This window comes from Actinomycetospora flava, from assembly GCF_037400335.1.
Lineage (GTDB): Bacteria > Actinomycetota > Actinomycetes > Mycobacteriales > Pseudonocardiaceae > Actinomycetospora > Actinomycetospora flava.
Window position 1 is genome coordinate 1 of sequence record NZ_JBBEGM010000017.1, and the last position, 56,239, is coordinate 56,239.

The following is a 56,239-nucleotide window of genomic DNA, read 5'->3' on the forward strand; positions in this document are numbered from 1 at the left end:
CGGCGCGACACGCCGAGCCCGAGCCTGGTCCGGGGTGTTCCAGCGTGGCGGCCACAGGCGGCACGCAGCGAAGCGGAGCTGCCGCGCCGGAGGCGAATGACTGGCGTTGACCGTCAGGAAAGCCCCCCGCTCGCCTTCTTCCGCGCGCGGTAGGCGGCGACGTTGGCGCGGTTCCCGCAGAGATCGGGCATGCAGTAGCGCCGCCGCCCCGGGCGGCTGGTGTCGATGAAGACCCCCGAGCACGTGTCCGACGCGCAGTCGCGGAACCGGTCGGGGCCCAGCGCCCGCAGCGCGCCGAGCACGCCGATCCCGCCGAGGAGGGCCAGTCGGTCGGCGAGCGTCGCCTGCGCCGCGGGCCGGGCGATCCACTGCAGCCGTCCCCGCTCATCGGGTTCGAGGCCGACCGCGCCGAGCCCGCGGGTGACCAGCACCGAGGCCCCGCGCTCGATCGCCTCCGGATCCCGCTGGTCGAGGATCGCGCGCAGCCGGCCGCGGACCTCGTGCACCGCGGTGACGTCGTCGTCGCCCGTCAGCCCGTACTCGCCGGCGAACAGGGCCAGCGCCGCCTCGTCCGGGAGCTGGTCCTCGCCGTGCCACACCCCGGGGGCCGTGTTGACGAGCTCGGTCGCCATCCCGGCCGCCATCACGTAATCGTCAAAGACTGCTTGCATCCCTTACGCCCTCCTCGTAGAGTAAGGCCCATCCCGAGAGTACAACCCTGTCGAGGAGGGACCGTGGCCACCGATCTCGCGACGTGGGCGCTGCGCCACCGCGTGGACCTGCCCACCGGCACCATCGCCGTCGACGTCCTCGGCGCCGACCGACCAGGCACACCCGTCGTCCTCACCCACGGCACGCCGTCGTGGTCGTACCTCTGGCGCCACGTCGCGCCGGCGCTCGCCCAGGACCGGCCCGTCCACCTCTGGGACCTGCCCGGCTACGGCGACTCCACGGGCGAGGCGCCCTCCGTCGCCGGCCACGCCCGGACGCTCGCCGCGCTCGTCGACCTCTGGGGCCTCGAGGCGCCCGTGCTCGTCGGGCACGACATCGGCGCCGCGGCCGTGCTGCGCGCCCACCTCGTGCACGGCGTGCCGGCGAGCAGTCTCGTGCTCGCGGACGCCGCGGTCCTCTCGCCGTGGGTCACCGCGACGGCCGCGCACATGCAGCAGCACCTCGAGGTCTACCGGTCGATGCCGAACGGCGCGTTCACCGCGCTGATCACCGCGCACCTCCGCACGACCTCGGCCACCGGGCTCGGCGCGGAGGCCGAACGCGCGTACCTCGACCGCTACGCAGGGCCCGACGGCCAGCAGCGCTACCTCGACCAGGTCGCGGGCTTCTCCGAGGACGACACCCGCGACGTCGTCGCCCGCCTCGGCGAGATCACGGTGCCGACCGACGTCGTCTGGGGGGCCGACGACACCTGGTTGCCGAGCACCGCCGGCACGACCCTGCGGGACACGATCCCGGGCGCGCGCCTCCACACCGTCGCGGGCGCGGGCCATTTCCTCACCGAGGACGCCCCGGAGGCGGTCGTCGACCTCCTCGCCGGGGTGCTGCCGTGAGCCCCGGAGAGGTGCGGATCACTCTCGCCGGCCCACAACCGAGAAACCTCACAGCCGTCTATCAGGACGTACAACCCACGCGTCGTCGCAGGAGAGCGGCGACCGATCTGGAGCCCTGCACGATGAGTTCCCCCGCGCGCCCCGTTCCCTCCGATGTCACCGTCCCCGCGCCCCGACAGAGCTCCGACGAGGCCCGCGTCCTCGTCATCGCCGCCCGGCCCGACGACCGCGGTCTCGCCGCGGCGCAGGTCCTGGCGGACCGCATGGGTGGCGCCGCCGCCCAGTCCCGCGACACCGACCTGGAGTCGAGGCTCCGCGGTGCCGCCGAGGTCATCGTGCTCGACCCGAGCGCGATGCGTGCCCGCATGACGCGCGACCAGGCGTTCACCGCGCCCGCCGAGGCCGCGGACCGGCGCGCCCTGCTCAGCCGTCTCGCGCCGCACCAGGACCGCGTCCGCTGGATGACCCGCCCGGCGGCCTGACCGGTTAGAGCCGGCGGTTCGCGAGCACCGGCAGCGTGGCGCGGACGTCGGGGATCTGCTCGGGGTCGACATCGACCACGAGCAGCCCCGGCTCCGCGCCCAGCTCGTCGATCGTCACGCCGAACGGCGACGCCGCCAGGCTGTGGCCGACGCCGCGAGGCGCCGAGCCCGGGTCGATGCCCCGGCTCGTCGGGTCGGCCTGATCGGCGGCGAGCACGAAGGTCGTCGCGTCGAGCGCCCGGGCACGCACCATGAGCTGCCACTGCTCGACCTTGCCGGGGCCCGCGCCCCAGCTCGCCGGCAGCACCGTCACCGTGGCGCCCTGGTCGGCCAGCGCGCGGAAGAGCTCCGGGTAGCGGATGTCGTAGCAGGTCGCGAGCCCGAGCGTCGTCCCGTCGACCGTGAGCGTCACCGGCTTCGTGCCCGGCGCGATCGTGTCGGACTCGCGGAAGCCGAACGCGTCGTAGAGATGGATCTTGTCGTAGGCCGTGTCGACGCCGCGACCGGTGACGAGCAGCGTGTTGGTGATCCGCCCGTCCGCGGTCGGGGTGAACATGCCCGCGACGATCAGGACGTCGTTCCGCTCCGCGATGCGCCGCACCTCGCTCGCCCACGGGCCGTCGAGCGGCTCCGCGACCGGCTTCAGCGACACCCCGAACCGGCACATCGTCGCCTCGGGGAACACGACTACCGTCGCGCCTTGCTGGGCGGCGAGGGCGGCGTGGTCGGCGACGATCTCGAGATTCGCCGACGGGTCGTCGGTCGCGAGAATCTGGGCTAGGGCGACGCGCATGACCCGTGTATACCGGGCCCGTGGACGCGGCGGACTACCTGACGCGGATCGGTGCGGCGGCCGACGACGCGCTCGACGTGCTGATGCGCCGCCACCTCGAGACCGTCCCCTTCGAGAACCTGTCGATCCACGAGCGCGACCACGTGCCGATCGAGGACGCGGCGCTGGTCGAGAAGGTCGTCGACCGCCGTCGCGGCGGGTTCTGCTACGAGCTCAACGGCGCGTTCGCCTGGTTGCTGGGCGAGCTCGACTACGAGGTGACCCGCTGCTCGGCGCGCGTCGCCACCCCCGACGGGCTCTCGTTCCCCGGCGACCACATGGCGCTCGTCGTCGGCGGCAGGACGCTCGTCGACGTCGGCTTCGGGCGGTTCGCCGTCGGCCCGCTCGACCTGGAGTCCCGGGACGAGCAGTACGACCGCTCCGGCGCCTTCACCGTCCGCGACGAGCCGGACGGGGAGCTCGACGTGGTCTGGGGCGACAGGGTCCAGTACCGCCTCGACCCGCGACCGCGCTCGCTGCAGGACTTCGTGCCGATGGCCTGGTGGCACCGCACGTCACCGACCTCGCCGTTCACCCGCGAGGTCACGTGCTCGCGGCTGACACCGACCGGCCGCGTGACGATCTCGGGCCCGAAGCTCATCGAGACCGCCGACGACGGCACCCGCACCGAGCGCGACCTGTCCACCGAGGAGCAACTCGCGACCTACCGCGACGTGTTCGGGGTCGCCCTCCACGTCGTCCCGCCGGCGCTGCACCCGGCGGACTGACGGTCAGCGCGCGGTGCGCACCCGCGCGAGCAGGCCGTACATCTCGCAGCCGAGGCAGAAGCCGAACGCCGCGTTGAGGAAGGCCGCCGCCAGGGCCATCGCGGTGGCGACGACGCCGAGGACGGTCGCGCCGCTGAGGTACCCGACGGCGGCGACGACCGTGAACACCAGCCCGACCGCCTGCGAGAACCGCACCGGCGCCGCGTCCTCCCGCTCGCTCGGCGGGCCGAGGCGCGGGGCGAGCAGCGCCCGGTAGAGCGCGCCGTAGGGCGAGTACCGCATCCCGGCGGCGACCGGGATCGCGAACACCACCGCCTGCAGCGCGGCCAGCACGCCGCTGCCGGTGAGGAGCACGGCGGCCAGGACGACCGTGGTCACGGCGGCGGCGAAGCGGACGCCGCGAGGGTCGAGCTGCTCGGTCACCGGGACTCCTCGAGGGACAGGGCGGCGACGAGGTCCGCGCGCCGCGGGATGCCGCCGACACGCAGCAGCTCGGTGCCGCTGCGGTCGAAGGCGACGGTGGTCGGGGTGCGCAGGACGTGCAGGGCTTTCGCGACGTCGGGCCGGTCGGCGACGTCGATCTCGACGTGACGGATGTCGGCGTGCTCGGCGGCGAGGGCCTCGAGCTGCTCGCGGGTCCGCGCGCACGGCGTGCAGATCGGTGAGGAGAGCTGCAGGAGGAGCACGCGGTCGTCGGGCTCGGCGGAGACGTCCGCGAGGTCCCAGCCGTGCGCGGCGCTCTCAGCGGTCCGGATCCGGCCGCTGCGTCGCTGCAGGGCGAACCCGGCGACGGTGGCGACGACGAGGACCCCGACGAGCACGACCGCGCCGAGCGCACTGATCCCCACAACAGCCGCAACCAGCCCGACCTGCGCGGTTGTTCCCGGGTGCTATACCGAGATCGTGGCGGTGGCGACGGCGGCGACCTTCGTGTGGCTCGGGATGGTGCTGGCGATCTCGTTCCTCGAGGCGCCGCTGAAGTTCCGCGCGCCGGGCGTGACGACGGTGATCGGCCTCGGGATCGGGCGGCTCGTGTTCCGGGCGCTGAACGTCGCCGAGCTGGTGCTGGGCGTGCTGGTGATCGTGGGCGTGGTCCTGGCCGGTGTGCCGCTCGGACCGGCCGTCACGGTGGCCGTCCTCGTGGCGCTGCTCATCGTCCAGTTGGCCGTCGTGCGGCCGGTGCTCAACCGCCGCTCCGACCGCGTCCTGGCCGGCGAGGACCCACCCCGCTCCCGGGCGCACCTCGTCTACATCGGGCTGGAGGGCGCCAAGGTCGTGGCGCTGGTCGTGCTCGGCGTCCTGTTGCTGGCCTGACCCGCCTGCTCATCGCGCTGGGCGCCTGCCCTAGACTCGCGGACAGCGCCGCCTTAGCTCAGATGGCCAGAGCAACGCACTCGTAATGCGTAGGTCTCGGGTTCGAATCCCGAAGGCGGCTCCGCAGGTGAGGGCCCTGTCGCACTGCGGCAGGGCCCTTCTTCTGTTTGTTCCGTGGCCTCCTTCGTGGCCTCCTTCGTGACCTCGAGCCCATCTATGGTGCTCTCGTGGCCCCCGCGACGACCCGCCAGCGTGGCTCAATCGGCTGGCTCCCCAGCGGGTCGGCGCGGGTGAAGGTCTACGCCGGGATCGACCAACTCACCGGCGAGAAGATGTGGCTCCGCGAGACGGTGTTGGCACGTGCGACCCGGCGCGAGACCGAGCGGGAGGCCGAGAAGGTCCGGACGCGGCTGCTAAACCAGGTCGACGAGCGGCGCAACCCCCGAACCGGAACTACGGTCAATGAGCTGATAGACCGGTACCTTGAGGTCGTCGATATCGACCGCAAGACTCGAGCTGGCTACGTCGGCAAGATCGAGAAACACATCCGCCCAGAGCTCGGGAAGCGGCAGGTCGGAGCTGTCAAGGCCGAGACTATCGAGCGCCTCTACGCGCAGCTCCGCCGGTGCCGTGACCACTGCAACGGCCGGGTGTTCGTCCAGCACCGCACCGACCACGAGCACGCGTGCGACGAGCACACCAGCCGCCGCAAGTGCGCGAAGGTCGCGCAGGGCGATCTCGAGGTCGAGTGCAGATGGTGCGCGAGGGCATGTAGGACGCATACCTGCCGTCCCCTTGCCCCTGGGAGCATTCGTGTCGTCCACGCGATTCTCAGCGGCGCCTTCGGTCGTGCTGTGCGCTGGGGATGGATCGCGGTCAGTCCCGTCAAGCAGATCGAGCCACCCGCGACTCCGCGGCCCAATCCAGACCCGCCGACGCCCGCCGAGGCTGCCCTACTCCTCAACGAAGCATGGGACGCCGATCCCGACTGGGGCACGCTCGTCTGGCTCATGATGACGACCGGCTCGCGCCGCGGGGAGGTTTGCGGCCTGCGGTGGTCTCGGCTCGACCTCGACCACGCCGGCGTCGCCATATTCAAACGAAGCACCGGACAGATTGGTGGTCGTATGTGGGAGAAGGACACCAAGACCCACCAGGACCGACGCGTCACGCTAGACCTCGAGATCATTGAGGTACTCAAAGAGCACCGAGCTCGCTGTGAACAGCGTGCAACCGAACTCGGCGTCTCGATTGCCCCTGACGCTTACGTCTTCTCACCTTCGCCCGACGGCTCGACGCCCACCAAGCCGGATAGCGTCACACAGCGATACCTCCGCCTCGCGGCGCGGCTCGGCGTCGCTACCCGGCTCCACAGCTTGCGTCACTACTCCGCTACCGAGCTCATCGCGGCTGGCGTCGACGTCCGCACCGTCGCTGGCCGGCTCGGCCATAGCGGCGGAGGGTCGACAACGCTGCGCATCTACACGGCATTCGTCAACGAGGCCGACCAGCGAGCGGCTACAGCGCTCGCTGATCGACGGGTTCGACCGCCGAATCGTCGGACACCGACAGAGCGCGCTGCGGCCTCTCCCGAGGACTAACAATCCTTCTGAAGGCTAGCGCAGTCTTAAGTCCGACGACTAGACGTTCAAGGCCGAAGCTCCGCCGATACCAGCAAGAAGAGCGGCTTTACGAAGTTCTTCTTCCACCAGGTGACTTCTCGGAGCCACTCTGCTGGAGGATGCGGTTCCGACAGGCCGCTGATCAGGAACCCTGCGTTAGTGATCGCCTGTGAGTAGAATTCGAGCGGGCGAAAGTTCATGTGGACCTCAGCGGGGGATTCTAAGCCCGCGACAACGAAGGGCTGATCAACGCGCCGCTCGGAGAAATACGTGGCGACCGGGATGCTGCCAGACGCGTCGCGCTCAGCGTGGGCTATGTAAAAGCATGGGTGAAGCATCAGGGCGACAAGTCGACCGCCAGGGCGCAGCACTCGACCCAACTCGCGTAACGCCGAGGCCGGGTCGGCCACGTCACTAAGAACGTGGTTGCACACGGCGATATCGAAGGTCGCATTAGGTTCTGGAAGGTTCTCTAGGTTTGCGACCTTATAATCGATCTGAAGTGTGCGGGCGTCAGGGTGATGTCGTGCAGACGCAATCAAGGTCTCCGAGGTGTCGACGCCCACCACCGATGCTCCGCGCTCTGCGAGCAGCCGAGACATATAGCCTTCGCCGCAGCCGCCGTCCAAGACTCGCATACCGGAGCAATCGCCTACAGCGTCTAGGACGCTTCCATCGGTCAGCTCGGTTCGGTATCTGTCGAGCTGCTCGCGGATGATCTTTACCCAGAAGTCGGCGTTGGCGGCGTAGGTATCCGCCGGGCTACCAGGCGTAGTCAAACTTGGTGCCTCCGAGCTCCCGATCGTCTCTGCCTAGCTCGGAGAGGATAGCGTCGCAGGCTACGCCCGTCTCTGGGAGCGCGACGCGTTCCCGTCTCGCAGCGAGGCGAGCGCCGAGCTCGTCTCGCCTCAAGCCGAAGGTGCCGTCGCGGCCAAGGAGCGTCGGTAAGGCTGTAAGGGCGAGATACAGGAGGTACGCATCGTTGTAGGTCTCGATCTCCCGGATGATCTCAGGAGCGGTCTGTCTCATCAGCAGCGACCGGGGGAGGGAGAAGTCTTGCGACGGCTTCACGTCGTGGCAGTAAGTGGGAAACGCCCACTCCTCCACCATCTTGAGCAGCGGTGACTCGTCCACCTTCCGTGAGTAGGCGAACGCTATTTCGGGATCGTTCGTCGAGATGAGTCGACCCATAGTGGAGCTACGGAAGGCAAGTGCGGTGTTGCGGTTGAGGTCAGGCGACAGCGCTCGCGGCGTCTCGCCAGTACTGAGGGATAGATGGTGGAGAAGGTTCACCTGCGCAAGGATGGCGTGGAACGAATTGGGACGCGCGCCAAGCTCGACCGCCATGCCCAGGGCGGCAGCGTGCAGAGGGCTAGCGTCGACCAGTAGGGCTCCGATAGCAGTCGACCCAAAAACAGCACCCATCGCATAGTCCTGGTCGCGTCCCCCAGAATCTAGCAAGGTGAGCTGCCGCCTGCTTGGCGTCCCCATCAAGGACGCATGCTGCGGTCTCGAGAGCATTGCTAAGGTATTGCTCTGGGACCCGTTTTTCGCTCGCTAGTCTCCCGAATGTTGCCGTGTCGACTTCCACGCCCTTCGAACTGAGCCTGTCTGCGAGTCGGCTTCGGCGGTCGGCGAGTGAGTAACCGAGCACGTACTCACCGACCCCAGGTAGCGCCCCGACAAGGGCTTGAAGCGTCCGGCCCTTGATCCTGTCAAGCCAGTCTGGGTCGTCCCATAGCCGGCAGACCGTGCTCTCGTCTAGCCCCGCTAGGAAGGCGACGTCCGCCATGCCGAATCCAGAGGACTCGGCTATCCGGGCCAGTGAGCGGGGCGAGATCGTCATAGTTTGCACCTGCAAATCTGGAAGATCTTACGAGCAACCGTAGCACGCGGCTTGCGGCGACTGATGACACTTGCGCGCAAGCAAGTCCCTTAAGTCTCAGCGTCCACCACCTGCCGCCAGCAAGGATCGATGACTGGCATCGACTCCCTCCCTGACTCTCGATGCACAGACGCCGCCATCTCAGGCCAGCGTCCGCAGCGAGGAGTCAGCGTTGTCGATCAGAAGCAGTGAGAGGGCACCGACGTTCTACGACGTCGCCGAGGTGGCGCAGATGCTCAAGATGTCGCGGATGACCGTCTACCGGGCGATCAGCTCCGGCGAGCTCCGCGCGGTTCGAATCCGGGGTCGATGGCTGATCCCCGGTCCAGTCATCGACGCACTTGTGTCAGGAGTCATCGAGGGGGGTGCTTCCTGATGTCGAGCGTCGGACTATTGATCTTATTCGCGGTTCTGGGCGCGTTCATCTGCGCGAAGACGCGGTCTGCCGCGGGCGCGGTGGTGTTCTCACTCGTTGCGCTGGTGCTGTTCATCGGAACGCCGGTCGGGCAGGGGCTGCCGGGAGCCATCGGCGGGTTGATGTCGGCGGTCGATCAGGCCACCACGCCGGCTCTTGAGGGCGCGGCGGGAGCACCCGCGGACGGATAGAGACCGCCCGTGCCAGCGCGCTCAAGGCCGCGGGGCCGAGGAAGCAGGGCGAGTCGCCCGAGGGCGACGCCGCGTCGAGGTGTCCCGCCGAGCGTGAGCCGGCCGTTCCTCCGGCCTCAAGGGCGCCAGTGGCGCCGCTGCGCGGCCGGACTGCGTCCGGCCCTTGACCCCGGAGACCTCGACGGCCGGCGGGCGCCCGCACGCGGGGTGAAGGCAGCCAGGACGCCTCCACCCGCCTCCCGGCGGGACCCATTACTACCCAGCTGCGCGACGGGCGCGGCTGACCCACCTTGTGAGGAGCACGTCATGAACGAGACGACCCTGACCATCGTCGGGAACCTGACCGACGCCCCGGAGCTGCGGTATCTGCCCAGCGGGGCGGCACGCGCGGGGCTCACGGTCGCGTCGACGCCTCGGCGTTTCGACCGCCAGTCCGGCGAGTGGACCGACGGGGATGCGCTGTTCCTGCGGGCCGTGGCGTGGGGCCCGCTCGCCGAGCACGCCGCGGAGTCGCTGTCCAAGGGCGACCGGGTGGTGGTGACCGGGCGGCTGCGGCAGCGCTCGTTCGAGACCGCCGAGGGCCAGCGCCGGCAGGTAATCGAGCTCGAGGTCGACGAGGTCGGGGTGTCGCTGCGCTACGCCACCGCCCGGCCCCAGCGCACCACCGCACCCGCGGCCACCGTCCATGAGGGGGACGCCCAGAGCGCCCGCGACTCGGCGGACGAGCTGGTGGGCGGCCATGACTGACACGAACTGGCAAGCATGGGCGGCGTGCCGGGGCGTCGACCCGGAGCTGTTCTTCCCGGAGACCACCGACCAGGCGCCGGACGAGGCCCTGGACGACGCGCGGGGCGAGTCGTTGGTGGGCCGGCAGGTGGAGACGGCGAAGGCGGTGTGCCGCGGCTGCCCGGTGCAGGAGCCGTGCCTGGTCGAGGCCCTCGAGCGGTTACCGCACGGGATCGCGGGCGGGATGACCGAGCATGAGCGCCGAGAAGTTCGCGCGCACCGCGTGCGCCCGAGCGAGAGGAAGCCACGGTGGCGGGCGCTGCTCGAGGCCGGCTCCTCCCCGCCGGAGGTCGCCGCGGAGTACGGCGTCAGCGCCCGCACCATCGCGCGGTGGGCCGCCCGCCCGCACTTCGAGAGCTCGCCGCAGCCGTCGACGGGCGCTAGGGGAGGTGGGCGGCGGTGAGCGCGCCGGAGGTCAGCCGCCGGGAGCAGGCGGCGTGGTCGACCCGCGAGCACGTGCGCCGGGTCGCGGTCACCGCGTTCGACACCACCGAGCGCCAAGAGCCGATCGAGGGCTTCCACGGACTCTCGCGTCCGGTGCTGGCCGATCCGCTGGCCGGGGTACGCGCGGGGCGGCTGGTGGCCGAGGTCGCGGCGGGCGCGTTGCGGGAGTGGGCGCTGCGCGCCCGCGGGGCCGGGCACAGCTGGGACGCCGTCGGCCACGCCCTGGAGCTGCCGACCACGACGGAGGGCAGCGCGCGGGAGGAGGCGGCGTGGGAGTGGCTCATCGAGCACCGCCCGCCACCTCCGACCGCCAGCGCCACGGCCGGCATGCAGCCGGCGTCAGCGGTGTGGACGTGCACCACGTGCCGGGCCCGGGTGCGCGACCGCGGCCCGTTCGCCTCACATCCCGACGACCGCGAGCAGGGCCACGAGCACGACTGCACCCGCCGCGCAGCGGCCCTCGAGGCATGGCAGCGCCAAACAGGCGACGACGAGGACGACGAGGACGGCGACGAGGGAGGAAGCGATGCGTAGCCGGCGAACGACCAGTGCGAGCGGGGTGTCGAGGCTGGGGGAGCAGGTCCGAGCGACGCTGCCGCTTCTGCTGGGGGTGGAGCTGGTCCGCGCCGACATCGCCGCGGCGGTGCTCGGGGTCGGGCTCGGGGACGCGCCGTGCGGCGGCCCGGTCACCTGGGCGCTGCTGATCGACGGCGCGGTGGCGGGCCGGACCGACGAGCCGCTGACCGACGACGCCGCCCACGGCTGGGCGCGGCGGATGCTCGGCGAGGGCGCGCGTTTCCAGCTCGCCCACACCGGCGGCGGCTACTGGCTCACCGACACCACCGACACCACCGACACGGCCGACCTCCCCGAGGAGCGCGGGCTCCGGAGAGCAGCGCGCGGGCGGGGCGGGTGGTCGCGGTGATGGCCACGCTGCTGATCCTGGTGCTGCTGGTCGCCGCGACAGCGCTGCTCGTGGCCCGGGGCGCCCGGCTGTGGGCGTGTGTGCCGGGCCTGCTGGCCATGTTGCCGGCGCTCACTCTGCTGCAGGCTCTGTCGTGGCCGGCGCTGCTCATCGCCGCGGCGGTGCTGGTGCTGGTGGGCTGGCATCGCTGGTCGCGCAGCCGGTCCATCGTCTCCCGCTGGTCGGCCCGGTCACGCCGCCGCGCCGGGGTCGCCTCGACCCTGGACGTGGCACGGCATGCGGGCACAGTCGCCACCCGACGTCGCGCCGGGACGGTGCGCCCCTCGTTGGCGGCGCTCTCGCGCCGGGAGCGGCTGGGGGTGCCGACCACTGCGGTGGGGGTGGAGCTGTGCCGGGCCGGGGTGCAGCGGGTGTGGTCCTCGGTCGAGGACGTGACCCTGGTGTTCGGCGGCCCGCGCACCGGCAAGACCGGCTGGCTGGCCGGCCGGGTCCTCGACGCCCCGGGCGCCGCGGTCGTCACGTCCACAAGGACGGACCTGCTGGAGCTGTGCGCCCCGATCCGGCAGCGCGGCCGGGGTCCGGTGTTCGTGTTCAACCCGGTCGGGCTCGGCGGTATCCGCTCCACGATCAGCTTCGACCCGCTGACCGGCTGCACCGACCCGGTCACCGCGATGGAGCGCGCCACCGACATGGTCGCCGCCACCTCCCGCGCGAGCCATGGGGACGCCGAGCGGTGGGACGCCCAGGCCCGCCGCGTGCTCGCCGCCCTGTTGCATGCGGCGGCGCTCGGGGGCGGGTCGATGCGCGACGTGCTCGGCTGGGTGGCCGACAACGACCGCGCCGCCCGCGAAGTCCCCGCCCTGCTCAGGCGGTCGCAGGTGGAGACGTTCGACAAGGCCGCCGAGCAGTTCGTCACCACCAACGACCGGACCCGCACCAGCATCACCAACTCGATCATGCCCGCGCTGGGGTGGCTGAACCATCCCGACGCCGCCGCAGCAGCCGCACCCACCGATCAGCCCTTCGACGTCGAAGCCCTGCTCGCCTCGCGGGCGACGGTGTTCCTGCTCGGCGCCGAGGAAGCCGACACCGGCCCACTCGTGTGCGCGCTGACCGGGCACATCGCCCGCGAGGCCCGCCGCCTCGCCACGGCGAAGCCGGCCGGCCGGCTGGACCCGCCGCTGCTGCTCGCCCTGGACGAGGCGGCGCTGATCTCGCCGGCGCCGTTGGAGAACTGGACCGCGGACATGGGTGGGCGCGGGGTCACGATCATCGCCCCGTTCCAATCGAGGGCGCAGCTGCTGGCCCGCTACGGGGAGCACAAGACCGCCACCATCCTGAACAACACGGGCTCGGTGCTGTTGTTCGGCGGCACGAGGGATCAGGCGGACCTGCAGTTCTGGTCCACCCTGGCCGGGGAGCGCGACGAGCGGATCACCACCACCGACCTCCACGGTCGCGTCGCGTCCCGCACGGTGCGCAAAGTTCCCGTACTGGCGCCGGCGCAGCTGGCGAACCTTCCCGCGGGGAAGGTCGTGGTCTACCGGCGCGGCATCAGCCCGGTGATCGGGCGGGCCCGGATGGCCTGGACCCGCCGCGACGTCCGCGCCCAGCACGCCACCGTGCCGGCGATCGGTTGGCGCGGCCGGTGGCGGCGCGCTTGGGCGTGGGTCGAGGTCGGCCTCGCAGCGCTGTGGCGCCGCACCACCACCTCTCGCCGCAAGGAGCCGGCGCCGCCTGCGCGCCCGGAGCCGGAGTTCGGGCGGGCGTCGCTGGTGATCGACGTCGAGCCCGTCGTCGACCCCGTGATCGGTGAACAGCAGCCCGGTCCGTATGACGGGTCGTGGCGGCGATGAGCACCCCGGAGTCGACCTCGAAGTCGACGAGGGAGCCGACCCCGAGCCTGCAGCGGCTGCTCGCGACGTGGCAGGCGTGGAACAGCCGCGACGTGATCGCCCAGGCCGCCGCGCGGGCCGCGAGCTCCGGTGACTCCGAGCGCGCCGCGACGCTGCAGGCGCTGCTCGCGGAGCAGCAGGCGCCCTCGGCGACCCCGTCAGCGATGGAGGCACTCGCCGCCCAGCACCAACTCGCGAGCCGGCTCGACGGATGGCGCTGGCAGACCGTGGCCGCCGCCCGCAGCGAGGGCGCCACCTGGGACGACATCGCCGCCGCCACCGCCACCACCCCCGATGACGCGGAGTTCACGCACACCGTCGCGCTCGAGCGCGCCGAACAGGCCGCGACTGCCGCCGGGGTCGCCTTCGACCGCGCCCGCTACCGCGCCGCCATCGGCAAGGGCGAGGGCGATGACTCCACCTCACACGACCACGCCGACGCCGAACGAGGCGCCGCTGCTGCAGGAGAGACCACCATGACCGAGCCCACCAACCACCTGACGACGACAACGGCCAGCGCCGGGGCGACGCCCGATCCGACGGTGCCGCTCGCGCAGCTCTCGGAGCGCGAGCTGATCGCCCGCGCCGAGCACTGCGACCAGATCGCCCACACCGGCAGCCCCGCCGACCAGGCCGCCGCCCTGCGCGACCTCAACGCCACCTGGGACGAGGCCGAACGCCGGGCGCACGGCCTCCCGGCGGTCAGCGTCCCCGCGCAGGTCGCCGGCTACATCGGGCTGGTCCGCGAGGACTACGACCACGCCCTGGCCGCCGAGACCGCCACCTGGCGCCGCCAGCTCGACGCCGCGCTCCAACCCCTCGAGATCGACCCCGAGCGTGACCTCGATGTCGACCCCGGCGAGGTCAGTACCGATCGCCCGATCCCCACGGCGCACGACCTCGACGCCGACCGCGCGAAAGCCGACCCCGAGTGGGCATGGGGCCGCTACGCCGGGCGGGAGCTGACCATCACCGAGCGAGCCGACCGAGCACAGAGCCTCGCCCAGGGCGCCGGGGTAGATGTGGCCGGATACGACCCCGACACCGACATCTACACCGACCCCGCCACCGGGCAGGTCGTCCGCCTCGACGGACCCCAGAGCGACCCTGGGGCGGCGTCGGCCCGCGGCGAGCATGCAGCCGTCGCTGCGGCCGACCACGAGCCCGTCGGGGAGAACCAGGCGGCGGTGGGCGACTGGGACACCGCGGCCGCGATCGCCGAACGCGACGGCTACGTCGTGTTCGACCCGACCGTCGCGGGAGGCTTCCGCCCCCTGGCCATTGCCGAGCGCGACACCCTGGCCGGTGACTCCCCGACCGACCGCACCCTGACCGAAGAGCCTCACACCCCAGGGCCGAGACGTTGGACCGCGGCCGAGCACGAGGCCTACCTCGACACCCGTCCGGACGCGAGCACGAGCTACAACCCAGCCGCGGAGTACGGCGACCCGGACTGGCGCGAGCCGGCTTCCGACGACGAGGCGGCCGCCCGCACCACGTGGTTGGCCGAGAACACCGCTCCCGTTTCGGGGTGGCGGCCGCGCCCGTTGACCGCGGTCGAGGACGCGCTGCAGGACGCGCAGGAGCGCGCGGTGCTCTCCGACCGCGCCCACGACTCCGACCCCGACGCCTGGGCCGAGTACCACCGGCTTCAAGCCCTCGAGAAGCTCGCTCCGGTTCCCGAGCGCGATGCGCTCGACGAGCTCCCGCGCGACGAGCACGGCGAGCTCGACACCCTCGCGGCCTCCGACTGGTGCCGCGACGACGACACGGTCCTGGACCAACCCGCCCGCGAGGCGACCCCCGACAGCCATCCCGAGACGGAGCGCGCTGCCACCAACTCCGTTCCCGATGCCGACGGTCCGGATCGTGTGCGGGCCCAGCTCGAGCAGGCCCGTGCCCGGCTCGCCGCCCACGACGCCGCCACCGGCCCTGCGTCCTACGTCGGCTCCGGCAGGAATACAGATAGCGATGCAGGCGTCGATGAGCAGCGCCGCGAGCAGCTGGCGCGGTGGCACGACGACGACCGCGCGTCCGCCCCCGCCGGTGCGGGAGACACCGCCTGGGATACCGCTGGGGACACCGGTGACAGTGGTGAGAGCGGCGACTCCGGCGACGGGGCTCCGGGGTGGTACCGGTGAGCCGCCGCCCCACCAGCCAGCCCACCAGCGGGGACGGGGAGTTCGCGCGGGTCGAGGCGCTGGCCGGGCTGGCCCGCGAGGTCGACGGGCTACGGCGCGGGCTCGACGCGCTGGTCGGTACCCCGACCCGGGTCGACGACCTCGCCCGCACCGTGGCCCAGCTCGCCGACGCCGTCGCCGCCACCCCCGCCCGCCCGGGCCCGACGGTGGCGCCGTCGTGGCTGACCGCGCCCACCGACCCGGCCGCAGTTGGGCAGCTGCTCGAGGGGTTGTGCCGGTGGCTGCAGGTGGTGTTCCTGCGCTACCCCGACGGGGTCGCGGTGCTGCCCGAGTGCTGGCTCTGGCACCCCGACGTCGTCGAGGAACTGCTCTGGCTCTCCCACGCCTGGCGCGCCGCCTACGAAGAACGAGGCGCCTCGGTGCAGCTGGCCGGGGACTGGCACGACCGCCAACGGCCCGGGGTGGTGCGCCGGCTCAAGACCTCGGTCGGGTCGTGCTCGCGGGAACGTCACCAGACCCGCGCCGGCTGGTCCCAGGCCCCCACCGGCGCGACACCGGTGCCCGGACTCGACGCCGTCGCTTCGATCGCCGCGTGGTGGGCGGCCGGGCGCCACCAGGCGCCCGCGGAACCCGCGCCCGACCCCGAGGCACGGGGGCGGGGCGGGATCGGGGCCCACCTCAACGGCACACCGAACACCGCCGCCAACGGGACAGCGACCGAGCCGGCGAACGGGGCGGCCGGCAACGAGGGGCGGTGGTCACGGTGACCGGCGCCGACGCGGGCGAGACCCGCCCGCAGCGCCGCGAGCGAGAACGCGCGGAGCGCGCCGAGTGGGACTACCTCACCGACCGCCTCGGCGTGCTGTGGCCGAACTACGACTGCTTCTGCGGAAGCCTCGACGACCTGCGCCGCACAGTCGCCGAGCTGGAACGCAAAGCCGCCCGCAAACACCCCGCCCGCGAACGCCCCGCGCGCGGCGCCGACGCCGCGGCCGCACGCGGGGACTCTGGGGTCGCGCGGGCGGGGCTGCGGGCAAACCGGCAGACCGCCGAGGACGTCGAGCAGGACCAGTCCCGCCGTGAGCAGCTCACCCGCTGGCACACCGCCGACCGCGCCCTCGAGCACGGCGCCGCCGACGGCGACGGCGCGGGTTGATCCCGATGGATGGCGTCGATTCCGAGGGGGAGCCGGGGGCGACGTTCCGCCGTGAGGCAGGGGTGGGCGCCCTGCTGTGGTTGCCCGGGCTGGCGGTGGCGCTCGGCGCGGCCGTGGCCACCGCGCACGGTCTGTTCGAGGTCGCCGTCGCCGCGCGGGTGCCGGCCGGGATCGCGTGGCTCTACCCGCTGATCACCGACGGGCTCGCTCTGGTCGCCTACTCGGCCACCGCCCGCTTGCGCGAGGGCGCCGCCCGCTACGCCTGGACGGTTGTCGTTACCGCGGCGGGGCTGTCCGGGCTCGCTCAGGCCACCTACCTCGCCGGTGGCCCCACCGTCGAGGTTGCCCCCGCGCTGCGGTTCGGGGTCGGGGCCTGGCCGGCCGTCGCCGCGGCCGTGGTCGCCCACCTGCTCTACCTGCTCGCCGCCGCGAGCCCTCGTGCTGTTCAGCCCGAACCCGTTCATCGAACGTCGTTCAACGCCAACGCTGTACAGGCGCAGGGCCAGCCCGGCGTCGTTCAGCCCGAGTCCGGCAAGGACGCGGAGCCGCTGGGCGCCGAGTTTGCCGACGACAGCGGATCGGCTGTGATGCCCTCGCGGGCGGCGGCCGCCCCGGCCCGCGACCGGGCAGAGGCGGCCGCGTCGCGCCACGCCCAGCGGCACGGCGCCTGGCCCACGGTCTCCGAGCTCGAGGCCGCCGCCGAGGTCTCGCGCGGCACCGCCGCCGCCGCGCTCAAAGCCCTGCGCGACCGACCCCTGCCCCTCCGCCTGATCAACACCAGCGACAACGACACCACCGACGAGGCCCAACCATGATCACCCGGCAGCAGATCACCACGACCACAAGCAAGAACAAGAACCAATACGAAGAGCAAGAACCAAGACCAGCAACCGACACCGATCACTACACCGAACAGACGACACGACACGAGCAACAAGACCCAAGAACGAAAAGATCAAGGGAAAGATCAGAAGACGCACACCGATGCATCACGATCCTCGGGTCGGCGCCGGCCTCCGGCCAGCCGCGAAGAGCGCCGCTCTCGCGTCGATCGCGAGTTGATCACGCTTGGGGTGCCGCAACGCCGAGAACGTGGTGGTTCGGGTGCTGACGGTGGCGTCGGGCTACTCGCCGGAGTACCTGCTCAAGGAGATCGCGGCGGGGCGCGAGAACTACTACACCGGCGCCGTCGCCGAGGGCGAGCCGCCGGGTCGCTGGTGGGGCGCCGGCGCGGAGAAGCTCGGCCTGAGCGGGCTCGTGGACGCCCAGGACATGCGCGGGGTCTACGAGCGCTTTATCGACCCGCGACACGAGGCCTTCTCGGACCCGGCGCGGTGGGACGAGGTCCCGACGCTCGGTCACACCGGTCGCCGCTATGCCACCGAGGACGAGCTGTACGCCGTCGCGCTTGAACGCGAGCCCGACGCCAGTGCTGAACGCCGCGCCGAGCTCCGGCTCGAGGCGGGGAAGGCCGCGCGGCACAACGTGGCCTTCCACGACGCCACGTTCAGCGTTCAGAAGAGCGTGACGCTGCTGCACGCCGCGTTCGAGGCCCAGCAGGTGGACGCTGAACGCGCCGGCGATGTCGACGCCGCGGCCGCGTGGGCCGCGCACCGGCAGGCGGTCGAGGACGCGATCTGGGCCGGCAACGTCGCCGCCTTGGAGTACCTGTCGGAGAAGGCCGGCTACGTCCGGGTCGGTCACCACGGCGGCGCCGCTGGGCGCTGGGAGGACGCCCACGACTGGGTGGTGGCGTCGTTCTTCCAGCACGACTCTCGCGACCACGACCCGCAGCTGCATATCCACAACACGATCCTCAACCGCGTCGAAGGCCCTGACGGAAGCTGGCGCACCCTTGACGGGCGCAGCATCTACCGCTGGCGCCCCGCCGCCGCCGCCGTCGCGGAACGCACCCTCGAGGAGCACCTCACCCGCGCCCTGGGCGTGCGGTTCGCGACCCGACCCGACGGCAAGGCCCGCGAGGTCGTCGGGGTCTCGCCCGAGGCCATGGACCTGATCTCCTCGCGACGGCACGCGGTCACCGCGAAAGCCGCCGAGCTCATCGACGCCTTCGAAGCCCGCCACGACCGCGAGCCCACCACCGCCGAGCGCGACCGCCTCGCCCGCCAAGCCACCTTCGCCACCCGCCAGGCCAAGTCCCACGACGGCGAGACCCGCGAGCAGGTCCTCGACCGGGTAGAGGCCCAGCTCGCCGCCGACATCGCCGGGGGCCTCGCCGGCGTCGCCGAGGACGCCCTCGCGGCGCGCGCCGCCGCGCCCGAGCCCGAACGGTGGTCGCCGCGGGCGGTGATCGAGACCGCGCTGGCCGACGTGCAGTCCCGCAAGGCCGGCTGGACCCGCGCAGACCTGGTCCGCGCGCTGAACAGCGCGCTGCCCGACACACTCGACCTACCCGCCGGCACCGACGTAGCCGCCGTCCTCGACGGACTCGCCGACGAAGCGGTCGCGCTCGTGACACCGCTCGACTCGGCCCGCCCTGGCGAGCAGGTGCTGCCCGACGAGCTCCGCCTGGCCAACGGCGAATCCGCCTACCGCGCGCCGGGCGGGCAGGTGTACTCCACGCCAGAGCACGTGCGCAGCGAGAACATCCTGCGCGCGGCCACCGGTGAGCACGCCGGACCGGCGATGCCGCGGGCGGTCGCGGGCCGGTTCCTCGAGGAGCTGGGCGCGGGCGGGGTGCAGCTCGGCGTCGACCAGGCCGCCGCCGTGCGCGGCGTCCTCACCTCGGGCGCCGCGGTCGAGACCCTCGTCGGACCGGCCGGCACCGGGAAGTCTTTCGTCGTCGGCGCCCTCGCCAAGGCCTGGAGCGACCCCGACCTGCGCGGCGCCGCGGCCGGGCGGGTGTTCGGGCTGGCCACCAGCCAGGTCGCCACCGACGTCCTCACCGCCGAAGGGCTCACCGCTCGCAACGTCACCCGCTGGCTGGGTACCCAGCGGCGTCTGGCCGGCTCACCGGGCAACAGCCACGACGATGACCGCGGCTGGCAGCTGCGCGCCGGCGACCTGGTGGTCGTCGACGAGTCCGCCATGGCCGACACCGCCGCCCTCGCCGCGATCCACCAGCACACCGACACTGCCGGGGCGAAGCTGCTGCTGGTCGGCGACCACCGCCAGCTCGCCGCGGTCGGCGCCGGCGGGGCCATGGACCTGCTCGCCCAAGCCGGGGGACGCTACGAACTCGCCGACGCCCGCCGCTTCCAGCACGCGTGGGAGGGCCCCGCCTCGCTGCGGCTACGCGAGGGCGACGAGACCGTACTGCAGACCTACCACCGGCACGGCCGGCTCCTCGATGCTGGATCGCTCGAGCAAGCCGAGGCCTCCGCCGCGCGAGCCTGGCTCGCCGACACCCTCGCTGGGCGCCGTTCCGTACTCGTTGTCGACACCAACCAGCAAGCCGAGCGCCTCTCCGCTCAGCTGCGCGCCGAGCTCGTCCGCCTCGGGCGCGTCGAGGAGACCGGCGTCCCGCTCGGGCGCGACGGCACCACCGCCGGCGTCGGCGACCTGATCGCCGCCCGCCGCAACGGATGGGAACTCGCCGGTCACCACGCCGGAACCGAGGCGGGCGAGCACGTCAACCGTCGCGGGCCGATCAACCGCGAGACCTACCGCGTCACCGCGACCGGCGACGACGGTTCCCTGACCGTCGCCCCCTTCCACGGCCGCGACGATGCGGGGCGCGAGATACTCGGGGAGGCGATGGTGCTGCCCGCCGGCTACGTCGCGGCCGACGTCTCCCTGGCCTACGCCGGCACCGTCCACGCCACCCAGGGCACCACCGTCGACACCAGCCACCTCGTCGCGTCCGGTTCGACCAGCCGCGCGGCCGGTTACGTCGGGCTCACCCGCGGTCGCGACGCCAACACCGCCCACGTCGCCACCATCAGCGGACCCGCCGATCCCGCCGACGGCACCGCCGCGCACCAGCTGTACCGCGACCCCGTCGCCGTCCTCGCCAGTGTCATGAGCGCCGACGACACGGCTGCGACCCGCTCCGCCCTGGCCACCGCCACGGAGTCCGCCGCCGAGGCCGGCTCCACCCGTACCGCGGCCGAGCTGTTTACCGATGCCGCCCAGCTTGCCGCGACCCACCGCACCGCGGGCTGGCTCGACCAGCTCGCCGCCGACGGCGTCCTCGACCCCGATCACCGGGCGCGGATCGCCGCCGAGGACGGCGCGGCCGCGCTGACCCGCATCCTGCGCCGCGCCGAGCTCGCCGGCCACGACCCGCAACGCGTCCTGCACGACGCCGTCGCCGACCGCCCCCTCGACGGCGCCCGCAGCCTCACCAACGTCATCCACGGCCGCATCCGCGACGACCACGACGACCGCCTCGACCCGCAGGGCAGCAGCTGGGCCGACTGGACCCCGCACACCGGGCTCGGAGACTGGGACCACTACCTCACCAGCCTTGCCGAGGCCGCAGACCAGCGGGCCGACCAGCTCGGCCGCGAGCTCGCGGCCAATCCGCCGGTCTGGCTCACCCACGCGCTCGGTGACGTGCCCATCGAACCCGAGGAACGCGAGACCTGGCAGGAGAGGCCGCCACCGTCGCCGCCTGGCGCGAGTCCCACGGCCACGACGACCCAGAAGACGCCCTCGGCCCCGCACCGGCTCCTGGCCACGTCGAGTCGTTCGCCGCCTACCGGGCAGCCTGGCGCGCACTAGGCCGCCCCGAGATCGACCGCGAAGAGCTCGAGCTCTCCGACGGCCAGCTTCGCGTCCGAGTCCGCGCCCACGAGCGCGAAGCCGCCTGGGCCCCCCGCTACGTCGGCAACGAGCTCGCCGGCACCCACCAAGCCCTCGCAACCCACCGCCAGACCGAACAGCTGCGCCGAGCCGAAGCCGACGCCGCTCCCGACGAGCCCGAGCGAGGTCGCCTCACCGACGAGGCCGATCAGACCCGCTCGCTGGCCGAGACCCTCCAGCAGCAGGCCGACCAGCTCGGTGAGCTCGACGACGCCCGATCGCGCTGGCTGGCCCACACCGCCGGCACCCGGGCCGCCGCTGAGCGGGCCAAGGCCGAGCTCGCCGCCCGCCACGCCGACGACGTCGACCCGGCTCCCAAGGTCACCGCAAGCGAGTGGCTCGCCGCGCACCGCGCCGCCGTCGCCGAGGACGAGCGCCACCGCGAGATCACCGACGCCGACGTCCGCAACGAGGACCTGGAGCTGGCCGCCGCCGAGGACGAGAACCCGCCGGCGCAGGAGGACGAGGCCGACGACGAGCCGGGCGGCGGCCACCCCAAGGAACCGTCCCTGATCGAGCAGCCCGACCGCGACATCCGCGAGGTTGCCGCCGACGAGCCCAGGCCGCAGGCCGAGGACGACGTGCGGGTGCCCTCAGCGGACGAGACGGCCGCCGCGGTCGAGAGCGCGCAACGGGCCCTCGCCGAGATCAGGGCACGGGAAGCCGCCGACGCGGCCACCGAGGAACAGCACCGCACCGAACAGCTGAGCAGCTGGCACGACGACGACCAGACCGTCGACGCCACCGACAGCGCAGCAAGCGACGTCGACGAGCCGGACCTGGTCGACGCGGATCAGCCGTGAGTACCGACTGAAACCGGGGCGGCGCTCGACGTGGGCACCTCGATAGGAGGCGGACCGTTGCGCCGCCACGCCCACCGCAGCGTCGCCCGCACGCCCTCGCACCATCCTGGCTCGTGCTCGACGATGTCAGGGCGGCGCTGCTCGAGCGTCTCCGCCGCCAGGTACTCGGCCTCGATCAGCTCCTCGTAGGCCACCCGCGCCCGCTTGGTCGCGGGCGACCGCGTCAATCGCCCCGGCCCCCGCGCTGGGCGCATCGGCGCGGTCGCCAGCCAACGACACGTCACGGCGACGGCTCCCGCGTACCAGTCGGTCACCCCACGAGCGGCCTGCGCCGCGGTGACGGCACTCGCCGCCCTCCACACGGCAGCGAACTCGCCCCGAGGCACGCGGATGTTGCCGACGGGGATGCCGACGACGTCAGACTCGCGAACCTCCACGACAAGAGAGTGACACCGAACCCCGACGAGCACGAGAGCGGGAAGTCGGACAGCGACCTCACGACGGCGACAGCGTCCACGCAGTCGGCCACGGCACCACGGCGTCCGCATCCGACACCGTCTCGCCCGCGACCTTCACGACGCCCTGTTCGATCCAGCTGCGGGCACGGTCCTCTCCGATCCGGGCCCTACCCAGCCGAGCGAGCAGCGTCGCGGTCCCTCTGTCCGACTCCGTCACGGATCTGACGGCAGGCGCGCGAGCCGGCCGCGACCTGTTCCAGCGCGAACGCCACGCGCACACCATCGTGTCGGCGGTGACGTCTCCGTTGATCACCTTGAGCGGGCCCGGGGAGGGTCTGGGACCGTCTCTCCTGGTAGTAAGTGCCCCAGACCTGCAGGAATGGCGCGTCGGCGGGGGCTGGGGACGTCCCCCTGATGCGGTGATCGGGATTGGCTTCCCACGCATCGAGGAGGACGTCCGTGCCGAACGCTTGCGGTCTTTCACGGGGTGATCGGAATCGGAACAAGCGCCTGGACCGGCTGCGGGCGCTGGTGCCGGCGACGAACGCGGTGTTGGGCATCGACCTCGCCGACCGCAAGCAGGCAGCGGCGCTGACCGATCACGACTCGCGGGTGCTGGCCCGACGCCGGGCGGTGTGCCGGGCCTGGGAGCTCGGCCCGGTGCTGGACTGGGCGGTGGAGCAGGCCCGGGCCGCGGGGTTCTTGTCGGTGACGGTGGCGTGCGAGGCCACCGGTCACCGCTGGCAGGTCCTCGAGCGCTTGGCCGCCGAGCGCGGCTTGAACATGGTGTGTGTCCAGAGCCTGCTGGTGTGGCGGGCTCGGGAGGGCGAGGACCTGACCTGGGACAAGTCCGACCCGAAGGACGCGATGCTGATCGCTCGGTTGACCACGCAGCTGCGCTGCTACGAGCCCGAGATCAGCGACGGCACCTGGTCGCGGCTGCGTCAGCTCGGCGCCCGGACGGCGCCGGTTGCTCACCGAGTCCACCGCGTGTGGCCAGCAGCTGCGTGACTTGCTCGAGTGCGTGTGGCCTGCGGCGCTGGAGGCCGCGAAGCGCCCGTTGGAGTCCGCGTCGTGGTGCGCGGCGATCGCGGTGGTGCTCGCCCGCGCCGGCGACGGCGACCTGTCCGGGGTGCGGCGGATGGGCCAGGCGCGGTTCGTCGCGGCGGTGGGGCGTGAGCTGCCGGCGTGGGGTTCGACGCGGTCGTGTCGGCGCATCGTGGAGGCAGTGTTCGCCGCGACCGATGATGCTGTCGGGCTGGTCGCTCACGGCGCGGGACGTTGGAACGGGCCGGGTTCGTGACCGCCGACTGGCGCGAGGTCCGCGCCCGGCGCACCGAGGTCGAGACGCGGATGCTGGGGGTGCTCGACGAGCTCGAGCTCACCGGGCTGGTCGGCTCGATCCCGGGAGTGTCGGTGCTCGGGGCGGCGGCGGTGCTGGCCGAGTGCGGGAACCCGGCGCGGTTCACCACCGCGCGGGCGCTGGTCAAGCACGCCGGGCTTTGCCCGCGCGAGGACTCTAGTGGCGAGCACCGCGGCCACTCCCGACTCTCGGGTCGCGGGCGACCCGAGCTGCGCACGGCGGCGTGGCGGGCCACGTGGGGCGCCCAGCACGCCAACCCGGTGCTGCGGGCGCGTCATGAGCACCTGACTACCCCGCGAGCACAACCGTCTGGCCGGGATGCAGGCCCGCGCGGCCTGCGCGGCGACGCTGCTGCGCTGGCTGCACGCCGTGGTTGTGCGCCGCGTCCCCTGGGACCCCGACGTCGCCGCCGGCCGGCGACCTCAGCCCGTCGCCGTCGCTGCGGGCGTCTGCGTCGGTGCGCCCCCGGAGAAGGTGATCAGCGCCGCCTGACCCACTGACTCCGCCGACTTCGAGGCCCTACCCGAGTCGTAAGGCGGCTCTTCAGACCGCGGTCCGGTCGGCAGGCCGGTCCGCCCGGTGAGCAAGCTCCACTCTCCCAGGGAGGCCCGAGCACGGGACCTCGCCCTTGATCATGAGCAGCTCGCCCGCCTGTCTCACCGAAGCCCGATTAGCGCTGTCGGGGCCTGAGCAGCCGGTACATCGGCCGGGACCCCGCTTCTTGCTATGCAGGGACGAGCAGGCCGGCGAGGCATCCACCGGGTCTGAGCGGTGCCGCGCGGCTCGTCGAGGGCTGCTCAAGGCCGCGCGGCCGAGACCGACGATCGCGCCGCCTGCGGCGGCACTGACTTTCTTGTCGGGCCCGGAAGCTTGATCCGCCCGTCCCTCACCAGCAAGGGCCGCAGAACATCTTCGGGCCGCGCGACATCGACGGCCCTGCGGGGCCGACTCCGTCATCTCGGCGAGCGCGGCCCGAGAGATCTTCTGCTCGTCGACCCTTGCTGGTGAGCCTCCACGGGCGGACGCGGCGCACCCGGGGTGGAGGCACAGAACGCCTCCACCGCCTGGGGCACCGGGCCCATCGAGGCACCGCTTCGCGAGATCACCACTTGCGTTCGGCTTCTTACGTTGATCAAGGGCGCTCCGCTGCGCTACGCGTCGCTGCGCGACCAGCCTCCGCAAGCTCCGGCTGGCCCTTGACCGCGAGCCTCGACGGCCCGCTCGGCGCCCTTCGGGCGGTGGAGGCAGCAAGCGCCTCCGCCCACCGCCCCCGGGGCCCACCAGCCCCGCCCTATTCAGGTCGGAGGCCACCATGAGCACGCAGCCCAACCACGACTCGCGCACCGACACCCGCGCGGACAGCGACCTGCTCGCCGCCTACGTCGACGGAGACACCGACGCACTCGCGGTCCTGGTGCACCGCTACCAGCGGGTGCTGCTGAGCGTCGTTCGCAACCTGGCGTGGTTCGAGCCGGACCCGGAGGCCGTGGTGCAGGAGGTGTGGATGCGCGTGCTGCAGAGCGCGGCGACCTTCTCAGGGCGGGCGAAGGTGTCTACGTGGCTGCACCGCATCGCCGTCAACGAGGCCCTGAACGCGGCCCGCCGCCGCAAGGCCAGGCCTTCCACGCCGATCGGGGAGCTGTACCGGTCCCAAGAACAGCCCGAGCGCACCGACCCCGGCGACCCTTCGCTGGTGGTTATCGACCGGGAGCACGCCGCGGTCGTACTGCCCGACCTGCTCGCGCTGCTGCCCCGGGACCAGCGCCTGGTGCTAGAAGTGCTCCACCTCGACGGGCTCACCAACGAAGAGGCTGCACAGCTGCTCGGCGTGGCCGTCGGCACCGTCAAGTCCCGGGCCCATCGCGCCCGAGCAACCGTACTCGCCCACCTCGCCACGGAAGATCGCCCGGAGGCTCGGGCCGACCGTTGAGGGCCGCTCGCCGTTCCCACCCGGTCCGCGACAGTGGGAACGGCGAGCCCGCGAGCTGCGTCAGACCACCATGACAACTCACCACGTGAGCTCGCGCGCAACCGATGACCTCGAGGCCGGCGCCCCCTGTGGCGCTTCTCGAGATGCGATCGGGCGGCTGTTCGCCGCCGCCCTCGATGGCGACCGCCGCGCCGAAGCCACCCTGCGCTTGCTTGGGGGCTTCGACGACACCGCGCAACGCGCGTCCTGGGCCCTGCTCCGCGCCGACCACGACCACACTCGATCGATGTCGCCCGACGTGCTCGCGAGCATCGACCGGACCCTGGCGGCGCTCCATGACCGTCAGGTCCCGTCGTGAGGCCCCGTGCGGCGGTTGCCGTAGCTCATGGTGACCGGCTCACAGGGAGTCCTGCTCATTGAGCGCCGCGACCGCCTCCTTTGGATCTCATTCCCTGGGGCAAGGTCGAGCCCGACGAGACCGTCGAGCAGGATGCAATCCGAGAGACCGACGAGGAGAGCTGCTACCGCGTTCGCCCCATCTGCGTACTCCGTCGACGCCTTCACCCCACCACCGGCGCACACATCACCTACGTCGCCGCTGAGGTCGTCACGCGGCCAGTCGCGGAGAGCCCCGCTCCAGAGGCGGGCGGCGAGGAGGTGGTCGCGTATTGGCGACCAGTGCCCGAGGCGCTACGCCTTCTAGTGCCCGACCCTGTTCGAACCCGTTCGCCGATGCCTGGAGGTGCTCCTGAATGGTCGACCCGAGGCACCGTGACGCGTCTTCCATCGGCGCACGCGACCGTGGCGTCCCTCTCACCCCAAGCCGGGCCGGCTCCGGCTCGGTCAGAACCCGCACGACACCCGGTCATTCAATCTTCGCGGAAGCGCGACTTGGGTGTCGTCTCCTCGTCGATCCGGGCCTCTCGATGCTGCCGCGTCGGGCCGAAGGCAGGAGGTGGGCTCCGGTGATCCCAGGACGGAGCTCCGATTTACTGCGGCTGGTCGAGAAGCTCTCGCCAGTCAACGTACGGGCAGAACTTGTCAAACGACCAGGCCTAACAACGCCCCTCGAGCACCCGAAGTGTGGGTCGACTCGTCGGCACGCCGGTGCATACGCCGCGGCCTTCAGGCCGACTTGTCCCGCATCAACCACCGCTAAGCGCAAAGAGCGCGCTGACCCGCATGGAGCGCATTGGCACGCGCCATCTTGATCTGCGGTCCCTCCGCAGAGACCGATGAGACGGCGTTGCGCCGTGATCTCGCCGTGACCTACCATCGGTCGGACGCGGTCGACGACCGCCACGATTGCGGGAGCACTCATGGTACCCATGGTTCGGAAGCCCGGCGGCGGCAAGCGCGAGCGCGATCGCAACAAAGACGGCGCTTGGCGGCACAAGCGGAAGGACGCGGGGAAACGACGGAACCGCCGGTAGATCGAGCCTCCCCGCGTGCCATGATCGTCTTAATCCCACTCGTGGTGACGCATGGCCGGCAGAGCGAAAGAGTGCCCGGCAGTATGGGAAGCCCGTCGTCGCGACTGCTGAGCGCCAGACGGGTGAGGCCGAGCGACGGAATCCTTTCCGTTGTCAGTAGTAGTGGACAACGGGAGCCATCCTGCCATCTCCTCTGCACGTCAGCTCGAGGTCGAAGGGCGAGGCATGACGCGAGCGTCTGGACCGCTGGAGATCGACCAGGACGCACCCTGGTGGCGTCGACCGACCATCAAGGCGCTCAGCGGTTCGCCCACGCGGATGCTGCTGACGATGATCTCGGGGATCGGCGGGACAACGACAGGAATCGACTACACAAGAAAGAGTCGTTCCATCTGGCGGCGATCTCCACAGCACAGTTGTACACACCTTCAACCGTAGAGCAATTGACTGGGGCGATCAATAGGCTTCCTGCCCACCCTGGCTTCAAGAGAACCATACGAGAAGAACTCTCCGAACGTCGTCGGCGACACGGAGGCGGCAGGGTATTCGAGATTGGGACAGCGACCCATAGAGGCCGGATCATCGACCGCCAGGGATTCTACGACGACGAGCTTCCCGACCAGTTCCTTCAGGTGTGGTTGACGGCATATTTTCCGATGCCAGCTACAAGCGTTCTGGTCGCAACCTTCGTCTTATGCGAGGAATCAGGATCGCTATACGACATACTTCGGACCGACGTGCCCTCGACGATCGAGGACGTTCGCGTCCATGTACACGGCCGTTTCGGGAAGTTATATCGCGCGTACCGTTCGCGCGCCCTAGGCGAGCTGGGTTCTCGTGGTGCCGAGAGCCGCCTGAACTTGTGAAGCGCCGGTTGACATCGCAGTTCATTATGGACCACGAGGCTGCTGCACTAGCGTGGCTAGACAAGCGCTTCCCTGGACGTATGTAGGATGAGGATAGGCGCGACCGAACGACGCTGCCGCTTCTCCTCACTCATCGAAGCGAGCCGCTTCGCGATCGAAGCCGTGGGCTTGCACCCGTCGGGCTGGACTACGAAGTCGCCCCGTGGGTTTCGGAGGTTCGCGGAGCTTGGAAGCTAGTGCTCGACCCGGTTGTGGTGATGTCCGACTTCCGCGGCTTTTTTGCTGCGCGTCGAGGAAGTATCTGTAGAACGACACGTCACAGTGGTTCGTTATCATCCCGCTCGGCCGGCTTCCAGTTCCACCGCATGTTTAGCTCATCGGTCGCTCAATTAGCGATAGTAGACCTACTGCACCTTTATGAGAAGGGCCTAAACGAGACTCGCGACACCGCAGGCAAGCGAGGAAAGCTTCGTGGAGGAGTTAGGACCGCGAAGTATCTTGACCGCTATCTCCTGTCTGACGGTCTCGACATAGACGCTATAGTCGCCGAGGCAACAAACTACGATATCGAGGGGATGCTTCCCTATTGGCTGAAAGGTGGTATGAGCTTCGATCTATCCTGGCTGGACGAGTCGGAGGTGGACGAGGAGCTTAGGTCTAAGACCCTAGCGGGTGAGCTAGACGAGAGTGTTCGCGCCGCCGCGGACCGACTCGGGAGTGTCTGGAGCTCCACACATCAGACGATCGCCTCGTCAGCTCAACTCAAGCAATCGGTGGCTTCGATACGGCTGTCCCTTGCCAACACAATTCTCTCCCTGGTTGCCATCTTCGTGGCAGTCATAAGCATCGTTGTGGCATGTAGCAGCCAATCTAGCGCCCCGCAGATCGCTCCTCCGGCACCAGTCCTTCTAAGCCCGACTACGATCTCGAAGCCGTAGAACCGTCTGCACGTCTTTCGAATTGTCGTCGACGAGATAGCGGCATCTTCGGCTGCGGGCGCTCGACGATCTACCACGCGCCCCGCGAGGCATGAGCGACAATCCTTGCCACTCCGACCGCTTCCTGGCGCGAGGATACGACTTTAATAGTCCTGCTCGTACAACTCTCGCATGTCTGCCTCGTACTCTGCTTGCGTCTCCCGCTTGAAGTCGAGCCTCTGGTGGACGCTGTCGCCCACAGCTTCTAGGAGGTTGGCGACAGCATCGAGCCCGTTGTGGAAGCTCAAGTAGTCAAGCCTTGAAACGCTCTCGAGCGTTGGGCTTCCGTCCTGGCGCTCGTTGTAGCGGAACTCTTGGCTTGTGGGATCGAGTTCGTCGAACTGCTTCAACAGGCGGGCCGTTGCCGTGACGGACTCGTTGGCCACGTCCTCACCGGCTTCCTCCATCAGCGCATGCAGCTCCTTCCACAGGGGCCAGAGGCCATGCCGGCGGAGCTTGCCTCTGTCTTTGTCGAGCAGGAGCCGGTGAACAACTACTAGTGACTTAAGTTGCAGTTCCATGTAGTGGCGCCAGACGGAGGCGAAGGCAAAGAACACCGTGTCCAGCTCGTCAGTATGTCCTCGGTCGACTACCTGCTGCGCCAGGAGATCGGCTGCTTTGCGGTAGCCCATGAGCCGCCCGTTGAGGGCGTAGCCCCTGCTCCGCTGCCAGTCGAAGAAGAAGATTGTCTGAGGGTTGTCCCCCACCGCTAGAAGGTCGTGGTTAGGACCAGGCCAGTTGATGCCGAAGTCCGTGAAGTCCGGAGGCTCGTCTTCGTTGTTCAAGCTGCCTCTTACCCTTATTTGCAGAGTCCGGAACTCTGCTACTCAGAGATGCGGTTCTATCTGCCCACCGCGTAGTGATGAGGTGTTGCGATGGCGCTCTACCCGATGCTTCGAACCGACTTTCGTCGCCGAGGCGATTTGAGGAGATCGAGCATTGATTCATCGGGCATTTCCGAGGCCCTCTCCGCGAACTCCTGCAGGATACTGAATAGGTTGCGCTCCGTGCGGGGGTGAGCCAGACGTTCAGCGAGAACGAACGACTCGATGGCGTCCCACGTACTCGTGAGACGACCGTGTGCCACAGCCATAACCTTCCCCTCATCGAGGATGTCGAAGGCGATCATCCCGACAATGCTCTGATAGTAGTGCGCCACATCGATGACCGCGTTTTGGTGCTCGGCTTTCAAATCAGACAAGGGCGTGTTGGCCGGGTAGTTTGCTCGGAGATCGTCTATCACGAGTCGGTAGTGCCGGTAGAAGCTCGCATCGCGGAATTCGGATAGGAGTAGCCTGACTGCGTCGATATGGTTGGCCTGGCGAGCCACTCGCAGCTGTCGCGTCGTCAGGAAGGCTGCCACCAGAGAGACCACGATCGCGACGAGGCTCAGGGCAACGGGTAGGTCCACAGTGTCGTCCCCCACAGCAGCGTTGTCGAGCTGGGTCCGGGCTTGAGATGCGACACCTCTACCAGAAGCAACAGGTGTTTCTTGGAAGGACCTGCCGCACCTGGGACACCTCGCGGCTCGGCGGTACGAGCGGTTGACGGCACACCCGGAGCAAGTCGTAGGCGGTGGCACCGGTGCCCTTCCTCGTGAGCCGAGGGGGTCCTACGCCGGAAGAAGCGCGTCGCTGCCCGTCCGGTGCGCCCGACGGCCTGGTGGTGTGGCAATCCGGGCACGTCGGCCTTTGACGAGCGAGGTCGGCAAGCGTGACGTGGCCTGGGTCGCGGCCTGAAGCCGGCCGGATAGCGTGGCCTCGTGGCGGGGCGCGGGCTGGCCTGGGTGGTGTTGTCGGTGGGACGAGGCGGACCGACGAGATGAAGATCGCGACCTACAACGTTAACGGCGTCAACGGGCGGCTGCCGGTCCTGTTGGAGTGGCTTGCCGAGGCCGGGCCGGACGTCGTCTGCCTCCAGGAGCTGAAGGCGCCGCAGGAGAAGTTTCCCGCCGCCGCCATCCGCGACGCCGGGTACGAGGCCGTCTGGCTGGGACAGAAAAGCTGGAACGGGGTCGCGATCCTGGCTCGCGGCGAGTCGCCGGCGGAGACCCGCCGCGGTCTCCCGGGCGAGCCCGATCCGGGGCAGTCGCGCTACATCGAGGCAACCGTGAACGGCATTTTGATCGGCTGCCTCTACCTGCCCAACGGCAACCCGGCTCCCGGTCCCAAGTTCGACTACAAGCTGGCCTGGTTCGAGGCGTTCATCGGCCACGCCGCGAGCCTGCTCGCACGCGGCGTTCCGGTCGTCCTGGCCGGCGACTACAACGTGATGCCGACCGACCTCGACGTCTACAAGCCGGAGCGCTGGGTCGACGACGCCCTGTTCCGCCCCGAGGTGCGCGACGCGTTCCACCGGCTCGCCGCGCAGGGCTGGACGGACGCGCTGCGGACGCTGCACCCGGGCGAGCGGACCTACACCTTCTGGGACTACTTCCGCAACGCGTTCGGCCGCGACGCGGGCCTGCGCATCGATCACCTGATGCTCAGCCCGGCCGTCGCGGCCCGGCTCGTCGCCTCCGGTGTGGACCGCGGCGTCCGCGCCAAGGAGAAGACCAGCGACCACGCGCCGACCTGGATCGAACTGACCGACCCGCTGTAGCGCGCCCACGTCGGGCGCTGCGACGGACCTGTCGACTGCCCGGCCCTGGTCGGCGAGCACCCGCGCGGGCGGGCGCGCCCCATCCTCGGGTGACCAGCAGCCCGAGTACGGATGCGAGCAGGGGTACACCCCCCCCCGCAGCGAGTGCTGACGAAACCAGAGGACTGACGGAGCCACGTGGACTAGTAGGACGCGGGATCACGAACCAGAGGCGGCCGGCCCGGCCGCAATGAGTTGGTCGGCGCCGTGGCACGCCTCGTGGCACGAAACAGGGGCTACCGACGACGCCGAAGAGCACCGCGTGACGGCTCGCGAGGACGTTGTTGCTGGTAGAGGCCCTGGTGAACGTGATCGTCCATCTTTGCAAGGTGGTGCCTGGCAGCTCGACCCGAGCAAGCAAGTCCACTCGGCTTCGGCCGAGACCGAGCTGAGTCGATTCCGCGGCGACGTCGCCGGCGGGCCCGGGCCTCCGACCTACGCCTCGTCGGCGGACTCGCGCTGCAGGTGGAGCCAGGCCTTGGCCTGACCGAGTGCCCACGGCAGCTCGCCGAACGTGCCGCCGACGAAATGGTCGTCGACTCCGCTGCCGGCTGGGTCGAGGTAGTAGAGAACCCATCCCTCACCGTGCTTGGGGTGTTCGGTAAGCATCGATCCCTCGCCGAAGACGAGGATCGGTGTTTGGTCCGAGTCGAATACCTCGAGTCCAGGGTCGTGCTCGTAGACGACTCGAACTGCCGGCTCGGCGTAGTGGGTCGGCGATGGCGGGCCTGCGGGGCTTGGCGCGACGCCTGGTCCGCCGTCTTTGTCGGGCGGTCCGAGGTAGGTTCCCCACCCGTCAAAGGAGACGCCGCAGCGGTCGGCTATCCCGTCGAGAGTAGCCAGGTCCTCATCGCTTAGCTCGGACGCCGCTGAGTACGCCTGGAGCGACCAGGTGCCGTCGAGGTCGGTCGGCTGTCCCTTTACCAGGAAGCCGGCCCGCCTTAGCTCCGCAGCCGCATCGTGCAGCGGGGCGGGCGCGCCGCAGAGGAAGAAGAGCTCCTTGGTCATCGCGCGACCGACAGCTCCCGAAGTCGGGGCCGCCTCGCCACTGCTCAGTGCGGGATCGTCTGAGCGACCGGCGAATCTAGGGGTCCTGGACGGGCCCGCGCTGGTGAAGCGCTTAACGGGCTCTGACTCGCCGCGGGGCCCGGCAATGAGTGCGATCGCACCGACAACGAGGCCTAGCGCAGCGAAGGGCAGGGCGAGGACGTTCGCGACCTCGGCGCCCCGGGTGCCTTGGCTGAGCAGCCACACGGTCGACGCGCCCAGCGCCACGACGAGGGCGATCCACCCCACGGCAGGCCACCAGCCGCGCGAGCGCTTCATAGCTAGATCTTATGACGGTGAGCCTTGCGCCTTGCGGGAGTTGAGCGCGCAATTGGCACGGATGTCGGCGGCGATCGGGCCGTCCGGCTCGAGCAGCTGCTGGGCAGGGCGGGATGGGAGAGGTCTACCGCGCAGCCGACAGGCGCAAGTGGGACAGGCTTGGCGGAACTGGCTCTCCGCGAGGGGAACCACGCTCGCGATCCTGGCGCCCGCCTTCGTGGTCTCCTTCGTGGCCTCAAACGACAGCGACCGGTGGAGTGGATGTCTGTCGCCGGACCGTGAACTCTGCGACGTGCACCGTTGGACGCAGTGAGGACGTCGTTGCGGGTGAAGAGAGTTCTCGTAATGCGTGTTTCGTGTAGCTGCTGATCGGATCGAGCCACACCTGTGTCCTACGGCAATAGGTGCCCTACTATCTGTGTGGTCGGGATTGGCGTACTGATGCTGCGCTCCGGGGGGCTTTCCCGAGCAGCACCCTGCCCGTCAAACCGGAAGGCCAACATGGCGCAGCGCACTACCGTCACCCTGCTCGATGACCTCGACCAGAGCGAAGCCGACGAGACCGTTGAGTTCGGTCTGGACGGGGTGAGCTACGAGATCGACCTCACCGAGAAGCACGCGGCCGCGCTGCGCGACGCGTTCAAGGACTTTGTCGAGCACGCGCGACGCACCGGGGGACGCCGGCGGGGCAGCTCGACCGGCAGTTCGTCGCGGGCTCGATCAGGAAGTCGCGGCGGGTCCGGCGACCGCGTGGGTGGCGCAACCTCGGTCGATCGCGAGCAGAACCAGGCGATCCGGGACTGGGCCCGCACCCAAGGCATGACCATCAGCGACCGCGGCCGCATCCCCCGCGAGGTCACCGAGGCCTACCACCGCGCCCGCTGAAGCGACCGGCTCGCCCACGGACAAGTTCGCGCTTGCGGAGAGCCCCCCGGCTCGTCACGCCCCGTGGCCTAGCAAGCGAGCCTCGTCTCGCGCGGCGCGAGCCGATTGCGTGCTCGCCGGCATCGACCAAGCTCTGGCCGCCGCCCGCGACCATCACGTGCGCCGGCCCCGTCGATGCGCCGGCGGGGCACGCCGGTGCGGCTTAGCGGATGGTGACCAGCGAGGCGTACACCCAGCACGTTGGACAGGTAGGAGTTGGCGGCGGGGTCCAGGTCGCCGCCGCAGGTGATCAGCCGCAGCTCGGCGCCGGGGGTGTCGCTGTAGACCGCCGAGGTCGGGAAATCGTCCTTGTTCACCGTGTCCGTGCGATACACCCGGAAAGTCGCGGTGCGCCCGTCGAGGCGGGCCACGTCGACCTCGTCCCCGGGGCGCAGTTCCGAGAGTCGCGCGAACACGCCTGGTCGCCCGGCGCCGTTGACATGGCCAAGCACCACCGCAGGCCCGGGATCGCCTGGGGTGGGCCCGTTGACATAGAGACCGGCCTGCTCGGGTTCCGAGACCGGGGGGACCTCTACGGTCTTGTCAGGGTTGAGCCCGAGCGGTACGAGCGTCGACGAGGCGGCGATCTTCGCGATCGACACTCGCGGGAGAGGACCCGACGAGAAGGACGATCCGACGGGGTCGGTCGGAGAGGGCGACGACTCCACGACCAGCGGCGGGACCGACGAGGTGGCCGCGGGCTGGCTGCATGCGGTGAGTGTGAGCATCGCGGCCGCGGCGAGGGCGGTCAGCCAGCGCGAGATCGGTGGCATCAGGAGGAGCCGGTGTCGGCCGAGCCCTCGGGGACCACGCGGACCTGGGTGCCGCTGGTGGTCGCGACCGACCCGTCGTCCCGGGTGGAGGAGCCGCCCGCGAGCCCGGGCTGGGCGAAGTGTTCCTCGCACGCGATCCCGTCGCGGTCCGCGTCGAGCCTGTCGGGGTCCGTGCTGTCCTGCGCGAGGTGTGCCTGTGCGGCGGCCTGGGTCGGGAAGTCCGGGCAAGCGAGGTCGGCGCCACCGGACGTCGCGCCGGTCGACGCCGAGGACCCGGCACCGGTGCCGCCGCTGCCCGTGCCGACGAGCCCGCTGCCTGTTCCGCCGCCGGACGTGCTGGGGACGGGCGTCGGCTGGACCGGAGGCTGGATCGGGAGGCTCGGTCGAGGCGACCCGGTCGCAGAGCCGCTCGGGGCGTAGGGGTGGGTGTCGCAGGCCATGCCGTCGTGGTCGGCGTCGAGGTTGTTGACGTTGTTAATGGCCGAGCCGCCGTTGGCGGTGAAGTACGCCTGCGCCTGGGGCTGCGAGGTGAAGTCGCTGCAGTTCTTGTCGGCGGCTGCCGCGACGCCGGCCCCGAGCGCGAGGCCGGAGGCGACGAGGGCCGTGCAGAGACCGGCCGCGATGCGGCCACGAGCGTTGAGCAACGTCAACTCCCCTGAGCTGCGGGCGAGGTTCGCCCGGACTCAGCCCCCGTCGGCCCCCACTCCGATCTTGTTACGTCTTGTGTCGATCTCGTCGCTCGGAGTCCACAGGGCGAAGCCAATGGGTGGACAAGCGACACCGAGACCAACAGCCACGGCGGAGCCGCGGGCGGCCGAGGCGCTCGCCGCCCCGTAAGCAAGTGGCCTCGGTCTAGCCGGCGACCCAATCAAGAGCGGTATGTACTCGCGAACGTTCGCCGGTCGGGAGGAAGGCCGCGGAAGTCGCCTCGCGACGGTGGTGATCGTGAGAGGTTGACCGGGTGGGGGAGAGCTTCGGCCCGTACCGGCTCGAGCGTCTGCTCGGACGGGGCGGCATGGGTGAGGTCTACCGGGCCTACGACACCGTCCGCGTGCGCACCGTGGCGGTGAAGCGTCTCCACCCGTATCTGCGGGATCCGGCCTTCGAGCGGCGCTTCCGGCTCGAGGCCGAAGCGACCGCGCAGCTGTCCTCCCCGCATGTGGTGCCGATCCACGACTACGGCGAGATCGACGGACGGCTGTTCATCGACATGCGCCTGATCGACGGGGCGGACCTGCACACCGTGCTGGCCCGGTCCGGGCCCCTGGCGCCGGCCCGGGCCGTCGAGGTGGTGCGCCAGCTCGCCGACGCCCTCGACAGCGCCCACTCGGTCGGGCTGGTCCACCGTGACGTGAAGCCCTCCAACGCCGTCCTTGCCGGGGCGAGCGGGCGAGACTTCGTCTACCTGGTCGACTTCGGCATCGTGCGGGCTGCTGGTGCGACCGCGAGCTCGCCGTCACTGGCCGCCCCACTGACCGGAACCGGCATGGTGATCGGAACCCTCGCCTACATGGCACCGGAGCTGTTCACCGGCAGCAACGCCACCCCGGCCAGCGACGTCTACGCGTTGGCGTGCCTGCTGTTCGAGGCCCTCACCGCGCGAGCGCCGTTCGTCGGCGAGGGCGCCGCGCTGATGCACCAACACCTGGCCGGCCCTCCGCCCCACCCGCACCATGTCCTGCCCGAGGTGCCGGAGAGTCTCGGGGACGTCGTGGTCGCAGGTCTGGCCAAAGACCCGGCCGCGCGGCCGCCGTCAGCCGGGGAGTTCGCGGCGGCCGCGGTCGCGGCCCTGCAGGGGCTGCCCAGCGGCGGTAAGGCCGGTGGTCGCGGGGTCCGGCAGTCGGCGATCCCGACCGCCCTCGGCGCCGTGCCCGCGAGTTCCGGCATCCCCGCGGTGTGGGCGCACACCGGCGACCACGCCCGTGGCCCGACCCCGACCGCACAGGGTCGACTATCGGAGATGGCGCGTCCCCTGTCGCGCTTCGCCGAGCCGGAACCCAGCGACGGGATCTTTCAGGGTCCTCGGTTCCGGGTCGTCACGCTCGTGGTCAGCTTGGTGGCCTTCGCGCTGGGCACGGCGTATGCGATGGTGCCGTTCTCGAGGTGCCTCGAGTCGCCCGAGTACCTGTGTGGGCCGCGTCCGATGACCCTGACCTGGTGCGGTCTGGGCGTGATCACGGCCGCGGTGGTGCTGGCGCTGACCGGCCACGTGAGGGGCCCGCGCTCCAAGCATCGGAACACGTGGTCGGGCATCGCCATCGTGCTGATGCCGCTGAGCCTGCTGCTGATCACCCTGGCCTACATCGATCCGTACTAGCCCGGTGAGGCCGTTCGAGACGGTGTCGTGGCCGGCGACCGGCCCGCCGCCGAGTCCGCGCCTGCCCACCCTCGGCGGGGCAGCGGCCGACGGGGCGAGACGGGGGCGAGACGGGGCGACCACGACTCGCCCGGGTCCCTGAGATGTCGCGGAACGATGCACCGGCACTCCCCGTCGGGTGCAGCATCGAGGCCATGTGCGAAGAGGCGAGCGAAACAGGCCGGGCTGACCGGCAGGGTGAAGCCGTCCACGGGCTCAGCCCGATGTCAGGGGCGCGGTGGAGCGGGCCGCTTCTGGGCAGCGGTGGGGACCTCGCCCGAGAGGGGCCCGAGCAGTTCTGGCAGCGCCTCATCGCCCAACTCGAGGCCGAGGCCGACCAGGTACGAGCGCACCCGCCGCCGGAGCCTGGGCCCACGAGGTGAGACGCGTAGCAGCGACCAGGTCGATCCGAGTTCAGTGTCGACGCTCAGTGTCGACGGTCGGCTCGCCGTCCTCGAACAGGCTGCCCTTGCCGGGCAAAGCCTGAGAGCCATGGACACCGGACGGGTGCGCTGCGCCAGGACCACCCCGGCCACGCGTACGCGCTCCGCCCGTCGCAGCCCGCGCGAGCAATCCGGTTCTGCGGCGCCGTCCGTGCCGTGGGGAGGACCCAGTGGGGGCCTGCGCGTCCACCGCGGATCAGTCTTCGTCCATGAGCCAGGCGATGAGGACGTGGTGCTCGTCGACGGCGATGACCCCGGCGTCGAAGGTGGCGGTGGTGAGGGGCTGCCAGCCTCGTTGGCCGGCGGGGCGGTTCCAGCGGCGTAGGGGGCGGTTGGTCCACCAGCGGGCGTCGGGGTCGGCGTAGGCGGTGATGGCGTCGGCGAGTTCGACGGCGCGGTCGGGGTCGACGCGGCCGGTGCTGGTGTAGGCCATGTCCTCCTCGATGATCTCGGCGAGGGCGTCGCGGGCGGTGGCGCGGTCGATCTCGTCGAGCTGGGCGACGTGGGTGTTGTCGGGCCAGGTGCGGAAGCCGCCGCCGTCGCGGTCGGTGGTGCCGGGCCACAGCGCGGCGGGCGGGTTGGCCAGCACGGCGTCGAGCGCGGCCTCGGCGTTCGGGGCGGGAGGTCGTCGGGTGCGGACCATGGCACTACTGCCGCGCTCGGTCTCGACCGCATCGAACAGGGCCCGCAGCTCGGGCGGTGTCGCGGGGTCCTCGAGGTCGCCGTGGGCGAAGCGGGAAGGCGGCACGCGGGGCAGGGCCGGCTCGGGATTGTCGAGGGCGTGGATCACGGCGCGGGCGTGGTCGGCGTCGATCTCGGGCGCGGGGCCGGTCGCGTCGGTGGTGACCTCGGGCAGCAGGGCGCGGCACCCGCTGCACATCGAGATCGCGGTGAGCGTCCCGTCGGCCTCGACCCGATAGGTGTCGACGGTGATCTCGGTGATCACCAGCTCGGCAGGTTCGAAGCCATGGCTCCACAGCAGGGCGGAGACCGCTCGCGCTGGCGTGTGCCTGGCGTCGTCGTGGCTGACCCCGCTCGCAGAGCGTCGCCGGTCAAACATCGGGTACATGGCGAGCCGCAGCTCGGGGTGGCGCGGATCGCTCCACACCGCCTCGCTCCGCCGGGTGCGCCGGTCCACCGCGACGCTGAGCTGCGCCCACCCCTGACCGTCCCCGCATCTCACCGGTGGCCGTCCTTCCAGGAGGCGACCCGACCGGGCGCTTCGCGGGTCGAGTGGCGCCTCGGCGGTGGGCGGTAGGTGAAGTCGAGGGTCTCCAGCTCGGGGTCGGCGTCGACCGCGGCGACGACGTCGACGGACCCGATCAGCCGGGTGCCCCACAGGTCGTAATCGCTCCACAGCAGCCACGAGCGGTCGGCGGGCCAGATGTTGTCGGGAGTGAGCCCGCCGGGGTTGAGGCGGGCGGCGTCGAACACCGCCCGCAGCGGTCCGGCCAGCACGACCGGCGTCATCGGTACGGGACTGTCAAGCGTGTTGTAGAAGCAGAAGCACCGCGCCCCCGACCCACCGGAGGTGTGCTCGACCAGCACAGCCAGCAGCCGCTCGGCGCTCACCAGGTCGAGGCTGCCCTCCGGTGGGGTCTGGATCGACTCGGGCCAGCTATCTATCGGGAACCACCCGAACGACGGCGGGACCGGGTATCCCTCGAACTCCCCGCCCGTTAGCGGGGTGTCGAGACGACGGGCGAGCTCGCTCCAACGCAGCCGTCGCCACCCCGCGGGCGGCGGCTCGCCAAACGGTGTCGACTCGTAGGCCAGGATCCCGATCCCGTCCTGTCCGGGGTGCTCGTCGCGCCAGCGCTGTTCGAGGGTGCGTGGTATCCCAAGTGCGGCGGCTTCCGGGTCCTCCCACATGCCGTGCAGCACCCACGTCTCGGCCGGCCACCCCAGCGGCGCATAGCCGAGGAGCGCGACATCGTCCTGGGCGGCGAGCCAGTCCAGCTCCGAGTCGTCAACCTCGCGCAGCTCTCCCAGCTCCGGCTTTGTGCTCACTCGGAGATCGTGACTTACAGGGCCTGGCCAGCGCAGGCGAATAGCCCAGCTGGACCCAGGCATCCCCCAGCAGCTCTTCGCCGCCGACCTCACCACGCATTTCGCCATTGGCAAGGCAGTCCCGATGACCAGCCTGGCCCGCTAGACCGTATGGAGGCCGGCGCCTCCGCTCGTAAGTTGGCGCGGGTCACCGTCGTTGGTGGCGGTGCCGCACGGGGAGGCGCCGGTGCCTGGTGAGGGTAGTTGGATCGGGTTGGACGTTCACGCGCGTTCGGTCGTGGGCTGCGTGATCGACGAATCGAGCGCGGAGATCCGCACGCAGCGGATTGAAGCGCACCGGGTCTGGTGGAGGCTCTGGGGTGCCCAGGGACGTCTAGACGGCCCACTCGGCCCCCATCGGGCGCCGGACGCGCAAGCGCCTCGCACCCGCCGCCCCGGGCCCACGAACCCCGACCTCTTCTCGGTCGGAGGCCGCCATGACCATCCAGCCCCGATGAAGATCCATCCACCGACGCCAAGCTGCTCGCAGACTACGTCGCCGAAGACAGCAACCCGCTCGCGGTGTTGCGTGTGCACTGCTCCCAGGCGACCGTGCTGCTCTCTCTAGCGGTACTGCGGACCTCTCGCGATGATGTCTACGTGGTCCGACTCGGCCGTGACATCGGAGTCAACGTCGTTGCCAACCTTGTTGCGGCAGCGCTCGTATACCTTGCCGCCGTATACAGTAACGCGCTTCCGACGAACGACGTTCTGCTCGATCTATCGATCTTGGTTATCGGGGCGGGAGTGGCGCTAGCGACCGTAGTTGTAAACCGGCTACCGTCACCGTATCGAACGAGTATGACCCTGTGCGTGGCCATCGGCGGGTTGATGATCATCCTTCTGATGAATGCTCTGATGCCCATCAAGACCGGAGTTTTTGTTTGGGCTGCGCTCATCCTCGTCGTTCTCGTCGTTCTCATCCCGGTATTCCGCACTGAGCGCCGCCGCGCGACGGCGCGGGCGCCTCGAACGCTGGCCCGCCCTCCGTGCCCCACCTGCGGGCGACCCTGAGCGGCGCAGCTCCCGGTTAGCAGTCGCCGCTTCTGGACGGCCGCAAATGGGGTGGTGACGCCGACATGGGTCCCTTTGCACGGGCACCCCCCAGAAGGCGGCGCCGGCCCGAGACAGGCCTCCATCGACACCTGGGTGCCCCCAAGCGCCGCGCCCGCCCAAGATCACGTCGCCCGCCGACCGCCGCATCCCCCGCCGTCCGTGCTATCGGTCCATGGTGGTCTGCTCCCGACCGGGCGGGCGCCGGAACGCACTGACGGGGTGTTCACCGGGCCCCGGTTCCGGGTCGCCGTGCCGTATGTCTGCGTTCTTGGAGTGCTCGCCTACCTCGTGTGGGGCGTGACCAACTTGCGCTGCACGATCGATGGCACCCGCCCTTGCGACACCATCGCCGTCCCGTGGGCCTCGGTCGGTGCCAGCCTCGCGCTGCTGTGCCAGGGACTAGCCATCTACGGATGGATGCGAGGACACCACCGGCAACGACGCAACGCCCCGTCCGCCGCCGCGCTCGCGGTCCTGTTCTTGAGCCCCTACATCGCGGGCGCGCTCTGGCTGACTACCTACCTGTACTGAAGCTCCTCGCGTTCCGCGTCGATGGCTTTGATGCCGGCATCGAGTCGCTATGGACAGTCGAGGCGCGCCGAGAGGGTCCGGCCCGGTTGGTCCAGAGCCGGCCCGCTGGCAGGCCCACTGCCCGCGAAGGCGTCAGCGCGGGGAGAGGCGCCACAACCGATAACCCGCTTGTATGTCGCCGGAGAGCCCGTAACGCGACTCGCCGAAGCGTTCAGGAGGGCGCGACCTCCCCTCGTGGGCGCACCTGAGCGAGGTAGGCAGCGGTCGGCTCGATCACCGCGAACTACGGCGCCCATTCATAGCGGCAAATCTCGTCGTGGTACACAACGAAGGTTTGAGACGGCGTCGTGTTGGCAGCTCGGCGGTAGAGACCAACCTTGAGGTAGACACTCGAAGGTCTAGATGAGCCGGCCTTCGGAGGGAACAGCGTGGTCAGGTTGGCCAAGGTGTCAGTTGCGCTGGATGGAAACATCGTGCCAGGGCTTGCAGGGGACGCCACCGGGGCGAACGTGACCGCTTGACCGTTGTGCCACAGCTTGATCGTCCCGTCAGTTCGGTGCCACTTGATCTCCGCAGCGAAGTCATGCCAGGTGCCTCGGTCGAGCGTTGCGAGCGGCCATTGACCTACCTGCACGGAAGCGCCGCTCTTCACCGTATGTACGTCGAGATAAATGTGGTCCCCAGCGATGATGAAGGCAACGGGCGGCGAGCCTCCTTGGTCCTTATCACCCTGGTGCCACTGGAAGATCACCTGCCACGTTCGAGTCCCGTCGGCCAATCTGGGGTCGACGGCGTAACTAGGGTCCAGTAGAGTCGACCACTCGTACCTCACGGAATGATTCGATTGATTTTCCGTCGGTCCTACTGCCTCAGCCCGCCATCCCCCGGCGATATCGGCACCTTTTCCCATGTTGGCATCGGGGTTCCAGGCGACGTCGTCTTGCAGGACCTCTGCTCTCAGCGCGTTACCGCTCTTGGCGGGCCGCACGGGCCAGCTGAGAAGGCGATCCGTTGTGTCCTTCCGGACTTGCACGGATTCGAAGTCTACGACTAGGTCATCACAGTGAGCCTGCCATTTGATCTGCCATCCCGCCACGAATGCGTCCCCCATCACTCGAGCGTTCATCCGTTGGCCGCCATTACGCAACCGCATACTCGGATCGTGCGGTTGGCGGCTTGGACCAGGCTAAGCGCCCTCGAACCTCAAGTACATAGGAGTAACCCGGTGGCGAGGTGCGGAGGCAGGGGGACCGTTCGGGCCCTGGGCAATGGTCGCATCAAGTAACGGCCTGAGCGCGGCCTCTGGAGCCGCGCCGCTCAGCCGTCGCCAGTACGCCGGGCCCCGTCGCTCAGTAGCGTCGCCGTGTCGAGGTCGCACACAAGCCCGATGAGTGCGCGTTCGGTGCACTCGAGATCGGCGCTTGCGCTTAGCAGCGGCTTGGCGGGTAGCGGCGGGGCCACCCTAGCGGTATCTCGTTCGCAGCGATGCGCCCTGAACGATGGCGAGTTCGTGGCCTTTGTGGTCGTCACCGGGCCAGCATCCACGCGTGCCCACGGCGCGAACATGACGGCAATTACGTACCTCGTGCGCGAGTCGCGCAGCCGAAAAGGTGAAGGAACGAAGAGCTCCCTGACGAGGTCGTCCAGCGTCGACAGCGAGGACGCCTCCTCGACGATACCGTCGCTGGGCGGACGTCGATCGTCGTGGTAAGCGGGCGCGCTACGTGCCAGCACTGTTTCCCGCGCCCGCCAGTAGCGGGACACTTCCGGGTGTGCGGGCGGGGCTGTGCGTCGCGTGGCTCACCGGGGCGGGTGCCACGTTGGCGGCCGCCGCGACGGTGACGCACGCTGTGGTGAGCCCGGCCCCGGAGGCGGGCGTGGCGCAGGCGGTGGTGCTCGGCGTGCCGGTTCTGGCCTGCGCGGTGGCCGGCCTGGTGATCGTCACGCGTGCCCCGGGCAACCGCACCGGTGGCCTCCTGCTGGTCAGCGCGTGCGCCGCGGCCCTCTACGCCGCGGCGTGGCACGTGGGGGGCCATGGAGTGGCGAGCGCTCCGGAGGCCCCGATCACCGCGTGGGCCGCGCTGTGGGTGCACAGCGGGTGGCCGACGTTCTACGCCGGGCTGGTGGGGCTGGCGTTCCTGTTCCCCGACGGGCGGCTGGCCTCGCCGCGGTGGCGTCCGGTCGCGGCGGTCGTCGCGCTGGCCTTCGGCGGGTTCCTTGTTCTGGCGCTGTTCGATCCGCGGCCCTTCTATGCGCCGTTCGACGGGCTGGCCAATCCTCTGCCGGTGGCGGATGTCGCCGAGGTGCTGACCGTCGGCGAGTTCGTGCTGCTGGCCCCGCTGCTCGTCGCCATCGCCGCGGTGGTCGCCCGCTACCGCGGGTCGAGCGGTCTCGCGCGGGCTCAGTTGCGCTGGTTCGCGCTGGCCTCGGTGCTCATGCCGGTGACGTTCGTGACCTGCCTGGTCGAGTTCCTGGCGACCGGCGCCGTCGCCGAGGCCACGATCCTCGCGGCGTCGCTCACCCAGGTCGGCATCGTCACCGCGGTCACGGTCGCCGTCCTGCGCTACCGGCTCTACGACATCGACGTCCTGATCAACCGGACGGTCGTCTACGCCGTGCTCACCGGACTGCTCGCGGCCGTCTACGTCTCGATCGCGCTGGTCGTGGGCGTGGCGGTCGGCACCGGCTCGAGCTGGACGACCGCGGCGGCGACGCTCGCGGTCGCCGTGGCGTTCCGGCCGCTTCGGGGGCGGGTGCAGCGCGTCGTCGACCGCCGGTTCGACCGCGACCGCAGCGAGCGGCTGCGCCACGCCGAGCACTTCCTCGGCGAGGTGCGCGGGGGACGGGCGGAGCCCGAGCAGGTCGGCCGCGTGCTCGCCGAAGCCGTGGGTGACGACAGCGTGGAGCTGTACTTCTGGATGCCCGACGGCGAGGTGTTCGCCGACGCCGCCGGCGTGGAGCACGAGCAGCTGCCTGACGACGGCCGCGAGCGCACGCCGGTCCGCAGCGGCGCGCAGCAGTTGGCCATGGTGCTGCACGCACGCTCGGACCGCCCCGCGCTGCTGCGCGCGGTGCTGGAGACCCTCGGGCTGGCCGTCGAGATCGCCCGACTGCGGGTGGAGGTGCGCCGTCAGCTGGCCCGAGTGCGCGACTCGCGCGCCCGCATCGTCGCCGCGACCTACGCCGAGCGGCGGCGCATCGAGCGCAACCTGCACGACGGCGCGCAGCAGCGGCTCGTGTCGGTGGGCCTGACGCTGCGCCACGTGCAGCACAGGCTCTCGCCGACCGACGACGCTTCGGTGCTGCTCGACGGTGTGGTGGCCGACGTGGGTGCTGCGATCGACGAGCTGCGCGAGCTGGCCCGCGGTCTGGGTCCCGCCGCGCTCGACCGCGGCCTGGCCGCGGCGCTCGCCGACCTCGGGGCGCGCGCTCCGCTGCCGGTGCACGTCGACGCGGCGGTCGAGCGGTTGCCCGGCGACGTGGAGGCCGCCGCCTACTTCCTGGCCAGCGAAGCCGTGACCAACGTGGTCAAGCACGCGCACGCCACGGCGGTGTCGCTGTCGGCGGGGCGGGAGAACGGCTGCCTGCGCGTCGTCGTCGCCGATGACGGCGTGGGTGGTGCGGGCCTGCGCGCGGGCTCCGGGCTGGCCGGGCTGGCGGACCGGGTCGACGCGCTGGGCGGCCGGCTGGAGATCGACAGCACGCCGGGTGCGGGGACGCGGGTGAGCGCGGTGCTGCCGTGCGGGTGATCATCGCCGAGGACCAGGTGCTGCTGAGGGAGGGACTCGCCCGCCTGTTCGCCGACGCCGGGCACGACGTGGTCGCGACGGCGGGCGACGGCGCCGGGCTGCTCTCGATGGCCGCCGCGATGCACCCAGACCTCGCTGTCGTCGACGTCCGGATGCCGCCCACGTTCACCGACGAGGGCATCCGCGCCGCCGCAGCGCTGCGCGCCGAGCTCCCGTCGGTCGGGGTGATGGTGCTGTCGCAGCACATCGAGACCGGAGGCGTGGTCGGGCTCGCCTCCGCGGGCGGCTTCGGGTACCTGCTCAAGGACCGCGTGCTCGACGTCGCCGAGTTCCTGGCCGGCGCGGAGCGGGTGGCGCGTGGGGGATCGGCGCTCGACCCACAGGTGGTCTCGACCCTGCTGGCGCCGGGCGGCGGGCACGCGCTGGCCACGCTGTCCGAACGCGAGCGAGAGGTGCTCGCGCTGGTCGCGGAGGGGCTCACCAACACAGGGATCGCGCAGCGGCTCGTGCTCACCGGCCGCACCGTCGAGACCCACGTGCGCAACGTCCTGGCCAAGCTCGACATCCCCGACGGCGCCGGCAGCCACCGCCGTGTGCACGCCGTGCTCGCCTACCTGCGCGCCGCGCGCCTCCAGTAGCGGCACTTCAGTAGCAGCACGTCAGTACCGGCACTGAGCACCCCTGCGTGCCGCGCCCACCCAGGTGCCGTGCGCACCCGGATGTCGCAGGTCACCTCGCTTCGTAGCGTTCCCGGCGTCGGCAGAGGTCCCTCCGCCGCGACTCCGACGGGACAGCGAGGAGCAGTCATGGACACCACCGCAACACCACGCAACGGGTTCGCGCGCAACGCCGGGTTCATCGGTATCGGCGGAGGCCTGCTCGGTGCGGCCTTCGCCGCGTACGAGCTGGCGACACTCCCGTACGAGGTCAGCCTGGCCACGAACACCCTCGCCGCCGTGGCCCACCTGGCAATGATCATCGGACTCGCGGGGGTCGCCGCGCTCGGCGCCGCCGGCTCCGGGCGGTGGGGTCGAATCGGGATCGGCGTGGCGATCGCGGGCTTCGTGGTGCTGACCGGCGCTGAGCTCATCGAGCCGTTCGACGAGGCCACCGCCGCGATGCCGTTCGAGGTCGCCCCGCTCGTCATCGGCCTCGGCATGCTGCTGGCGGGCGTCGCGGTGCTGCGCGCCCACCGCTGGTCGAGCTGGCGACGGATCGTCCCCCTCGTGATCGGGGCCTACGTGTTCGTGGTCTTCCTGCCGGTGGCGATCGCGGTCGCCACCGAGGCAGGGTTCTGGGCCGCCCTCGTCGGGTGGTTCCTCGGATACGCCGCGCTCGGGCTCGCCGTCGTCGTCGAAGCATCCGTCCCGGTCGGCTCGCGCGAGCGGGCCCGCGTCGCGTGAACAGCGCCCCCGGAACAGGAGGGAGAGAGACGATGTCCATGCCTGCGTCCGGTGCGAACCCGGCGGTCGATGTCGGGTCCCGTACGCCGGTGCTCGACCGGTGGCCGGCGCTGCTGCTCGTCGCCGGGGTCCTCGGCTTCGTGGGGAGCCTGCTGCACCCGACGGGTGACCCGACGCTGTCCGGGGACGCCGCGGTAGCGGCCGAGATCGGCGACCCGCTGTGGACCCCGTCGCACCTCCTGCTCCTGGTGTTCGTGGCGCTGCTCGTCCCCGGCTTCCTCGGTCTCGCCCGCAGCGGCGTGCTGTCCGGCGCAGCGCGGACGGCCGCCCGGGTCGCCTCCGGCGCAGCGATCGTCTGGGTCGTGGAGAGCGTCCCGCACCTGCTCGCCGCCGCCGACCACCACGCGCTGCTGGCCGGACAGCCGACGCCGTTCCTGACCGCGCACACGGTCACCGCGGGCATCGTCTACCCGCTGGGCGCGTTCCCGATCGCCGCACTCGCCCTGCTGGGCGGGCGCAGGCTCGCCCACCCGGTGCTCAACGTCCTGGGCGCGGTCGGCGCCGTCGCGTTCGGGATCGCCGGATTCGCCGCCTACCTGCTGGGAAGCGAGCAGCTGCTCGACCTGTTCGCCGGCTCGATGCTGCTCACAGCGTGGATCGCCGTCGCTGGCGCGACCGCGCTGGTCCGGCGGCGGTGGTCGCCGTCGTCAGGGACGGAGGCGCGATGACACTCGATTCAGCGCTCCCGCCGGGCGTCCTCGCCGCCGGCACCGGCGAGATCACCGACGTCGGGGGATATCAGACTCGATACCTTCTCGACGCGGGCGCGACCTCGGGACGGTTCTCATTGATGGAGCTGTTGCTCCCACCGCGGGTTATGGCTGCGCCACTTCACCGTCACAGTCGCGAGGACGACATCGCCTACGTCACTCGGGGTCGCATCGGCGCCCTGCTCGGCGACGTCGAAGTCGAAGCCGGCCCCGGTGACCTGATCGTCAGGCCGCGCGGACAATGGCATACGTTCTGGAACGCGGGCGACGAGCCCGCCGGCACTCTCGAGATGACATCGCCGGGCGGTCTGGAGCAGATGTTCCGGGAGATGGAAGCGCTCGGCCATGACGTCGATCCCGAAGTGTTCGTCGAGCTCGCCGCGAGGTACGGCTGTGACCTCGATCTGGAAGGGACCGACGTGCTGGTCCAGCGGCACGGGCTGGTGTTCTAAACCAGCTACGTCGAGACGTGCCGCCGCTGCCGACACAATGTTGCCTCTCAGTCACTGGTGTGTCGCTCGTCCCGCGCTCGGTGTTCGCGGGACGGCCCGGAGCCGATAACCGGCTTCTCTGACGGTGTGTGAGGGCCGGACCACGGCGGGGTCGGTGGGTGCCGCGAGTGCGGGGCGGCGGCGTCGGGGAACAGCCCGGTCACGATCCCTTGGCGCGGACAACGGTGATGGGCTCGGTCCCGATGGAGTGTCGGCACGTGCGATGTCAGACATTGCGTAGGACTCTTAGTCGGATCGGAGTCGGTGTAGGTCGTCAAGTCGATGGTGGCGGGTCAGCGGTGTTGCGGTTGAGGGCTGCGGGGCCTCCTCGCATCGGGCGGTTGTCTGTGGTCCGTCGTTCGTTGTCGCGGAAGCGGGGTTCGTAATGGGTGAAGAAGATTCTTCCGACGAGTTCGGGTCGGCTGCGGACTCCGGTCTTGTCGAAGACACCCTTGAGGTGTTGCTGCACGGTGTGCGGTGACATGTGCAGTTCGCGGGCAATTTGTGCGGTTGAGGCGCCGTGCAGGACCTGGTGGGTGATGTCCTGTTCTCGGGTGGTGAGGTGGTAGGCCGACATCAGGAGCGGAAAGATCCGGGCCGGTTGGGCAGCCTCGATGATGATCGCGGTGCGTGGTTGGCCACTCTCGCGCAGCACCGCACCGTGGAGCACGAGCCAGGACCCGCTGCGCGAACGGACCCGGGCGACGGTGATTCCGGCCGGGTGCGTGGGGTGCTCGGCGATGCGGCGGGCGCGTCCGGCGACTGCCAGCACCGCAGGCGGTGCTCGGCCGGAGTCGGGGCTCGAGTCGTGGTCGGGGTCGGGGAGTTCGGCGAGCCATCGTTCGGTGCCTGGTGTGGTCGAGGCGATGTTCCAGTGCTGGTCGAGGATGACCAGCCCGGGCGAGTTGGGTGTGTCGGGTTCGGTGGCCTCCCCGATCAGTAGGGCCCGGCGGGCGCCCTCGGCCAGATGCGGGCTCAGCGCGCGCAGCAGGCGCTTGTCGGTGTCGTCGAACAGGGCGCGTCCGGGTTCCCGGTAGAGACCGAGGGCGCCCCAGACTTGGCCGGACGCGGTCCGCAGCCGGGTGATGATCTCCTGCTCGCCGCCCAGCCCGAGGTTGATGTGGTAGCGGGGGCTGCTGGTGGGGTCGCCGCCGGTGGCTTCACGCAGGGTGGCGACTCCGGCCTCGGAGACCGCGATGTCAGCGATCTTGTTGACGTCGTCGCCGTAATACTCGTGGGCGAGCCAGTCGGCAGGGAATTCCGAGAGGCCGTGGTGGTAATGGCTGGTGATCAGCAGGGAGGCGGGGTCGAGGGTGTACCAGCATGGCGTCCAGTAGTAGGGCACGACCGTTCCGATGACCTCGGTGCATTCACGCCAGAACTCCGCGAGGTCGCGGGCCTCACCGGTCAGCCGAGCGATCTTGTCGATCGCGCGTTGCGTCGAGTCGCTGGTCACGGCGTCAACCGTACGGAGCCCTCGCCCTCCTGGGACATACCACATTCCTGGTATGGGTCGGTTCCTCTCGCTGGCCCACGCTGTGGACGCCGGCGAGATCGGCACCGTCACTGAGGTGGGAGAGCCGAGATGTACACGATGATCGTGGGGATGACGTTGGACCCCGCTCGCCCCGAGGACGTCGATCGTCACTTCTACGACGACGTTGTCCCCTGGGCGTGGCAGCAGCCGGGTTTCGTGTCGGGACGGTGGTTGCGCAGCATCGACAACGCGCGTGGCCAGGGTGTCGTGGTGTTCGATTCGGCGCCGGCTGCCGAGGACGCCGCCGCGGCGGTGCGCGCGACGCAGTTCCCGCCCGGTACGGCATGGTCAATCGACGGAGTCCTCGTCTTCGAATTGATCACCGAGGCCGAAGCGGTCCGGTCGTGAGGCTCGCCCGCGACCTCGGACCGCCGACGCCGCGTGTTGCTCCACCCCGTGGAGGGGGCGAGCCCGGCGTCACATGGCCGAGTCGTGGCGAGACGTCGTGGCGATCGCAGGTCGATGTGGTCCGTGCCGGCATCGAGACCCCGCTGCGGGCCGGCCCCAACGTGCGGGCGGGCTTCCGGCCCGGACCGTCTCGGTCATGGCTGGGGCTCCGGTCGCTCCGTCTCGTCAGGAGCTTGCGTGCCTAGATCCCGTATTCGTTCCGGCGGGATCGTCCTCGCCGCGCTCGCTGTCAGTGACATCCTTGGGAGCCTCTTGCTCCCGACGCCCGGCGAGGCGCCGCCGTGGGCGTGGGCGGTCGGCGTCGTGTTCGGCGTGGTGACGCTGGCCGGTCTCGTCGCGTGGTGGCGGTCCGCCTCGCGAGCAGCCCTGTGGGTCGCCGTGGTGGTCCGCGCGCTCTCCGGGCTGCTGCCCGTCCTCGGGCTGGCCGACCCCATCCCGGACTGGATGAAGGTCGCGACGCTGATCACGCTCGTCGTCACCGCCGTCGGCATCATCCTGGTCCGCCCGGCCCTGGGCCGACGCGCGGGAGAGCCGGCCCGAGCGACCTAACCAAGTCCTATCCTTCCCGGAGGCCTCGTCGAGCGGCACACCAAGCACCGTCCTGATCCGCTCCCGCGTTAGTAGCGCCCGGCGGGAAGCGCGCCGCCTCCGATCGAGCGGCGGGCTCGGCGTTCGGGTTCGGCGGGCGGGTGCACGACGTCGAAAACCGGTCGACCGGCCTCGACCAGGTCCAGGACCCCAGCTACCCGACTCCACCGAACCCGGGGCGGACCACTCTGATCCCACGGGAAGGTGGCGATCGTGCCGGCGCCGAGGAAGTTCAGCGAGGAGATGCGTCAGCGGGCCAAGAGGTTGGTGCGTGAGGCCCGCGAGCAGGAGCCCGGTCTGTCGGGCAACGAGGCCTGCAAGCGGGTCGGGTCGCAGTTGGGGATCGTCCCGGAGGGAGTCAGCTCTCGGCCACCGTTGGCACGTCGCGAGCAGCATGGTCAGCGATGCGGGCATGGCCCCCGGCCGCCTCGGCTATGTGAGGCCCAGCTTTACCGGTGTCTCCTGACCTCGTGTTCGTTCCTGCAGCTCTTCGAGGCCTCTCCTGACGCTGCGACCGCTCGAACGGATCGCGCACCAGATGGTCATTCGGCATCGCGGCCACTCCCAGGTTGCGGAGGGCTGCGCCGTACCCGACCGAACGTAGCCAGCGTGAGCTGGCCGGGCCCCGACAGCCGCCACCGCCCCCCCGGTCGCGACGGCATCCCAGCCAGCCCGGTGCACTATTCCGACAAAACGCACACCGTCCAACCGTCAGCGACGGATCGTGTCGGGTTTGTGACCGTTGCGCCTCACGAACTGCTCGGAACGTCGGGCGGATGTACTACCGCCAACAGACAGGCCCGAGAAGATCCACTCTGTGGGAAGCTCCAGCTTTGGTAGCCACCGGCGGGTGAGCACTCCCTCAGCCTGGACGGCAGTCAGTCCTTGGTGGAGATAGTGCCCCCAATCGGCGGTCGGGAGAGCAAGACCGCTGCTGGGGATGAGGTGGCCCGCCGATGACGGCGCGAGCACTGGACCATTAGGCCGTCGGCGATCTCCCGAGTGCCGCCGGACGCAAGGTGTCGGCGACGAGACGGGAGACGCGAACGGTGCTGTTCTTCGGCGACGACTGGGCCGAAGACCACCATGATCTGGAGGTGCAGGACGACACCGGCAAGCGGTTGGGTCGGCGCGCCGTTGTCGGCGGCCGGTGTGACCATCGGTGGCGTGTCCACGAGCGGCCGGCCAATGGCCGAAACCACGCGGGCGTGGTTGGCGCGTCTGGAGGACTGCCGGTGGAAACGGCTGCGCGCTGAGTATGCCGACGCCTGGCCCGACGTGCTGAGTGTTCTGGTGTCCGGTGGCTACTTGTGGGCTCGGCCGAGGCGGCTGGTTCGGCGGCCCGCCGGCCATCCGCGGATGCGGACGAGGGTCGCGGTGCCCGTGACGGCGGCGGTGAGGGTGGCTGATCGGCGCGAAACCGGGCTGGTCGACGACCTGATCAAGAGCGGGTACGCCCAGCTCGGTGCCTCGGTGCCGGTCGATCTGGACGGCCAGTGTCCCGCCCCGGGTTTGATGGCGGGCGTGAACCCATTAGGGAGCCTGTGATCGTGGCGGCGCCGCGGAAGTACCCCGATGAGCTGCGGGAACGGGCTGTGCGTCTGGTGTTGGACGCGAAGGCAGAGTCGGGCAATCTCAAAGGCGCCTGCCGCGAGATCGGGGGGCAACTCGGGATCCATCCCGAGACGTTGCGGGGATGGGTCGCTCGCGCCGAGGTCGATGCCGGGCTGCGGCCGGGGACACCGAGCGCGGAGTCGAAGCGAGTGGCTGATCTTGAGCGTGAAGTGCGGGAGCTGCGTCGGGCGAACGCGATCCTGAAGTCCGCGTCGGCTTTCTTCGCGTCAGTGCCACGATGATCACCGCTCGGCGGGGTTCGCTCGTTTTTTCGCTGCCCCGGCCCTCGTGGCCGGTGGCTTGTCCGGCGATGTGCGGCTCCGCCGGGCGTCGGGGTCGGCCGGCGGGTGTGGCCTGATAGGAGCCTGCTCTCGCTCGACTGAGGCGTGCCCACCGGTCGGCCGGTCCCGAGGCCCTCATCTGCTCGCCTCGACTCCCGGAGCTGCCCGTGGTCATGATCGGTGTCGACTCGCACAAGCACAGCCACACCGTCGTCGTACTCGACGACCTCAAACGTCGGGTCGCGGAGAAGACGCTGAAGACGACCAGCGATGCTCACCTTGAGCTGGTGGTCTGGGCCGGGCAGTGGGCGCAGGTGTGCTTCGCGCTCGAAGACTGCCGGCACCTGACCCGTCGTCTCGAACGTGACCTGCTCGGTGCCGGACACCGTGTGGTCCGAGTGCCGACCCAGCTCATGGCCGGTGCCCGCCGGGGTGGACGACGTCCGGGCAAGTCCGACCCCATTGATGCCGAGGCGGTCGCGGTGGCCGCGCTGCGACACACCGATCTCCCGGTCGCCGAGCTCGACGGACCCACTCGCGAGGTCAAGCTGCTGGTCGACCACCGCCGCGACCTGGTCTCCGAGCGCACCCGTCTGCAGGCCCGACTGCGCTGGTGGCTGCACGAGCTCGACCCCGCCCTGCACGTGCCCTCGCGTGGGCTGCGCCGCTACTGCGTCCTGGACCGACTCGAGGCCCACCTGGCCGACGACCAGGGCCTCGTGGCCCGGCTGGCCCGCGACCACATCGGCCGCTGCCGAGACCTCACCCGCCAGATCAACGCCCTCGAGGTCGAGCTGCGGACCCTGGTGCGGCGGCTGGCGCCGAGCTTGCTGGCCCTGCCCGGCTGCGGCGTGCTGGGCGCGGCGATGATCCTCGGGGAGACCGCTGGCGCGCACCGCTTCCGCAGCCGGGACGCCTACGCACGCTTCACCGGCACCGCCCCGATCCCGGTCTGGTCCGGGCGCACCGACGGCAAGGTCCGACTCAACCGCGGCGGCAACCGCACCATCAACACCGCCCTGCACATGATCGCGGTGACCCAGTCCCGCGGGATCGGCCCCGGCCGGGCCTACCTCGACAAGCTCACCGCCGCAGGCAAGACCCGCACCGAAGCGCTGCGCCTGCTGCGCCGGCGACTCTCCGACGCCGTGTTCACCGCGCTACGCGCCGACGAACACGCGCCCCAGCTCAGCAAAGAAGCCGAAATGGACGCTCTCACACCGGCGGCTTGACATAGGAGCATCGCGGAGCTCGACCGCCCGCAGCGCTAGTCGATTCCTACATCGACGAGCACCGTGGCAAATTCGGGGTCGAGCCGATCTGTGCGGCGCTGCGGAGCGCAGGCGTGCAGATCGCTCCGAATTCTTATCGGGCCCGCAAGACCAGGAAGCTCTCGGCTCGCGCGTGTCGCGACCAGGTCGTCACGGCCGCGATCACGAACGTGCACGCGGACAACTTCGGGGTCTACGGGGCGCGCAAGGTCTACGAGGCGTTGCGCCGCCAGGACGGCGTCGACGGTGGTTCGGTCGCTCGATGCACGGTGGAGCGGTTGATGCGTGCCGCTGGCCTGCGCGGAGTGACGCGCTCGAGGACCCCACAGACCACCAGGCCGGCGCCGCGCGACCGCGATGACCGCCCGGATCTGGTCGACCGGCACTTCGCTGCAGACGCCCCGAACCGGCTCTGGGTCGCCGACATCACCTACGTCCGCACGTTCGGCGGCTGGGTGTATGCCGCGTTCGTGCTTGACGTGTTCTCGCGCCGGATCGTGGGCTGGCAGATCGCGAACAATCTGCGCACCGACCTGGCGCTCGACGCGCTGAACATGGGTTTGTGGCTGCGTCGGCGCGACGGCGCCGATCTCAAGCACTTGGTACATCATTCTGATCGCGGAGTTCAGTACGTGGCGGTGCGCTACACCGAGCGACTCGCCGAGGCGGACGTGGTCGCCTCGGTGGGCTCGGTCGGCGACTCCTACGACAACGCGATGGCCGAAGCGTTCAATTCACTGTTCAAGGCCGAGCTCGTGCGGAACAAGGGCCCCTGGAAAGGCCTCGACGACCTCGAGGCCGCGATCGCTGCCTACATCGACTGGTACAACCATCGGCGGCTGCATGGCGAACTCGGACTGGTCCCACCGGTGGAGTACGAACAGCACCGCGACCCCACAACTCGCCCGCAACGAGCCCTCGGCGCGTGAGAACCAGCCCGCTACGAAACCCGGGGCTTGACACGGATAGGCCTTGGCCACCTGCTTGAGGAACTTGAGGAAGCTCCTGGTGTCGATGCCGGTCGAAGCAGGCGTCGACGAACCTTGCCGGTGGCCACCTCGAGCGCGGCGAACAGCGTGGTCGTGCCGTGCCGTGCCGGACGTAGTCGTAGGTGGCCTCTCGGGCAGCCCAGGCCGGTCGGCAGGATCGGCGCGGTCCGCTCCGGGGCGGGGAAAGCTCCACCCGTGTGCGATAAAGCCCGCCGCCCCTGTCGGCAAGAGCGTCTACTACGTACGGCCGGGCTGACCCAACGCCAGGTCCAATGAGGTGGGGGTCGGGTGTGGTCACCGCGGCTGCCGTGTGTGGGAGCAGCCGCCCAGTGATAGTGACGTAGCGAAGCGGTCGTCAACGTCACCGTGCGACGGCCTATGCAACAGCAGTGGATCGGACATTCGATCATCTTCTGATGTGCCACTCCTCGTGACACCCCTCCGGCGCCTGGTGTGGGCCGGTGCGCTTTGCGGAGGAGGACGAGATGGACAGCGCTAAGCAGATCGAGGTCAGCCGGGTCGTCCATGCCCCGGCGGCCCGTGTCTTCGCCTTGCTCGCCGATCCGCGCCGTCACGTTGACATCGACGGCTCGGGGCTCCTACGAGGGTCGGACGCTGACCCCATCACCGGGGTCGGCCAGACCTTTGCGATGTACATGCACCGCGGCGACCTCGGCGATTACCGTGTCATCAACACTGTGCGCGAGTATGTACCGTACGCCTGCCTCGGGTGGGCGCCCGACCTCGACCGGTCGTGGTCATGTTCGCTGGTCGACATGCTTGCCGGCGTCACGACCGGCGGGCACACCTACACCTACCGCCTGCGCGAGGTCTCAGATGGCACCGAGGTCACCCAGACCTACGACTGGGCCGATGTCAAAGACCCCACCGTTGCCTCGTTCTGCCCGTTCATCAGCAGCGACGAAATGTCCGAGACGCTAGCCCGGATCGCCAGCACCGTGGAGGAGAGCTCCTAGTGTCCTGAGTCAGAAATTCGTCGGCAGTAGTTGGCGATGCTGTCGAGGATCTCGTCGGCGGTCTTGGTCCAGATGTCGGGCTTGGGGTTGTCGTTCCATGCCTTGATCCAGGCGCGGATGTCGGCGCCCCGCGCGGACACCGAGCGGTGCGCTGATCGCTGCAGCTTCTTGGTGGTCAGCTCGGCGAACCAGCGCTCGACCAGGTTGAGCCATAAGCTGCTGGTCGGGGTGAAGTGCAGGACGAACCGCGGGTGCGCGGCCAGCCAGCGTTTGATCGCGGGGGTCTTGTGGGTGGAGGCGTTGTCGAGCACGAGGTGCACCTCGAGGTCGGCGGGGACCTCGGTGTCGATCTTGCGCAGGAACTTGCCCAACTCGACCGCGCGGTGCCGTGCGTGCAGCGGAGGAAGTGTATGGCAACAACCGTCCAGGACGCCATCGACGCACGGGGTGTGGAGCGGCCGCCAACCGAAGCAACGATTCCCGCAGGCTACGAAGCGGGCAGCCTGAACCGCCCGCGCGCTCCGGCAACCGCCCGCCGGTGGTCGCTGTCCGGGGTGAAGTTCAGGTTCAGCGGCGGGAGGAGACGGGCGACGACGGCGCCCTCCACGGAGGCGGCGTCGACGGCGACGGACCACGTCAGGGAGAGGTGGCGCCGCATCCAGGCCGTCAGCTCGCGCCGGTGGTCGGAGAGCAGCGTCGTCCCTCGCACGGCGGCTCTGGAGAACCGGGCCCGCTATGTTCCCGCGTTCGGGACGCCGTTGCCGGGGATGGAGACGATGGGCCAGGACCCGGACGTGCTCGGTCACGCCATGGTCGTCTACCGCGGGGACCTCGCCAGCGGGCGTACCGCGGGCTGGCTCGCTGTCCCCAGCCTCGACGAGGCCGGGCGTGAGAGCTGCCACCCGTGGATGGCCGCCGCGCTGCTGTGGCGCGATGAAGGTGATGTCGGCGGCCGCGGTACGCGACCGGCAGAAGGCGATTCCACGTTGCCGACGCGCTTCGACGCTCGGCCTACTGTGATCGCGCCGGTGACGTTGCGCCCGACGTCTCGTCCGTCGGCGAGCTGATGGTCCTCGAGAGCGATG

Annotated in this window: 59 protein-coding genes, 1 tRNA gene, 4 pseudogenes and 1 other annotated feature; of the genes and pseudogenes, 45 read left to right on the plus strand and 19 right to left on the minus strand. The window is 70.5% G+C overall.

The window, feature by feature from the left end; genetic code table 11:
• Positions 1-113: 113 nt before the first annotated feature.
• Entirely contained in the window at positions 114-671 is a 558-nt protein-coding gene (locus WCD58_RS29340; RefSeq protein ID WP_337706672.1) for a CGNR zinc finger domain-containing protein, read from the minus strand.
• 63 nt (positions 672-734) lie between these two features.
• On the opposite strand from WCD58_RS29340, the gene WCD58_RS29345 reads away from it, so the two are divergent.
• Together WCD58_RS29345 and WCD58_RS29350 are read left to right on the plus strand one after the other, a co-directional pair.
• Positions 735-1,565, plus strand: a complete 831-nt coding sequence (locus tag WCD58_RS29345; RefSeq protein ID WP_337706673.1) for an alpha/beta fold hydrolase — start codon at positions 735-737, stop codon at positions 1,563-1,565.
• Between the two features lie 122 nt (positions 1,566-1,687).
• The gene (locus WCD58_RS29350; RefSeq protein WP_337706674.1) at positions 1,688-2,047 is read left to right on the plus strand and encodes a hypothetical protein; all 360 of its coding nucleotides are present in this window, start codon (positions 1,688-1,690) and stop codon (positions 2,045-2,047) included.
• A gap of 4 nt (positions 2,048-2,051) precedes the next feature.
• Here WCD58_RS29350 and WCD58_RS29355 read toward each other — a convergent pair whose 3' ends face one another.
• Positions 2,052-2,840: a carbon-nitrogen hydrolase family protein gene (locus WCD58_RS29355; RefSeq protein ID WP_337706675.1), complete on the minus strand. Its 789-nt coding sequence runs from the start codon at positions 2,838-2,840 to the stop codon at positions 2,052-2,054.
• Positions 2,841-2,860: 20 nt separating this feature from the next.
• Between WCD58_RS29355 and WCD58_RS29360 the strand changes: the two genes are divergently transcribed.
• Positions 2,861-3,607 carry an arylamine N-acetyltransferase family protein gene (locus WCD58_RS29360; RefSeq protein ID WP_337706676.1) on the plus strand — a complete coding sequence of 249 codons (747 nt, stop codon included), beginning with the start codon at positions 2,861-2,863 and terminating at the stop codon, positions 3,605-3,607.
• A 3-nt stretch (positions 3,608-3,610) separates the two neighbouring features.
• Here the strand turns inward: WCD58_RS29360 and WCD58_RS29365 are convergent, their stop codons facing one another.
• Positions 3,611-4,030 (minus strand): DUF4395 domain-containing protein, encoded by a 420-nt coding sequence (locus tag WCD58_RS29365; RefSeq protein ID WP_337706677.1) that lies wholly within the window; start codon positions 4,028-4,030, stop codon positions 3,611-3,613.
• Entirely contained in the window at positions 4,027-4,455 is a 429-nt protein-coding gene (locus WCD58_RS29370; RefSeq protein WP_337706678.1) for a TlpA family protein disulfide reductase, read from the minus strand. The genes WCD58_RS29365 and WCD58_RS29370 overlap by 4 nt, the downstream gene beginning before the upstream one ends.
• A gap of 94 nt (positions 4,456-4,549) precedes the next feature.
• On the opposite strand from WCD58_RS29370, the gene WCD58_RS29375 reads away from it, so the two are divergent.
• The 3 genes from WCD58_RS29375 (at position 4,550) to WCD58_RS29385 (ending at position 6,522) form a co-directional block, all read left to right on the plus strand.
• Positions 4,550-4,921, plus strand: coding sequence for a hypothetical protein (locus tag WCD58_RS29375; protein WP_337706779.1), 372 nt, complete (start codon positions 4,550-4,552; stop codon positions 4,919-4,921).
• A gap of 47 nt (positions 4,922-4,968) precedes the next feature.
• Positions 4,969-5,042: transfer RNA gene (locus tag WCD58_RS29380), tRNA-Thr, on the plus strand.
• A gap of 106 nt (positions 5,043-5,148) precedes the next feature.
• Positions 5,149-6,522, plus strand: coding sequence for a tyrosine-type recombinase/integrase (locus WCD58_RS29385; RefSeq protein ID WP_337706679.1), 1,374 nt, complete (start codon positions 5,149-5,151; stop codon positions 6,520-6,522).
• 47 nt (positions 6,523-6,569) lie between these two features.
• On the opposite strand, the gene WCD58_RS29390 is transcribed toward WCD58_RS29385, so the two are convergent.
• Entirely contained in the window at positions 6,570-7,322 is a 753-nt protein-coding gene (locus WCD58_RS29390) for a class I SAM-dependent methyltransferase (RefSeq protein ID WP_337706680.1), read from the minus strand.
• A complete protein-coding gene (locus WCD58_RS29395) occupies positions 7,306-7,836 on the minus strand; it encodes a hypothetical protein (RefSeq protein WP_337706681.1) in 531 nt (176 codons plus the stop codon). The genes WCD58_RS29390 and WCD58_RS29395 overlap by 17 nt, the downstream gene beginning before the upstream one ends.
• A 764-nt stretch (positions 7,837-8,600) precedes the next feature.
• Here WCD58_RS29395 and WCD58_RS29400 point away from each other — a divergent pair.
• The 12 genes from WCD58_RS29400 (at position 8,601) to mobF (ending at position 21,067) form a co-directional block, all read left to right on the plus strand.
• Positions 8,601-8,804 carry a helix-turn-helix domain-containing protein gene (locus WCD58_RS29400; protein ID WP_337706682.1) on the plus strand — a complete coding sequence of 68 codons (204 nt, stop codon included), beginning with the start codon at positions 8,601-8,603 and terminating at the stop codon, positions 8,802-8,804.
• Positions 8,804-9,034 (plus strand): hypothetical protein, encoded by a 231-nt coding sequence (locus tag WCD58_RS29405; RefSeq protein ID WP_337706685.1) that lies wholly within the window; start codon positions 8,804-8,806, stop codon positions 9,032-9,034. Before WCD58_RS29400 ends, WCD58_RS29405 begins: the two co-directional genes overlap by 1 nt.
• Before the next feature lie 306 nt (positions 9,035-9,340).
• On the plus strand, positions 9,341-9,781 hold the full coding sequence (ssb, locus tag WCD58_RS29410) for a single-stranded DNA-binding protein (protein WP_337706686.1): 441 nt from the start codon (positions 9,341-9,343) through the stop codon (positions 9,779-9,781).
• On the plus strand, positions 9,774-10,223 hold the full coding sequence (locus tag WCD58_RS29415; protein WP_337706687.1) for a WhiB family transcriptional regulator: 450 nt from the start codon (positions 9,774-9,776) through the stop codon (positions 10,221-10,223). The genes ssb and WCD58_RS29415 overlap by 8 nt, the downstream gene beginning before the upstream one ends.
• Positions 10,220-10,798 carry a hypothetical protein gene (locus WCD58_RS29420; RefSeq protein ID WP_337706688.1) on the plus strand — a complete coding sequence of 193 codons (579 nt, stop codon included), beginning with the start codon at positions 10,220-10,222 and terminating at the stop codon, positions 10,796-10,798. Before WCD58_RS29415 ends, WCD58_RS29420 begins: the two co-directional genes overlap by 4 nt.
• Before the next feature lie 25 nt (positions 10,799-10,823).
• The gene (locus WCD58_RS29425; protein ID WP_337706689.1) at positions 10,824-11,189 is read left to right on the plus strand and encodes a hypothetical protein; all 366 of its coding nucleotides are present in this window, start codon (positions 10,824-10,826) and stop codon (positions 11,187-11,189) included.
• Positions 11,189-13,045, plus strand: a complete 1,857-nt coding sequence (locus tag WCD58_RS29430) for a type IV secretory system conjugative DNA transfer family protein (RefSeq protein ID WP_337706690.1) — start codon at positions 11,189-11,191, stop codon at positions 13,043-13,045. The genes WCD58_RS29425 and WCD58_RS29430 overlap by 1 nt, the downstream gene beginning before the upstream one ends.
• Entirely contained in the window at positions 13,042-15,225 is a 2,184-nt protein-coding gene (locus WCD58_RS29435) for a hypothetical protein (RefSeq protein ID WP_337706691.1), read from the plus strand. Before WCD58_RS29430 ends, WCD58_RS29435 begins: the two co-directional genes overlap by 4 nt.
• Complete coding sequence (locus tag WCD58_RS29440) at positions 15,222-15,992, plus strand: hypothetical protein (RefSeq protein ID WP_337706692.1); 771 nt, start codon at positions 15,222-15,224, stop codon at positions 15,990-15,992. The genes WCD58_RS29435 and WCD58_RS29440 overlap by 4 nt, the downstream gene beginning before the upstream one ends.
• Entirely contained in the window at positions 15,980-16,381 is a 402-nt protein-coding gene (locus WCD58_RS29445; protein ID WP_337706693.1) for a hypothetical protein, read from the plus strand. Before WCD58_RS29440 ends, WCD58_RS29445 begins: the two co-directional genes overlap by 13 nt.
• 62 nt (positions 16,382-16,443) lie before the next feature.
• On the plus strand, positions 16,444-17,196 hold the full coding sequence (locus WCD58_RS29450) for a hypothetical protein (RefSeq protein ID WP_337706694.1): 753 nt from the start codon (positions 16,444-16,446) through the stop codon (positions 17,194-17,196).
• 289 nt (positions 17,197-17,485) lie between these two features.
• Positions 17,486-21,067, plus strand: a complete 3,582-nt coding sequence (gene mobF / locus WCD58_RS29455) for a MobF family relaxase (protein WP_337706695.1) — start codon at positions 17,486-17,488, stop codon at positions 21,065-21,067.
• On the opposite strand, the gene WCD58_RS29460 is transcribed toward mobF, so the two are convergent.
• Entirely contained in the window at positions 21,064-21,642 is a 579-nt protein-coding gene (locus WCD58_RS29460) for a hypothetical protein (protein WP_337706696.1), read from the minus strand. The genes mobF and WCD58_RS29460 overlap by 4 nt on opposite strands.
• A 93-nt stretch (positions 21,643-21,735) precedes the next feature.
• On the opposite strand from WCD58_RS29460, the gene WCD58_RS29465 reads away from it, so the two are divergent.
• Positions 21,736-21,951, plus strand: a complete 216-nt coding sequence (locus tag WCD58_RS29465; RefSeq protein ID WP_337706697.1) for a hypothetical protein — start codon at positions 21,736-21,738, stop codon at positions 21,949-21,951.
• Here WCD58_RS29465 and WCD58_RS29470 read toward each other — a convergent pair.
• Both WCD58_RS29470 and WCD58_RS29475 read right to left on the minus strand, forming a co-directional pair.
• Positions 21,942-22,178, minus strand: a complete 237-nt coding sequence (locus WCD58_RS29470) for a hypothetical protein (protein ID WP_337706698.1) — start codon at positions 22,176-22,178, stop codon at positions 21,942-21,944. The genes WCD58_RS29465 and WCD58_RS29470 overlap by 10 nt on opposite strands.
• 268 nt (positions 22,179-22,446) lie before the next feature.
• A complete protein-coding gene (locus WCD58_RS29475; protein WP_337706699.1) occupies positions 22,447-22,626 on the minus strand; it encodes a hypothetical protein in 180 nt (59 codons plus the stop codon).
• Positions 22,627-22,868: 242 nt separating this feature from the next.
• Between WCD58_RS29475 and WCD58_RS29480 the strand changes: the two genes are divergently transcribed.
• From WCD58_RS29480 to WCD58_RS29510, 9 genes and pseudogenes are all read left to right on the plus strand, one after another.
• A complete protein-coding gene (locus WCD58_RS29480) occupies positions 22,869-23,420 on the plus strand; it encodes an IS110 family transposase (RefSeq protein ID WP_337706700.1) in 552 nt (183 codons plus the stop codon).
• A 13-nt stretch (positions 23,421-23,433) separates the two neighbouring features.
• Complete coding sequence (locus WCD58_RS29485; protein WP_337706701.1) at positions 23,434-23,712, plus strand: hypothetical protein; 279 nt, start codon at positions 23,434-23,436, stop codon at positions 23,710-23,712.
• Between the two features lie 50 nt (positions 23,713-23,762).
• Positions 23,763-24,038, plus strand: a pseudogene (locus WCD58_RS33760) (transposase); the annotation flags it as partial.
• Positions 24,039-24,090: 52 nt separating this feature from the next.
• The gene (locus WCD58_RS29490) at positions 24,091-24,264 is read left to right on the plus strand and encodes a hypothetical protein (protein WP_337706702.1); all 174 of its coding nucleotides are present in this window, start codon (positions 24,091-24,093) and stop codon (positions 24,262-24,264) included.
• Between the two features lie 820 nt (positions 24,265-25,084).
• Positions 25,085-25,702, plus strand: coding sequence for an RNA polymerase sigma factor (locus tag WCD58_RS29495; RefSeq protein WP_337706703.1), 618 nt, complete (start codon positions 25,085-25,087; stop codon positions 25,700-25,702).
• Between the two features lie 85 nt (positions 25,703-25,787).
• On the plus strand, positions 25,788-26,060 hold the full coding sequence (locus WCD58_RS29500; protein WP_337706704.1) for a hypothetical protein: 273 nt from the start codon (positions 25,788-25,790) through the stop codon (positions 26,058-26,060).
• Between the two features lie 80 nt (positions 26,061-26,140).
• Positions 26,141-26,671, plus strand: coding sequence for an NUDIX hydrolase (locus tag WCD58_RS33765; RefSeq protein WP_373696300.1), 531 nt, complete (start codon positions 26,141-26,143; stop codon positions 26,669-26,671).
• 736 nt (positions 26,672-27,407) lie between these two features.
• On the plus strand, positions 27,408-28,001 hold the full coding sequence (locus tag WCD58_RS29505) for a hypothetical protein (RefSeq protein ID WP_337706705.1): 594 nt from the start codon (positions 27,408-27,410) through the stop codon (positions 27,999-28,001).
• 365 nt (positions 28,002-28,366) lie between these two features.
• Positions 28,367-28,939: a hypothetical protein gene (locus tag WCD58_RS29510; protein WP_337706706.1), complete on the plus strand. Its 573-nt coding sequence runs from the start codon at positions 28,367-28,369 to the stop codon at positions 28,937-28,939.
• A gap of 143 nt (positions 28,940-29,082) precedes the next feature.
• On the opposite strand, the gene WCD58_RS29515 is transcribed toward WCD58_RS29510, so the two are convergent.
• Positions 29,083-29,763: a hypothetical protein gene (locus WCD58_RS29515; protein ID WP_337706707.1), complete on the minus strand. Its 681-nt coding sequence runs from the start codon at positions 29,761-29,763 to the stop codon at positions 29,083-29,085.
• Positions 29,764-29,861: 98 nt separating this feature from the next.
• Positions 29,862-30,560: a DUF4760 domain-containing protein gene (locus tag WCD58_RS29520; RefSeq protein WP_444876331.1), complete on the minus strand. Its 699-nt coding sequence runs from the start codon at positions 30,558-30,560 to the stop codon at positions 29,862-29,864.
• A 239-nt stretch (positions 30,561-30,799) separates the two neighbouring features.
• On the opposite strand from WCD58_RS29520, the gene xth reads away from it, so the two are divergent.
• Positions 30,800-31,579, plus strand: coding sequence for an exodeoxyribonuclease III (xth, locus tag WCD58_RS29525; protein WP_337706709.1), 780 nt, complete (start codon positions 30,800-30,802; stop codon positions 31,577-31,579).
• A 474-nt stretch (positions 31,580-32,053) separates the two neighbouring features.
• Here xth and WCD58_RS29530 read toward each other — a convergent pair whose 3' ends face one another.
• Entirely contained in the window at positions 32,054-32,626 is a 573-nt protein-coding gene (locus WCD58_RS29530) for a ribonuclease E inhibitor RraB (protein WP_337706710.1), read from the minus strand.
• An 819-nt stretch (positions 32,627-33,445) separates the two neighbouring features.
• Here WCD58_RS29530 and WCD58_RS29535 point away from each other — a divergent pair.
• Positions 33,446-33,829, plus strand: coding sequence for a histone-like nucleoid-structuring protein Lsr2 (locus WCD58_RS29535; RefSeq protein WP_337706780.1), 384 nt, complete (start codon positions 33,446-33,448; stop codon positions 33,827-33,829).
• A gap of 233 nt (positions 33,830-34,062) precedes the next feature.
• Here the strand turns inward: WCD58_RS29535 and WCD58_RS29540 are convergent.
• Positions 34,063-34,641, minus strand: a pseudogene (locus WCD58_RS29540) (class F sortase); the annotation flags it as partial.
• On the minus strand, positions 34,641-35,285 hold the full coding sequence (locus WCD58_RS29545) for an excalibur calcium-binding domain-containing protein (RefSeq protein ID WP_337706712.1): 645 nt from the start codon (positions 35,283-35,285) through the stop codon (positions 34,641-34,643). The gene WCD58_RS29545 and the pseudogene WCD58_RS29540, both read right to left, overlap by 1 nt.
• A 317-nt stretch (positions 35,286-35,602) precedes the next feature.
• On the opposite strand from WCD58_RS29545, the gene WCD58_RS29550 reads away from it, so the two are divergent.
• Complete coding sequence (locus tag WCD58_RS29550) at positions 35,603-36,958, plus strand: serine/threonine-protein kinase (protein ID WP_337706713.1); 1,356 nt, start codon at positions 35,603-35,605, stop codon at positions 36,956-36,958.
• A 678-nt stretch (positions 36,959-37,636) separates the two neighbouring features.
• On the opposite strand, the gene WCD58_RS29555 is transcribed toward WCD58_RS29550, so the two are convergent.
• Together WCD58_RS29555 and WCD58_RS29560 are read right to left on the minus strand one after the other, a co-directional pair.
• Entirely contained in the window at positions 37,637-38,386 is a 750-nt protein-coding gene (locus tag WCD58_RS29555; protein ID WP_337706714.1) for a hypothetical protein, read from the minus strand.
• Positions 38,387-38,619: 233 nt separating this feature from the next.
• Positions 38,620-39,450, minus strand: coding sequence for a hypothetical protein (locus tag WCD58_RS29560; RefSeq protein ID WP_337706715.1), 831 nt, complete (start codon positions 39,448-39,450; stop codon positions 38,620-38,622).
• Positions 39,451-40,764: 1,314 nt separating this feature from the next.
• Between WCD58_RS29560 and WCD58_RS29565 the strand changes: the two genes are divergently transcribed.
• On the plus strand, positions 40,765-41,076 hold the full coding sequence (locus WCD58_RS29565; protein ID WP_337706716.1) for a hypothetical protein: 312 nt from the start codon (positions 40,765-40,767) through the stop codon (positions 41,074-41,076).
• A 283-nt stretch (positions 41,077-41,359) separates the two neighbouring features.
• Here the strand turns inward: WCD58_RS29565 and WCD58_RS29570 are convergent, their stop codons facing one another.
• Positions 41,360-42,229: a heparin lyase I family protein gene (locus WCD58_RS29570; protein WP_337706717.1), complete on the minus strand. Its 870-nt coding sequence runs from the start codon at positions 42,227-42,229 to the stop codon at positions 41,360-41,362.
• 619 nt (positions 42,230-42,848) lie between these two features.
• Between WCD58_RS29570 and WCD58_RS29575 the strand changes: the two genes are divergently transcribed.
• The 5 genes from WCD58_RS29575 to WCD58_RS29595 all read left to right on the plus strand — a co-directional run bounded on the left by WCD58_RS29575 (position 42,849) and on the right by WCD58_RS29595 (position 47,450).
• On the plus strand, positions 42,849-44,825 hold the full coding sequence (locus tag WCD58_RS29575) for a sensor histidine kinase (protein ID WP_337706718.1): 1,977 nt from the start codon (positions 42,849-42,851) through the stop codon (positions 44,823-44,825).
• Positions 44,816-45,463, plus strand: coding sequence for a response regulator transcription factor (locus tag WCD58_RS29580; RefSeq protein WP_337706719.1), 648 nt, complete (start codon positions 44,816-44,818; stop codon positions 45,461-45,463). Before WCD58_RS29575 ends, WCD58_RS29580 begins: the two co-directional genes overlap by 10 nt.
• Before the next feature lie 168 nt (positions 45,464-45,631).
• Complete coding sequence (locus WCD58_RS29585; RefSeq protein ID WP_337706720.1) at positions 45,632-46,228, plus strand: hypothetical protein; 597 nt, start codon at positions 45,632-45,634, stop codon at positions 46,226-46,228.
• Positions 46,229-46,260: 32 nt separating this feature from the next.
• Positions 46,261-46,956, plus strand: a complete 696-nt coding sequence (locus tag WCD58_RS29590) for a hypothetical protein (RefSeq protein WP_337706721.1) — start codon at positions 46,261-46,263, stop codon at positions 46,954-46,956.
• Positions 46,953-47,450: a cupin domain-containing protein gene (locus WCD58_RS29595; RefSeq protein ID WP_337706722.1), complete on the plus strand. Its 498-nt coding sequence runs from the start codon at positions 46,953-46,955 to the stop codon at positions 47,448-47,450. Before WCD58_RS29590 ends, WCD58_RS29595 begins: the two co-directional genes overlap by 4 nt.
• Before the next feature lie 313 nt (positions 47,451-47,763).
• Here the strand turns inward: WCD58_RS29595 and WCD58_RS29600 are convergent, their stop codons facing one another.
• Positions 47,764-48,945, minus strand: coding sequence for a helix-turn-helix transcriptional regulator (locus WCD58_RS29600; RefSeq protein ID WP_337706723.1), 1,182 nt, complete (start codon positions 48,943-48,945; stop codon positions 47,764-47,766).
• Positions 48,946-49,074: 129 nt separating this feature from the next.
• On the opposite strand from WCD58_RS29600, the gene WCD58_RS29605 reads away from it, so the two are divergent.
• From WCD58_RS29605 to WCD58_RS29640, 7 genes and pseudogenes are all read left to right on the plus strand, one after another.
• Positions 49,075-49,374 carry a hypothetical protein gene (locus tag WCD58_RS29605; RefSeq protein ID WP_337706724.1) on the plus strand — a complete coding sequence of 100 codons (300 nt, stop codon included), beginning with the start codon at positions 49,075-49,077 and terminating at the stop codon, positions 49,372-49,374.
• A gap of 312 nt (positions 49,375-49,686) precedes the next feature.
• Positions 49,687-49,983: a hypothetical protein gene (locus WCD58_RS29610; protein ID WP_337706725.1), complete on the plus strand. Its 297-nt coding sequence runs from the start codon at positions 49,687-49,689 to the stop codon at positions 49,981-49,983.
• A 1,206-nt stretch (positions 49,984-51,189) separates the two neighbouring features.
• The gene (locus tag WCD58_RS29615; RefSeq protein ID WP_337706726.1) at positions 51,190-51,570 is read left to right on the plus strand and encodes a hypothetical protein; all 381 of its coding nucleotides are present in this window, start codon (positions 51,190-51,192) and stop codon (positions 51,568-51,570) included.
• A 2-nt stretch (positions 51,571-51,572) separates the two neighbouring features.
• Positions 51,573-51,860: pseudogene (locus WCD58_RS29620) on the plus strand (transposase); the annotation flags it as partial.
• Positions 51,861-52,090: 230 nt separating this feature from the next.
• Complete coding sequence (locus tag WCD58_RS29625; RefSeq protein ID WP_337706728.1) at positions 52,091-53,149, plus strand: IS110 family RNA-guided transposase; 1,059 nt, start codon at positions 52,091-52,093, stop codon at positions 53,147-53,149.
• A gap of 6 nt (positions 53,150-53,155) precedes the next feature.
• Positions 53,156-53,277 (plus strand) — a sequence feature (AL1L pseudoknot).
• Positions 53,200-54,117, plus strand: a complete 918-nt coding sequence (locus tag WCD58_RS29630; RefSeq protein ID WP_337706781.1) for an IS3 family transposase — start codon at positions 53,200-53,202, stop codon at positions 54,115-54,117. (Overlaps the previous feature by 78 nt.)
• Before the next feature lie 545 nt (positions 54,118-54,662).
• Positions 54,663-55,154, plus strand: a complete 492-nt coding sequence (locus tag WCD58_RS29640) for an SRPBCC family protein (protein ID WP_337706729.1) — start codon at positions 54,663-54,665, stop codon at positions 55,152-55,154.
• Here the strand turns inward: WCD58_RS29640 and WCD58_RS29645 are convergent.
• Positions 55,151-55,552 (minus strand): annotated as a pseudogene (locus WCD58_RS29645) (transposase); the annotation flags it as partial. The gene WCD58_RS29640 and the pseudogene WCD58_RS29645 overlap by 4 nt on opposite strands.
• Positions 55,553-55,564: 12 nt before the next feature.
• Between WCD58_RS29645 and WCD58_RS33845 the strand changes: the two are divergent.
• Complete coding sequence (locus WCD58_RS33845) at positions 55,565-56,221, plus strand: hypothetical protein (protein ID WP_337706783.1); 657 nt, start codon at positions 55,565-55,567, stop codon at positions 56,219-56,221.
• The last annotated feature ends 18 nt before the right edge of the window (positions 56,222-56,239 follow it).

Excerpts from the sequence above, each read along its gene's own strand:
- WCD58_RS29340 (WP_337706672.1), bottom strand. The coding sequence starts at position 671 with ATGCAAGCAGTCTTTGACGATTACGTGATGGCGGCCGGGATGGCGACC.
- WCD58_RS29350 (WP_337706674.1), top strand. The coding sequence starts at position 1,688 with ATGAGTTCCCCCGCGCGCCCCGTTCCCTCCGATGTCACCGTCCCCGCG.
- WCD58_RS29355 (WP_337706675.1), bottom strand. The coding sequence starts at position 2,840 with ATGCGCGTCGCCCTAGCCCAGATTCTCGCGACCGACGACCCGTCGGCG.
- WCD58_RS29375 (WP_337706779.1), top strand. The coding sequence starts at position 4,550 with ATGGTGCTGGCGATCTCGTTCCTCGAGGCGCCGCTGAAGTTCCGCGCG.
- WCD58_RS29405 (WP_337706685.1), top strand. The coding sequence starts at position 8,804 with ATGTCGAGCGTCGGACTATTGATCTTATTCGCGGTTCTGGGCGCGTTC.
- ssb (WP_337706686.1), top strand. The coding sequence starts at position 9,341 with ATGAACGAGACGACCCTGACCATCGTCGGGAACCTGACCGACGCCCCG.
- WCD58_RS29415 (WP_337706687.1), top strand. The coding sequence starts at position 9,774 with ATGACTGACACGAACTGGCAAGCATGGGCGGCGTGCCGGGGCGTCGAC.
- WCD58_RS29430 (WP_337706690.1), top strand. The coding sequence starts at position 11,189 with ATGGCCACGCTGCTGATCCTGGTGCTGCTGGTCGCCGCGACAGCGCTG.
- WCD58_RS29435 (WP_337706691.1), top strand. The coding sequence starts at position 13,042 with ATGAGCACCCCGGAGTCGACCTCGAAGTCGACGAGGGAGCCGACCCCG.
- WCD58_RS29490 (WP_337706702.1), top strand. The coding sequence starts at position 24,091 with ATGCAGGCCCGCGCGGCCTGCGCGGCGACGCTGCTGCGCTGGCTGCAC.
- WCD58_RS29495 (WP_337706703.1), top strand. The coding sequence starts at position 25,085 with ATGAGCACGCAGCCCAACCACGACTCGCGCACCGACACCCGCGCGGAC.
- WCD58_RS29510 (WP_337706706.1), top strand. The coding sequence starts at position 28,367 with ATGTTTAGCTCATCGGTCGCTCAATTAGCGATAGTAGACCTACTGCAC.
- xth (WP_337706709.1), top strand. The coding sequence starts at position 30,800 with ATGAAGATCGCGACCTACAACGTTAACGGCGTCAACGGGCGGCTGCCG.
- WCD58_RS29530 (WP_337706710.1), bottom strand. The coding sequence starts at position 32,626 with ATGACCAAGGAGCTCTTCTTCCTCTGCGGCGCGCCCGCCCCGCTGCAC.
- WCD58_RS29535 (WP_337706780.1), top strand. The coding sequence starts at position 33,446 with ATGGCGCAGCGCACTACCGTCACCCTGCTCGATGACCTCGACCAGAGC.
- WCD58_RS29570 (WP_337706717.1), bottom strand. The coding sequence starts at position 42,229 with ATGCGGTTGCGTAATGGCGGCCAACGGATGAACGCTCGAGTGATGGGG.
- WCD58_RS29585 (WP_337706720.1), top strand. The coding sequence starts at position 45,632 with ATGGACACCACCGCAACACCACGCAACGGGTTCGCGCGCAACGCCGGG.
- WCD58_RS29590 (WP_337706721.1), top strand. The coding sequence starts at position 46,261 with ATGTCCATGCCTGCGTCCGGTGCGAACCCGGCGGTCGATGTCGGGTCC.
- WCD58_RS29595 (WP_337706722.1), top strand. The coding sequence starts at position 46,953 with ATGACACTCGATTCAGCGCTCCCGCCGGGCGTCCTCGCCGCCGGCACC.
- WCD58_RS29605 (WP_337706724.1), top strand. The coding sequence starts at position 49,075 with ATGTACACGATGATCGTGGGGATGACGTTGGACCCCGCTCGCCCCGAG.
- WCD58_RS29625 (WP_337706728.1), top strand. The coding sequence starts at position 52,091 with ATGATCGGTGTCGACTCGCACAAGCACAGCCACACCGTCGTCGTACTC.
- WCD58_RS29640 (WP_337706729.1), top strand. The coding sequence starts at position 54,663 with ATGGACAGCGCTAAGCAGATCGAGGTCAGCCGGGTCGTCCATGCCCCG.
- WCD58_RS33845 (WP_337706783.1), top strand. The coding sequence starts at position 55,565 with ATGGCAACAACCGTCCAGGACGCCATCGACGCACGGGGTGTGGAGCGG.